Source organism: Wenjunlia vitaminophila DSM 41686 (assembly GCF_000380165.1).
In the GTDB taxonomy this organism is placed as follows: domain Bacteria; phylum Actinomycetota; class Actinomycetes; order Streptomycetales; family Streptomycetaceae; genus Wenjunlia; species Wenjunlia vitaminophila.
The window spans coordinates 228,980-286,650 of record NZ_KB904634.1 but is presented as its reverse complement, the minus strand read 5'-3'; the positions used below and the strand labels follow the sequence as shown (position 1 = coordinate 286,650).

Here is a 57,671-nt window from a genome sequence, read left to right as displayed (position 1 = left end):
TACCAGGAGCTGAGCTTGCGCCGGTGGAGTTCGCGTTGTTCCCCGAATCGGTCCCGGTGCCGGTGCATCTGGAGCAGCGCCGTGGGGGTGTCCGCCCGTAGGGCGTGCAGGCCGAGCCAACCGTCGGCCATGCCGGGGTCGAGCCGCACCGCGCTGCGGAACTCCTCCTCGGCCTCCGTGTAGGCACCCACCGTGTAGGCGTCCACGGCACGCAACCAGGCCAGGTCGGCGGGGGTCCCCGAACGATTGGCGCTGATGTCCATCAGGTCCCCCACATGATCTTCCCCCGCGGCCCGCCAGAGTTGGGAACCACCGTATCCCGGGCGGGTGTTGAACGAAGACCGCGCCAACAACCCTTGTCAAACGCGTCCTTTGGCATGGTACCGGCGAGCGAGCGCGGTTCCGTCGTGCGGGTGGGGCCGCCGCGGCTCCGAGCGGGACGATTCGGCCACCGCGACCGCTGAACTGTGGTGACGTTGCGTGATCGACTGGTTGCCGGTCCCGGGTGGTGCCTGGGGCCCTGCGGGGCCCGAAGTGGCGGCCCCGGGAGCCTCGTGCCGGGAAGGCTCAGTGGGACGTGGGGAGCGTCGGGAGCCCGTGGCCCAGGGGGCTCGACCGTCCCCGGAACGGCCCGACCGGAACCGCCCCGCCGACCGGCGGCGATCACTCAGGGTGATCAACCAGGTCGTGGGCGCGGGGGTTCGGGACCCTGGCCCACACCCGATAACCGTCCGGCACCTCCCGCACCAGCGCGTCCGCCCAGGGTCGTGAGGGGTCCGCGGCGAAGTGGGCGCGTTCGGCCTGCTCCCAGCGCCGCCAGAACGCGGAGAGGGCCGCACCGTCCCGTCGCCGTCCCCGGGCGTGGGCCACCTCGGGGGCCAGGTCCATCCACAGGGTGCTGGCCAGCCAGGGGCGCAGCGCACGCCGGCCGGCCCCGACGCCCTCCAGCAGCACCACCGCTGCCGGCTCGACCACCCGTGGGGCGTCGAACCGACGGGCCACCCAGTCGTAGGCCCGGTACCGCGCGGGCACGCCCTCCGCGAGCGGACGCACCACCTGGTCGAGCACCCGCCCCACCCAGTCGAACAGCTCCTCGTGGGTGGCGAGGTCGTCCAGGCGCACCACCGGCGCGTCGTCGAGCAGGGGCGCCAACCGGCCGGCGAACGTGGTCTTCCCCGCCCCGGCGTGCCCGTCCAGGGCGACCAGTCGCACCGGACCGCACGACGGGGGCAGCGCTCGCAGCCGTCGGGCCGTTCCGGCGAGCCCCGAGCCCCCGCTCCCCACCCGGTCCGCCGTCCGGCCCGGGTACTCGGCCAGCCGGCCCCCTGTTTCGTCCACCGGCCCAGGGTAGGACCCCGCCGGGGGGACGGGTGTTCCCGGGAGGGGCGGTGACCTACCGTGGGGACGTGAGCGAACACCTCCACCACCTGTACCCCGCCCAGCGGCTGGACCAGGCACGACAGGCCGCGGCGGAGCAGGGCCTCGACGCCCTGCTGATCTCGCCGGGATCGGACCTGCGCTACCTGACCGGCTACCAGGCGATGCCCCTCGAGCGGTTGACCTGCCTGGTCGTCCCGGCCCACGACGAGCCGTTCCTGGTCGTCCCCAACCTGGAGCGGCCGGCGGCGGAGGACTCCCCGGCCGGCAGCCTGGGCATCGAGATCACCGGGTTCGGGGAGACCGACGACCCGTACGCCCTGATCGCAGCCAGGCTCCCCGACGGCCGACAGCGCGTGGCCGTGGACAACCACATGTGGGCGGAGAAGGTCCTGGCCTTCCGCGCCGCCCTGCCCGGGGTGGACCTCTCCCTCGCCTCCGCGGTGCTGTGCACGCTGCGGCTCCGCAAGTCGGCGGCGGAAGTCGAGGCGCTGCGCCGGGCCGGCGCCGCCATCGACCGGGTGCACCGCAGGATGGGGGAGTGGCTGCTGCCCGGCCGCACCGAACGGGACGTCGCCCGCGACATCGCCGACGCCATCGTGGAGGCCGGCCACGTCACCGTGGACTTCGTCATCGTGGCTGCCGGGCCGAACAGCGCCAGCCCGCACCACGAACCCGGCGAGCGGGTGATCCGGCCCGGTGACCCGGTGGTCGTCGACATCGGTGGCACCACCGAGGAGGGCTACTGTTCGGACTGCACCCGCACCTACTGCGTGGGTGACCCGCCCGCCGAGTTCCGCGAGCTGTACGCGGTGCTGCGACAGGCCCAGGCCGCGCAGACCGAGGCGGTGCGGCCCGGGGTCACCGCCGAGGAACTGGACGCGGTGGGCCGGGACATCATCGCCGAGGCCGGCCACGGGCAGCACTTCATCCACCGGACCGGCCACGGCATCGGCCTGGAGACCCACGAGGAGCCCTACATCGTGGCCGGCTCGACGCTGGCCCTCGAGCCGGGGATGGCGTTCTCCGTCGAGCCGGGGATCTACCTCCCGGACCGCTTCGGCGCGCGGATCGAGGACATCGTGGTCTGCGTCGAGGACGGCGGTGAGCGGCTCAACCTCACCAGCCGCGACCTGGTGGTACTGCCCGCCTGACGCCACCTCGCCGACCGCGCCGCCCCGCCCTCCCCTGAGGGTCCGGGGCGGCGCGTCGTTGACCGTGTTCCCCGACGCCACCGGCCGTCGGGGCCCCCGCCTGGTCACACCCACGCCGCGGCCCGGCGCCCGCCCGCCTTCCGCGGAGCGGAGCAGGGCCGGCCGCGGCGTTTCCCGCGCGTTCCCCCGCCCGCGCCCGGCTCCGCGCGGTAGCGACCAACGTGGACGCGCTCACGCCGCCCCCCGTGCCCGCCCCCGTGCCCGCCCTCCCTGCCCTGCCTGACCGCGGGCCGTGGCGGGGCCGTCTCCCGGTGCCGGGCACCCCGCTCACCCCTCTGCCCCGTGGCACGTGTCCGCGCCCGTGCTGCCGCGGGGCCCGCCGTGCGTGCCCGGTCCCGTTGACCACCCACCGCCCGGTCCGGGGGCCGGGCGGGCCTCCTGGCCCCCTCCTGACCCGGCCTGGACATTGATACCCCCAGGGGGTATGTTCGGCCTCGACATACCCCCCCGGAGTATTTGAGGTGACTGAAATGTCCGCGATGCTGCCGCAGCCGGACCCACGGCGCTGGTGGGCGCTGGCGTTCATCGCCATGGCTCAGTTCATGGTCATCATGGACACGTCGATCATTGGCGTGGCCCTCCCCGAGATGCGGGCGGATCTCGGCTTCACCCAGGGCAACCTGTCCTGGGTCTTCAACGCCTACGTCGTGGCGTTCGGCGGCCTGCTGCTGCTCGGCGGGCGGCTGGCCGACCTGTTCGGCGCCAGACGGGTGTTCGGTCTGGGCTGGGCGGTCCTCGCCGTCGGCTCGCTCACCGCGGGACTCGCCGGCGAGGTGTGGGTGGAGCTGGTCGGCCGTGCCGTCCAGGGCGCCGGCTCGGCGCTGATCGCGCCCTCGGCCCTCACCCTGCTGATGATGCTGTTCGGTTCGAACCCCAGGGAGCTCACCAAGGCGTTCGCGCTCTACGGGGCCGCCGCGCCCGCGGGCGGCACGGCCGGGGTCTTCCTCGGCGGCGTCATCACCGAGTACACGAGTTGGCCCTGGGTGTTCTACCTCAACATCCCCGTCGCCGTGGTCACCCTGCTCGCCGTCCCCCGTCTGATGCCCGCCGCCCCGGCGACGCGCGGATCGGTTGACGTCCTCGGCGCCCTGACCGTCACCGCCGGTCTCGCCACCATCGTCTACGCGGTCGTCCGCGCTCCGGAGACCGGCTGGGGCGCGGTCAGCACCTGGCTGGTGCTGGCCCTGGGCATCGCCCTGGTGGCGGCGTTCCTGGCCGTCCAGGTCCGGCGCCGCCAGCCGCTGATGCGACTGAGCATCCTGCGCACCCCCAGCCTGGCCGCCGCGAACCTGGCCCAGCTCCTGCTGGCCGGCGCGTGGATCCCGATGTGGTTCTTCCTCAACCTCTACCTGCAACAGGTCCTGGACCTCGGGGCGTTCGCCTCCGGCGCCGCGCTGTTGCCGATGACCGGCGCCGTGATGCTGATGATGGTCCTGCTCGCCCCCAGGCTGATGAACCGTTTCGGCCCCAAGCCGATGATCGTTGCCGGAATGGTCGCCCTGGCTGCCGGCATGCTGTGGCTGTCCTTCGTCCGTCCGGACGGCGCGTACGCGGTGGACGTGTTGCCCGCCTCGCTGGTCGCCGCCACCGGCATGTCGTTGGCCTTCATCCCCTCCCTGGGCACCGCCATCTCCGCGGCCCGGCCGGAGGAGGGCGGGCTCGCCTCCGGCATCGTCAACACCAGCTACCAGATCGGTTCCGCCCTCGGGCTGGCCGCCATGACCGCCGTGGCCGCCGCCCAGGGGGCCGACGAACTGGGCGACGTCGCCGCGCTGACCGACGGCTTCTCCGCCGCGTTCCTCGGCGCCGCGGGGATCGCCGCCGCCGGAGCCGTACTGGCCCTGATCACCTTCCGCGCCCCGCGGCCCGCCACCGGAGCCCTCACCGAGGAGCAGACGGCCGGCACCGGCTGAGCCCCGGGCCCGCCCCCGCCCAGGGGCCAGCCCCCCGTTCCCCCGTCACCCCACCGCGCCCGGCCGGGACCGCACCAGCGGCCCTGGCCGGGCGCGTCCGCCGTCAACCCAGGACCTTCCGCAGGTCGTAGCTGACCGGCTCCTCCAACTGGGCGTACGTGCAGCCGCGGGGCTCCCGGTCCGGCCGCCACCTGCGGAACTGCGCGGTGTGCCGGAACCTGTCGCCCTGCATGTGGTCATAGCTGACCTCACAGACCCGCTCGGGTCGCAGCGGAACCCAGGACAGGTCCTTGCCGGCGCTCCAGCGGCTGGGCGCGCCCGGCATCCGGCCCCCTCCCCGTGCCTCCTCGTCCGCCCAGTCCTCCCACGGATGCCCCTGCGCGGAGGGCATCCGCAGGGGCTCCAGCTCGTCGGCGAGTTTCTGCCGCTGCGCCATCGAGAACGCGGCGCAGACCCCCACGTGCCGCATCCGGCCCGCCTCGTCGAACAGGCCGAGCAGCAGCGACCCCACGACCGGGCCGCTCTTGTGCAGGCGCATCCCCGCCACCACGCAGTCGGCCGTCCGCTCGTGCTTGACCTTGACCATCACCCGCTCGCCCGGCCGGTACGCCTGGTCCGGCCGCTTGGCGATCACCCCGTCAAGTCCCGCGCCCTCGAACTGCTCGAACCACTGCTGGGCCACCTGGATGTCCAGGGTGGCCGGGGCGACGTGGACGGGAGGCCTGGCGTTGTGCAGGGCCTCCAGCAGGGCGGCGCGCCGCACCCGCAGGGGCGCGTCCAGCAGCGACGTGTCGCCCAGCGCCAGCAGGTCGAAGACCACCAGGTGCGCCGGGGTCCGCTCGGACAACAGCCGCACCCGGGACTCCGCCGGATGGATGCGCTCCAGCAGCGCGTCGAAGTCCAGTCGGCGTCCGGTGACCACGACGATCTCCGCGTCCACCACGCACCTGCGGGGCAACTGCTCCAGGCAGGCGCCGACCACCTCGGGGAAGTAGCGCCCCAGCGGCTTGGTGGAGCGGCTGGAGATCTCCACCTCGTCATGGTCCTTGAAGACGATGGCCCGGAAACCGTCCCACTTGGCCTCGTAGCTCATTCCGGGCGGGATGCTCGGGGCCGGGCTGGCGAGCATCGGCTGGACGGGGGGCATCACCGGAAGCTCCATGGTCTGGATTGTGCGGCCGGTCCGGGTTCCCCGCCCGCCGAGCGTCCTCCGGGCCACCGGGAGGCGGAGCACGCCCATCCGACCTAGCGTGAACCCCATGGCCACAGCGCTGGAGCTCACCGTGGGGGAGCGGACCGTGCGGCTGTCCAACCCGGACAAGCTCTACTTCCCCGAGCGCGGTTACACCAAGCTCGACGTCGCCCGCTACTTCATGGCGGTCGGCGACGGGGCGGTGCGGGCCCTGCGGGACCGGCCGACCACCCTCGAGCGTCACCCGGACGGCGTAACAGGGGAGTCCTTCTACCAGAAGCGCGCCCCCAAGAACCTGCCCGAGTGGATCCCCACCGGGCGGATCTCCTTCCCCAGCGGACGGCACGCGGACGAGATCTGCCCCACCGAGACCGCGGCCGTGGTGTGGGCCGCGAACCTGGGCTGTCTGACCTTCCATCCCTGGCCGGTCCGCCGCACCGACACCGAGCACCCCGACGAACTGCGGATCGACCTGGACCCGCAACCGGGCACCGACTACCTGGACGCGGTGCGCGCCGCGGCCGAACTCCGCCAGCTCCTTGACGAGCTGGGGATGCGCGGCTGGCCCAAGACCTCCGGTGGCCGGGGGCTGCACGTCCTCGTTCCCATCGAGCCACGGTGGACCTTCACCCAGGTCCGCAGGGCGGCCATCGCCGTCGCCCGGGAGTTGGAACGGCGGATGCCCGACCGGGTGACGTCGGCCTGGTGGAAGGAGCAACGGGGCGAGAAGGTCTTCGTGGACTACAACCAGACGGCCCGGGACCGGACCGTGGCCAGTGCCTACTCGATCCGGCCGTTCCCCCACGCCCCGGTCTCCGCGCCACTGCGCTGGGACGAGCTGCGGGACGCCAGGCCGCACGACTTCGACCTGACGTCCATGAGGACCCGCTTCTCCGAGCTAGGCGACGTCCACGCCGACCTCGACCAGCACGCCTACCTGCTGGACGCCGCACTGGAGTTGGCCGCCCGGGACGAACGGGACCACGGACTCAGCGACCTGCCCTACCCCCCGGAGCACCCCAAGGCGGCCGGAGAACCAGCGCGGGTCCAGCCCAGCCGGGCCCGCCGCCCACGGCAGTGAGGCCCACGGGTCACGGCGCCTCCCGGGGCCGTGCCGGGCGGGCCGGCTCGTCCACCCCGCCCCGCGGCACCTTCAGCAGCTTCAGGAAGAACCGCTCGGAGAACCCGGCGGCGAACGCGGCGAGCAACAGCAGGCCCGGGTCGTCCCCCTCGACCGCGGGCAGGGCCCGCCAACCCGCCAACACCGTGATCACCAGGGCGACCAGCGCGCCCACCAACGGCCGGAGCGCCAGGTTCAGGGTGCTGGTCCGGTACGTCATCAGACTGGAGCGGGCGTGCCTGGTCTGGAGCAGGCCGCTGAGCACCCCGCCGGCCGCCCCCATCACCACCACCGCCCCGGTGACCACCAGCAGGGCGCCGGTACGTCCTCCCGCGGGTGCGGGCGGCCACGCGGTGAACAAGGCGTCCGGGGCCGCCAACGGCACCGCCGCGCACAGCAGCAGCAGAATCCCGGCCGCGTAGAAGAACAGGTGCTCGAGCCGCCGCACCTGGAGGTCGTCGGCGATGGTCTGCGACTCGCCCGCGGTGTGCACCAGCTCCACGGCGGCGCACAGCGCGGCCCGCACCGCGTCGTCGTCCTCCGCGTTGTCCAGGCACTTGCGCAGCCTGCGCCCCGCCTCCTGCGCCGCCGGGTCCGGCGAGGCGTCCAGCGTCGCGAGCACTACGGTGCCCCGGGAGACCAGCCGGGGCCGTGGCAACAACCACACCAACGACTGGTCGGCGAGCGCCAGGTACGCGGCACCGACCAGTGGGTCGGGGCGCCGATGGGTCAGGTGGTCCCAGGCGACGTCCAGGGACGCCCGGATCTGGGCGCCGCGCTCCCCCGCCCGCTCCCCGAGCAGGGCGAGCTCACTGCCCAGCCGGTGGTGCTCCTTGACCAGGAGCATCACCCGGGTGGCGGCATAGCGGTTCCCCCGGAAGAGCCCGAGCCTGCGCCGTACCATCCGGCGCGAGGTACCGCGCCGCCGCGGTGGCGCGGTGGTCGTGTGTGGCCGTAACGGCATCGCCGCCGCGTTGGCGTGACTCGTCGTCATCATGGCGCCCCCCGCCCGCCACCCTCCCCCGGGGTGACTCTGCCACGGTATCCCCGGGACAGGCCCGAAGCGACGCGATAAAGGGAACTCACCCGTGAGTGTCCAGATGTGCGAGGAACATCCGTCCGGGTGACGCACAAGAACCCCGTCCCGACCCGGCCCGACCGGCCATCCCCACACGTGCCGGGCCCCACCCCTGGTACAACGCCCGTCCCGGTGGGGATAGTGACTTGCGAACACGCGACCGCACAGCCCTGTCCGCCGTCACCACAAGGGGAACCCTTCATGACCCAAGCACCCCGGAGAGCCGTCATCGCCGCCGCTGTCGCCGCCGCCGCGGCTGCCGCGTCCCCAGCGGCGTCCGCCGCTTCCCGGGCCGGTACCCCCGCCGGCACCGCGCCCGCCCCGACGGACGCCGAGCGACGCGGCAAGGACGACGCCCCCGTGGACAACCACACCTGGACCTCGTACTCCGACTGGCGTTCCGGCGCCGGCGAGGGCGTCCGTGTGCTCGGCGGCGCACGCCCCGCGATCACCATCGGACAGCCGACGCGCACCACCGAGTACACCGATCCGCACACCGGGAGGACCAGCACCTGGCAGAGCGCCGTGTGGACGTCCCCGGTCCACCGGATCGGCTTCGGCTCCAGCGAACTCGTCGCCTCCTGGAACGCGCACACCCCCGCGGGAACCTGGGTCCAGGTCGAGATGCACGGCACCTACACCGACGGCAGCAGCACCCCCTGGTACGTGCTGGGCCGGTGGGCGGCCGGCGACGGGGACATCAGGCGCACCTCGGTGGACGGCCAGACCGACGGCAAGAGCACCATCTGGACCGACACCTTCTCCATCGACGACACCTCCAGTGCACTGCGCCTGGTCAGCTACCGGCTCCGCCTCACCCTGCACCGCAGGCCCGGCTCCGACGCCGCTCCCCGGGTCTGGCGGGCCGGGGCCATGGCGTCGGACATCCCGGACCGCTTCACGGTCCCCGCGTCCACCCCCGGCCCGGCCACCGGCGTGGAGCTCGTGGTGCCCCGCTACTCCCAGGAGATCCACAAGGGGCAGTACCCCGAGTACGACAACGGGGGCGAGGCCTGGTGCAGTCCCACCTCCTCGCAGATGGTCATCGAGTACCACGGCCGCCGTCCCACCCCCGCCGACCTGGCCTGGGTCAACCCGGACTACGCCGACCCGCAGGTCTGCCACGCCGCACGGCACACCTTCGACTGGCAGTACGCGGGGTGCGGCAACTGGCCGTTCAACGCGGCCTACGCCACCACCTACCGCGACATGGAGGCGGTGATCACCCGGCTGCGCTCGCTCACCGACGCCGAGACCCTGATCCGGGCCGGACTGCCCGTCATCACCTCGCAGTCCTTCAGGGCCGAGGAACTCGACGGCGCCGGTTACGGCACCGCCGGGCACCTGATGTGCCTGGTCGGCTTCACCCAGGACGGCAACGTGATCGCGAACGACCCGGCGTCGGACAACAACGACGCCGTCCGCCGGGTGTACGACCGGCGGCAGTTCGAGAACATCTGGCTGCGCACCAAGCGCTACGCCGCGGACGGCCAGGTCAGGAGCGGCAGCGGGGGCATCGCCTACGTCTACTGGCCACGGGAGATCACCGCAGCTCAGCGGATGGCACTGGCGGCCGTCGGCATCAGGTGATCAAGCAGGAAGCCCCCTCCGGAAGTCGCCGGCGGGGGCTTCTTCGCGGGGCCGGCAGCGCGCCAGGGAGTAGCCAGGCAGACCTGTTGGGAATCGGACACTGGAACCAGGCATCCTGGCCTCCCGGCCCCGGCGGTTGCGCCCTTTCGCCGGCTGCCTTCGCGTCACGGGCGGAGCGATGAGCCCAGCCTCCGCCAGGGCCGGCGGGCGGACAGCAGCAGGGTGTCCGCCGCGCGAGGGCCGTTCGCCGCTGCGGGGAGCGTGTCCACGGTGACGTCCCGGAGCCCGGTCTCGGCGAGCAGCTTGGTCCACACGTGCTCTTGGAGCACCCACCTGCACATCGTGGCGGGTTCTCCGGTGGGCGTCTTCGTGGGGATGTCCGCGTGGGTGACGTCTGTCTCCGCGGGACTGCCGCTGAGGTAGTGGGCGAGGGTGGAGATCACCAGTCGTCCCCCTGGACGGAGGGCGCGGGCCGCGGCGGCAAGCAGGCTCCGCGGGTCGGTGAAGTCAGCCGCGCCGAAGAGGCTGTACAGCACGTCGTACCTGCCGGGCGCCGCGGTCAGGTGGTCGACCACGTCGGCGTGGACCAGGCGTAGCCGCGGGGCCAGGTGGCCGAACAGGTGGGTGGCCATAGCGTGTCACCCGGGCGGGCCCGGGTGGGTCCGGCCTGTCGGCCAGACCCACCCGGTCGGTGCTCAGTGCGAGTCGTTGCCGGGGTGGCAGGGGCCGCAGTCCGCGGCGTCGGACCACAGCGGCAGGTCGACGTCCCAGCCGTCGGCGGCGATCTGGTGGGCCGTCTTCATGACGGCCCCGTCGTTCTTGAACGCGACCTTCGGCATGTGGTGCAGGAAGCGCCCGCCGTTGTGCTGGGTGCACAGGTCGGCGTAGGCGACGGTGTCGAGGAGATCGCCTGCATGGCCATCGAGTGGCTGCCCCGGTACAACCCGGACCGAGCAAAGCTCCCGTACCGGGCCGTCACCAGCGGACCGCCGTGAAGTCGACGGTCCGCGGGCGGAGTTCCCGGGTACGGTTCGCCAGCCGCTCCAGTCGTCGGGTCATCTCCTCCGCGGGGAGGTGCCGCCGGTCGCCGTGGCCCGGCAACAGCCATTCGAAGCGGAGCTGGTCGATGGCGCGGGCGAGGGAGGCGGCCAGTTCCTCGATGGAGTACCAGGTGACGCTCTCGGCCACCTCGATGTCCCCGGTCGCACGCGACCAGTAGAAGCTGTCGCCGCTGAAGCAGTACCGCCCGTCCGCGAGATAGAGCACGCTGCCTCGCGTGTGGCCGGGGAGGGGGAGGGCGACCACCCCCGGCGCGATCGTTGCCGGGTCCGTGCCGCGCAGGACGCGGTCGGCGTCCGGTGCGGCCTCGAGGTCCCCCTCGTGGATCCACAGCCTGGCGCCGAAGGCGTCGGCGTAACGGCGGCCGTGGGCGGCGTGGTCGCGGTGGGTGAGCAGGACGTCGGTGACGCGGCCCAGCGCCTGGTAACGCTCGGCCAGCGCGGTGCTCCACCGTGGCGTGTCCACCATCATCACGGTGCCGTCCGGACGGCACAGCAGGTAGGAGTTGGCCCCCGCGGTGTGCGTGGAGTTGTGCCCGCAGAGGTGCACGGTGTCGTCCAGGGCCATCGGGAACGGGTCCAGTGCCGCGTCCAACCTCCCCGGGGCGCGGATCGACCGGCTGGGGCAGGCGTGCGCGGCGGCGTGGAGCTGCCTGACCTCGGCCTGGTCCCGCGGCTGCCGAAGGACGACGGAGCGCCCGCCGACCTCACCGATCAGGCCGGGCGCGAGTTGCCGGGCGACATCGCAGTTCATGCAGCGTTCGTCCACGCTCCAGTCGCCCTTGCTCGGTTCTGTGTCCACCGTTGCCCCCACGCTCTCGTGCGCCCGCCGATCGGCCGCCCCGGGTACAGAGGTATCCGGGGGCGTGTGGAAAAAGGAAGGGGTTTTGGATCTTGTTCTTGCGGTCCGAGGGCGCTCTCTGGCCGGGTGGCCCCGGGGAACGACCGGCCGTTGGCGCTGGTGTCCTGTGCGGGGGCGATTCCGGCGGCGGTTCGCCACCCGCCGCGCCGGGCGAGCGGTACGCTCCCGGAACCGCGGCCGGGCACCTGTCGGTGTCCGCACGCCGCGTCGTCGAACTGACGCCGCGGGGCACGGTAGCGGGCGGCACCGCCGCCGACCCCAACGTGCTCGTTCCGGCCGCCCGTTCGGAGACCCGACCGCGCTCGTCACGGTTGTCGCCGTCGCGGTTTCGCCGCTGGGCACGGGGACTGGACCCCTCGGCACATGCCCTCTGACCAGGGGCTCGTAACGCTCTCCCGCCCGGCTGCCAGTACGGGGTGTACGGCAGCAGAGAGGAGAGCCTCACGTGAAGATACCCACCAGGCGACACCGCGGCCCCGCCGCGACAGCCTGGGAGCCGGACCATCTGGAGGAGTTCTACCGGCGTCACGTGGACGCGGTCACCCGGTTCCTCGCACGCCGGGTGGATGACCCACACACCGTGGCCGACCTCACCGCCGAGGTCTTCCTCGCTGTGATCGACTCCGGCTACTCCCGGCGGCTGCAACGTGGCAGCGAGATCGCCTGGTTGTTCGGCATCGCGCGGAACATCGCGTCGGCGGAACGCCGTCGAGCCGTGCGGGAGTCCGTCCTCACCACCCGGGTCGCGGGTCGCCGTCTGCTGGAGTCCGACGACATCTCCCGGATCGAGGACAAGCTCACCGCGGAGGGCGAGAGCCGCCGGGCGCTCGCCGCGCTGGCGGAGCTGCCGGAGGGGGAGCGGGCCGTGCTCGAGCTCATCGTCGTCGATCAGCTCACCGTCGGGGAGGCCGCCGCCGCGCTGGGCATCAGCCAGGTCACCGCCCGGGTCCGGTTGCACCGCGCCCGCAAGACCCTGAGCGCCGCCACCGCCGGGGCCGACACCAGCAACCAGTTCGCATACTCAGGAGGCAAGGCATGAGCACGTCGTTCGAGGACCGTTTGGTGGAGGAGCTGAAGCGGGAGGCGAGGGTCACCGCGGCGGGTTGGCCCGAGCCGGAGCGCCGGCGGGTGTTCACCCCGACCCGTACGGTCACCGGTCTGGTGACCGCCGCCGCGGCGGTTGGTGCCTTCGTGGCCCTGCCCGGTGGTGGCGCCGGCACCCCGGCCTACGCGGTGGAGAAGACCGACAACGGCGGTGTGGTGGTGCACATCTCCGACTGGCCGCACGGTGACGACGAGGTGGCGGAGTTCACCCGGATGCTGCGCGACGCCGGGGTCTCGACCGTCTACAACCCCCCCGAGGGCTACCTGTGCCAGCCGCTGCCGGACGGTGTCGCCGAGAGGTCGCCGTCAGGCCCGAAGGGGGTGCACACCGAGTTCCACCGCAGCTTCGTCGGCGGGGCCACGGTGATCGGCCCGGAGGTGGCCCAGGTAACAGGCCCGGGCGCCCCCGCGGCGGGACTGGACAAGAACACCTCCGGCAGCCCGGAGAAGGGGACCAGTCAGGGCGAGGGTGACAAGGGCACCACGGAGAAGGGGACCAGTCAGGGCGAGGGCGACAAGGGCACCACCGAGAAGGGCACCAGCCAGGGCGAGGGCGACAAGGGCACCACGGAGAAGGGCACCAGCCAGGGCGAGGGCGACAAGGGCACCAGGACGACCGCTGGTTCGGACGAGGGCGCCAGCCGGCAGAGCAACGGCGACCGTTCCACCGACCAGGAGTTCACCTACCACCTGAAGGAGGGGGACACCGCGATCCTGTCCGACTCCCGGACCATGGACTCCATCGCCTTCGTCAAGGGAGCCTGCGCTCCGGTGGCGAAGGCCGCGAAGTAGTCGCCCGCACCACGGGGCCCGCTGGCGGTCGTGCCTTCCCGCGAGCCCGTGCGGTGGCGAACTCCGTGAGGGGGTGCGACACCGTGGTGAGTTGACCACACCACGAGCAGTGTGGACAGGCGCCCGGCTGGGGTTTCCCAGTCGGGCGTCGCGCGTGGGCGCCGTTGGGTTCGGGGACGGTGGTGACCTGGGCCATCGTCGGACATCGCGCCCCTGACCAGTCCTGGGCCAACCATGTGTCTAATACAGTCACCACGTGACACCGGTCGCGAAATGGGCGTGGTTCGGTGCGTCGGGCAGCAGGCGTCCGGGGCTGTGGTCCCCTCGTGGTGGCCTGGGCGTGCGCCACGGACGGGAGGAGAGCGGCGATGCTGGAGGCCCTGGGTCTCACCGAGGAGGAGGCGCGGACCTACGCCGCGCTGGTGCGTAGCGGTGCCTGCCCGAAGGAGCAGCTCGCGACGTTGACCGGACTGTCGTCCGGGGCGGTGGGCCGGGCGCTCGACGGGCTCACGAGTCACGGACTGGTCAGCCGCGACGAACCGGACGGGCGGCGGGTCGCCGCCCAGCCTCCCGACACCGCGGGGGAGGTACTGCTGCTGCACAGGATGCAGGAGTTGATGACGGCCCGTGCCGCCATGATGCGGCTCGCCGACGAGTACCACGCCAGCACCCGGGAGCAGCGCGGCCAGTTGCCGGTTGAGTACACCCCGAAGGCCGCGGTGCCGCAGCGGGTGGAGCAGATCCAGCGCGGTGCGCGCAGGGAGGTCCTGCACTTCGACACACCGCCCTATTCGTCCGTGGACAACCGGATCCAGGTGGAGCAACTCGCCGCAGGGGTCTCCTACCGGACGGTCTACGACCGGCACGCGATCGACTACCCCGGCGCCATGGAGCGGATCGACCAGTGCATCGAGGCCGGCGAACAGGCCCGGGTGATTGCCCGAATCCCGATGAAGGTGATGATCGTGGACCGGGAGCTGGCGATCCTGCCCGCGTTGGGTGGCATCGGCACCTGGCCCGGGGCGACCGTGATCGTCCAACCGAGTCCGTTGCTCGACGCGCTCATCGAGTTGTTCGAACGGGTCTGGGTGGACAGCGTGCCGCTGGACCTCGGTGCCGGGATCGAGGGGGTGCGGCCCGCGGAACTGGACAAGGCGGATGTGCGGCTGCTCACGTTGTTGTTGAGCGGGCTCACTGACGAGGCGGTCGCCCGGCACCTGGGCGTCGGACGCCGTACCGTGCTGCGCCGGGCGAGGAGCCTGATGGACCGGGCAGGCGTCGCCACCCGGATGCAGTTGGGTTGGTACGCGGCGAGACGGGGCTGGATCGGCCTGTCCAGGAAACGGCTCGCGGTGGACTCCTCCTCGGAGGGTCAGCTCGGCGCGGACACCGTCGTTCGGGGGGTCGGTGACGTCTGAGGGGCCGGCCGGTTCGGCTCGTTCCGCGTCGGCTCACCCGGGGCTGGCGCGGGCCGCCCGCCCGGGCCCGGGGAACGCTTCTCGGCCGCGGTGACCACCACGTATGATCGTGCGGCAAGCACCAGCGTGACTGCTGACGGAACTGGCTGTTGTGGTGAGGTGTGCGGTGGCGCAAGGCAGGGTCGTCCGATTCGATGACGTTCGCGGCTACGGGTTCATCGTTCCCGACGAGGGCGACGAGGACATCTTCATGCACGCGAACGACCTGCTGGACGAGAAGCACCTGTACAAGCCCGGTGCCCTCGTCGAGTTCCGCGTCGGTCAGGGCGAGCGGGGGCCCAAGGCGTCGCTGGTCCGGCTGGTGGAGCCGGCGCCGACCCGGAGCGTGAGCGCCCCGGTGGCCACCGGTCCCGCGACCGCGGAGGGTGTGGACGAGGACGGCATGTGTGACGTGCTGTCCGCCCGGGAGTTCCGGCAGGAGCTGACCGAGACGCTGCTCGAGGTCGCCCCCACGTTGACCGGGGCCCAGATCGTCCAGGTCCGTCAGGGACTCGACCGGCTGGCCAGGGGCCACGGGTGGCTCGCGTCCTAGCCGTGCCCGCCGCACGGGGTCATGCACGACCCGACGCCTGAGCTGACGCCCGGGCCGTTGAGCAGCAGGAGGTAGCGCACCACCATGACGGTCGCAGCCCCAGGCCACAGCGCCTGGCTCCGCAGGTACGAGCAGGCGTCGCCGAACGCCGTTCCCCTGGTCTGCCTGCCGCACGCCGGCGGGTCCGCCTCCTACTTCGTGCCGCTCGCCAGGGCGCTGGCGCCCGCGGTCGACGTGGTCTGCGTCCAGTACCCGGGCCGGCAGGACCGGCACGGGGAGCCGGCGCTGACCAGCATCGAAGCGCTCGCCGACCAGGTCTTCGCCGCCCTGGAGCCGTTGCGGGACCGCCCGTTGGTGCTCTTCGGGCACAGCATGGGGGCGGTGCTCGGTTACGAGCTGACCCGCCGTCTGGAACGGCGGGGCGGCAGTGCTCCGCTGGGCCTGATCGTCTCCGGCCGGCGCGCCCCCGTCCGGCACCGCGTGGAGACCGTGCACCTGCGGGACGACGACGGGCTCCTCGCCGAGATCCGCGAACTCAACGGCACCGAGCTCGGGGTCCTCGACGACGAGGAGCTGCTGCGCATGGTCCTGCCCGCCCTGCGCGCCGACTACCAGGCGGTTGAGACCTACCGGCACCGGTCCGGGGAGCCGCTGTCCACCCCGATCAGCGTGCTGGTCGGGGAGAGCGATCCGCGGGTCACCCTGGACGAGGCCAGGGCCTGGAAGGAGATGACCGTCGGCGCCTTCGCCTTCCGGTCCTTCCCGGGCGGTCACTTCTACCTCAACGCCCAGCAGGCCGCGGTCACCAGGGCGATCACGGAGAGCCTCGACGCCTTCCGGGCGGGTTAGTCCTCGTTCCCGCGGTTGCCCGGCCGGTTCCCAGGCCGCGCTCGGCGGGCCACCCGTCGCTCGGTACTGCTGCCGCGGCGGGTGTCGGAGATAGGTGTTCTGTCCGTGTTCTGGCAGGTCGGTCGCCGTTGACACTGATGGTGACCGAGGAACAGACTTTGCCCGGTGCTGGTGAACGTCAGTTCACCACAGGAACACACGGTCCGCCGAGTCGACGCGGCCCCGCGTCCGCGGGTCCGCCGAGGCCGCTGTCACACGGAAGGATCCCGATGTCCGAACGCCTCCGCGACGTCTACGTGGTCGACGCCGTGCGCACCCAGGTGGGCAAGCACGGTGGCGCCCTCGCCGGGGTGCGCCCCGACGACCTGGTCGCGCACGTGGTCAGGGCCCTGGTGGATCGCGCGCCGCGGCTCGACCTGGCCCGGATCGACGACGTGGTGCTGGGCAACGCCAACGGGGCCGGCGAGGAGAACCGCGATGTGGCCCGGATGGCCGTCCTCCTCGCCGAGCTGCCGGTCACGGTCCCCGGGACCACCGTCAACCGGCTCTGTGGTTCCGGCATGGAAGCGGTGATCCAGGCCGCCCGGGCCATCGCGGTCGGTGACGCCTCCGTGGTGATCGCCGGGGGCGTGGAGTCGATGAGCAGGGCGCCGCTGGTGCTGCCCGTGCCCGAGCGGGCGTTCCCGGTGGGCCACCAGCAGTTGTACTCGTCCTCGCTGGGCTGGCGGATGACCAACCCGCGGATGCCCGCCGAGTGGACCGTCGCGCTGGGCGAGGGTGCCGAGCTGATCGCTGACAAGCACCAGATCACCCGTGCCGAGCAGGACGCGTTCGCCCTGTCCAGCCACCGCAAGGCCGCCCGTGCCTGGGCCGACGGCTGTTACGACGCCGAGGTGGTGCCGTACCCCGGAGTGGACCTGGTCCGTGACGAAACGATTCGCGACACCACGTCGACGCAGGCACTGGCCAAGCTGAAGCCGGTGTTCCGCCGCGAGGGGGGCACGGTCACCGCCGGGAACTCCTCGCCGTTGAACGACGGCGCCGCCGCGCTGCTCCTCTGCGACGAGGCCGGACTGCGCGCCTGTGGGCGTGATCCGCTGGCCCGGGTCCGCGCCTCCGCGGTCACCGGGATCGAGCCGCAGTACTTCGGGCTGGGGCCGGTCGAGGCAGTCCAGCGAGCCATGGCCAGGGCCGGGGTCGGGTTCGCCGACCTGACGACGTTCGAGCTGAACGAGGCGTTCGCCGCGCAGGTGCTCGGCTGCCTCGCGGAGTGGCCCGAGCTCGACCCCGAGCTGGTCAACCCGCGCGGTGGGGCCATCTCCATCGGTCACCCGCTGGGCGCCTCCGGTGCTCGGCTGACCGGGTCCCTGGCGCACCAGCTCGCCGCCGCCGGCAGCGGGGTGGGCGTGGCGACGCTCTGCGTCGGGGTCGGTCAGGGGATCGCCCTGGTACTCGAACGCTGACGGCGGCTGCCGGGCGGGCGGCCCCTGGCCGCGGCCCGCGTTCGGGGCCGGCGGGCGTGCCCTCCACCGCGCGGGGTTCTGTCCTATTTATGATGTTCGTTGTTGGTTGTGGACGGCGCTCGTGCAGGTGGCGGTGACAGGAAACCGGGCAACGCCGGGTGGTGCGCCGGCGACCCCCGGGAGTGGCCATGGAGCGAGCGTCGAACGGCGGGCGACCGGTACTGGCGGGTGTGGACCAGGAGCCCGGCTGGGAGGCGGTGGTGCGGTTCGCCGCCGACGAGGCGACCCGGCGGGGCGTTCCCCTGCGTCTGCTCCACTCGGTGGGCTGGCCGCTGCCGCCGGGGTCCGACGAGGTCGCCACCCCCGAGGAGCGGGCAGCCCAGGTGGTGGGTCCGGCAGCGCGACTGGCGCGTGCGGAGTTCCCGCGGGCGCGGGCGGAGGAGGTGCCGGCGTCCGGTCGCCCGGCCACGATCCTGGTGGACCGCTCGCACGAGGCCGAGCTGCTGGTGGTGGGTCACCGGAGTAGGGGCGGGCTCGCCCGGCTGCCGTTGGGTTCCGTGGGCCTCGAGGTCGCCCTGCACGCGGGATGCCCCGTGGTGGTCGTGCGGCCGGAGGCGGGCCGGCCGTTCGCTCCCCCGGAGCGCGTCGTGGTGGGCATCGAGCGCTCCGGCACCAGCGAGGCGGCCGTGGACTTCGCCTTCGCCGAGGCCCAACTGCGCGGCATCCCCCTCGAACTGGTGCACGCTGCCGCTCGCCCGCCCGTCCTGGTCCGCCGCGGCCGACCAGCGTCCGGTGACCGGACGGCGGACGCGGACGCCCGCCGGCGGGCGCTGCGCCAGGCCGCAGCCGCCCGCCGGGCCAGGTACCCCCGGGTGCAGGTGGAGCTGCGGGTGGAGCACCGCCGCCCGGCGCCCGCGCTGCTGGCGTCGGCCGGACGCGACGCCCTGGTCGTGGTGGGCTCCGACGGCCGGTCGGGACTGCGCCGGCTGTTGCGGGGGTCGGTCAGCGGCGAGGTGCTGCACGTGGCCCGCTGCCCGGTGGCGGTGGTGCCCGGCGTGCGGCCGGGCTGAACGCCGCGTGGGGTCCCCGGGCGGCGGCGACCCGCTGCCGGGGACCGTGCCGACGGCCCCGGCAGCGTCCCAGGGCGGCAGCGAGGGCCTGTCTGATGAATCCCGCCTGGGTCGTGACGCCTGGCACGCACGTTCGCTGCGTTGTCGGGATCGTCCATGTACGCCCAGTACGAGGACGCCCCTCTGCCTTGCGATCGCACGCACCAGACGCCGCGACCCCCACCCTCCGGGCGGACGACGCTACTCATCAGACAGGCCCTAGGCGTCCTGGGGCGTCACGGCCCGGGCGGCCAGGTGGCCGGCCAGGCAGGAGACGGTGGCCGAGGCGAGCACCGCGTGGCCGCGCCTCGACGCATGGATCATGTCCGCGCTGAAGCTCTCCCGGTCGGCCCGGGTGGGGTGCGACGCCATGTCCACCACCAGCGCGCCGCGCCGCTGCGCCACCATGCGCACCCGCTCGTTCAGAGCCTCGATGCGCTGCCGCAGCGACCCCCGGCCCAACTGCTCGGGGAAGACCGCCGTGATGTCCTGGATGGTGAACAGGAAGACGTCGGCGCCCATCTCGCGGAACGGGGCGACCAGGGCGTCGAGTTCGGCCTCGACCACCACCGGGTCGTAGTCGGGCATCATCATGTCGTTGCCCCCGCACACCACGGACACCAGGTCGGGACGGAACTCCAGGGCCTCGTGGAGCTGCTGGTCGCGCACCTGGGCGGCACGCAGGTGCCGTCTGCCCAGGTTGAGGTAGGCGAGGTCGGGCCGCACCCGGCGCAGGGCGGAGGCGAGCCGGTCCGCCCAGGACGCGTCGGCGTAACCGGGGGACGGGTCGCCCAGCCCCTCGGCGAGACTGTCACCGATGATGGCGAGCCTGCGCCACGGGGCCCCGTCCAACAGGTGGTCCACCTGGTGCGGGGGGAGTACGTGCGGGTCCGCCGACTCGCTGTCGGGTTGCGTCGCGCCGTCAGCAGGTGTGGTCATCGCGGGCGTTCCTCCTTGTTCCTCACCGGGCGCCAGGTACCCGGAGCGGCTCGGGGCCGGGATGCCTGACCTCGACATACTGACCGTAGGTATGTGGCAAGGTCAACGGCCCCGCGCCGCGCAGGGTGATGTCCCCGGGCCAACGGCCCCCACGGGCGCGGCTGACCCACCGCCGGGACACCCTCCCGGGTCAATCACGCGCGTTCGACGGCGACCACCCCCATGAAGTCGTCATCCCGACAGTACGGGTCCTGTCCCCCGTACCGCCGCACCAGGTCGGGGACCCGAAGGTGCTCCAGCAGGGTGAACCCCGCCTGCTCCGCCGCCCGGGACGCCGTCTCGGCGGTCAGTCCGTTGCGGTAGGGCTCGCCCCGCTCACCCACCTGCCGGGCCATGGCCAACGCACCGGGGTACGGACTGGTGCCGTCGACCACCGACGCGTCCATGTAGTCGTAGACCACCGTGCTGCCCGGTGCGCAGGTCCTGGCGAGGTCGGCGAGGGCGCGCCGGAACGACTCCGGCCGCAGGAAGAACGACACGCCCAGCCAGCCGACCACGCAGCTCCGCGAGGTGTCGAACCCCGCCGCGGCCAACACCTGGTCCAGCGGGTGCCCGGCCTCGAAGTCCACGGGCACGTAGGTCACCGGGGCCGTGGCCGTTCCGGCCCGCTCGAGCACCGCCACCTTGGCCCGTTGCGTGGACGGGTGGTCCACCTCGAAGAAGCGCACCCCCGTCAGGTCGCGGCGGCGCAGCGCGGTGCTGTCGTAGCCGGCGCCGAGCAACACCACCTGGTTCACCCCCGTACCCGCCGCGCGGGTCAGCACCTCCTCGAAGTACCGCTGGCGCAGCAGGATCTCGGCGAGGAAACCACCGTGCGCCGTGTCCAGGGCGGTCAACCTGGTGATCGCCTCCCGCGGTGTCGCCGGGGGCGGCGGCTCGGTGACGAACAGGTGGGCGAACTGGTCGTCGAGCAGGCGACGCGCCGGCTCCACTACGGCGTCCGCGGCGCGTGCCCGGGCGGTGAGGTGGGCGGTGTCACTGGCGAGTCCCGCGCTCATCCGGGTGGACGGGGAGGATGTGGACACGAGTGTTCCCTTCCGTTGCCTGGTCCTACGTGTGATCCACTGGTGTGCGGTTCCGCGGGGACGCCCTCAGCCGGCCACCGGTTCTGGGGGCACCAGCACCCGCAGGGTCCTTGGCAGCGTCTCCAGGGTCACCGAGGAGCAGCGGTGGGCCCACACCTCGCCGTCGTGCTCGAAGGCCAGGGGTGCGCCGTCGGTGCGCTCCATGGTGACCACCCGGCCCCTGGCGTGGACCACCCCGGGGCGGCCGAGGTGGGTACCGATCCGGATGCGGGCGGCCAGTTCCTCGCGTTCCGCCGGGTCGAGGCCGCCGTCCACCACACAGACGTCGAGCAGCCCGTCGTCCAGCACCGACTCGGGGAGCACCGGGAAGGTGCCGGCGCGGTGCCGCACCCCGCCGACCACCGCCATCAGGACCGGCCCGGCGAACACCGGCCGTCCGTCCACCAGCACCCGTCCCGGACGGGCGACGTAACCGCCGGCCGGGACCTTGGCCAGGGCGGCCACATAGCGCTCCCGCCCCGGGATGTGCCGCAGGTCCGCGGCGAGAGCGGTGACGTCGGCGATCAGCCCGCAGGAGGCGCCGATGAGCACCACCCGGTCGTGGCCGGCGAGTCGGGCCAGGTCGATGTGACGCACCACGGCCCGGCCGGACAGCACCTCGTTGAGCGTCCCGGGCCAGGGACGGTCCGCCCACAGGCCCCGGTGGCAGGAGTTGCCCGTCCCGGCCGGCACCACCACCAGCGAGGGGGACGGGCGGTCCCGTGCCGGGAGCGCGTCGAGCCGCACCAGGGCCTCGGCGACGTCCCGGACGGTCCCGTCGCCACCCACCGCGATCACCAGGTCGGGCCAGGGGTCGGGCGCCTGGAGGAGCGTGGCGAGCAGGTCCCGGGACACGGTGCCGGCGCTGGTGGTGGCCCAGGGACGGACGCGTGCGCCGTGCTCCCTGCACCGGGCGGTCACCTGGCGCACCAACTCCGGCGTGACCGAGCCCGCTGACGGGTTGACGGCCAGCAGGCAGGTCGGGGAGTCGCTGGGCGGCTGGGCCATGGGCATCTCCGTAGGGCTCGAACAGCGGGACGGCTCCGGACGCAGCCGAGGACCTGACCCGCTTACGGCCGACCCGTCGGTAACCCCCGAACCACGGCGGTGACCGGCGACGGCGGAGGAGCCCCAGCGGGACCGGAGTCCGTGCGGGGCGGCACACGCCCCAACGTCCCCGGGGGGCGCCGCGCCCGGGGGCGTAACCATGTCGAAGAGCCGTGCCGCGGTGCTCACTGCGGGTGTGTGGCGCGAGGAGAGGATCCGATGACGCTCACCGAGGAACTGGCCGCATGGGCAAGCGCCCTGCGCCCGGACGACATACCGGATGATGTCCTGGAAACCGCCAAGAACCAGATCCTGTCGCAGTTCGCCGCGATCCGGGCGGGGGCGGAGCACCCGCTGGGCCGCAAAGTGATCAAGGCGTTCGGGGAGCCCCTCCAGCGGGACCCGCGAGGGTCGGCCTACGTCCTGGCCGGACTCGGCTCCTGGCTGCACTTCGACGACACCGCGTACGCCGGGCACCTGTCCAACTCCACGGTGACCGTGCCGGTCGCCTACGCCCGGTCCCAGGGGCTCGACGGTGCCGGGCTGCTCACCGCGGTGGTGGCGGCGAACGAGTGCGCCGCCCGGGTGACCGCCTCCACCACCCTGGGCCCCTTCCGCGGCCAGAGCGCCACCCACACCCACGTCACCGGCGCGGTCATCGGCCGGCTGTGGGGGGAACGCGCCCCGGTCCGGCAGTGGGTGGACGCCCTCGGCCTCGGCTTCGGGCTGCCGCCGCGCACCGTCCCGGTGGGCTTCCTCGGCGGCGACGCCAAGGTGTTCAGCGCCTCCACCCCGGTACAGGTCGGCCTCGACGCCTGTGCGGCGGCGGCTGCCGGGTTCCGGGGCAGCCCGGACATCATCGAACACCGGGAGGGGTTCCTGTCCCGGTTCGCCACCACCCCGCTGCCGGACGCCGTCGCCGCGGGGCTCGGCACCCGCTGGCACACCAGGACCACCTCCTTCAAGGTCCACCCGGGGGGACCGGGGATGGACGCCGCCATCGACTGCGGGTTGGAGATCCACCGGGAGATCGGATCGGTGCGCGCCCGGGACGTGGCGGAGCTCGTGGTGGACACGTCGCTGTACACGGTGCTGGTCAACCGGCAGGCCGGGGCCTACCGCCAGGGAGCCGACTCACCGGTGAGCGCCCTGGTCTTCTCCCTCGGCTACACCCTGGCCACCGCGCTGCTCACCGGCCAGCTCACCTGGCGGGACTTCGCCCCGGAGGGGGTCTCCGACCAGGAGCGGTGGGCCCTCGCCGACCGGATGGTGGTCAATCTCGACGAGCGGATGACCCGGGACACCTTCCGCTGCGAGGTGCCCTTCGGTGAGGCGCTGCGCCAGGCCGGCCCACGCGGGCGCGACTGGCTGCGGGCCTTCGGTGCCCGGTGGCGGGGGGACGGGCAGTGGCTGGTGGACCTGGTCGGGGACCCCGATCCGCCCAGCGCGGACTTCTCCACCGCCCGCAAGGTGACCGGGGCGAGGGTGTCCGTGCGGCTCACCGACGGCTGGGAGGTCACCCGGGAGTTGCACATGCCGGTCGGAGCCGTGGGCTCGTGCGACGGCCCGGCCATGAGCCGGCTGGTGCGGGAGAAGTTCCTGGGCACCGGGGGGAGCAGCGAGGTGGCCGACGCCGTGGCGGTGCTGGAGAAGGCGACGCCCACCGAGGTGGCGGAGGTGCTGTCCGCGGCGTTGGCCTGAGGCGGGCGGGGTACGGGGACGACGGTGGCCCGGGGGCGTCGTCCCCGTACCCTCGCCCCGCTCAGACCACCAAAGAACCGTCGTACCAGCGTCGTAACCGCGCCCTGGCCCGGGTGAAGGCGCCCTCCGCGGCCTTGGTGGTGATGCCCAGCCGGCGGGCCGCCTCCCGGGTGCTCGCACCGTCCACCCGAGCCATGATCACTTGGAGTTCGCGACCGGCCAGCCGCTGGACCTGGTCCAGCACCCAGGCGCCCTCGGAGGCGGCGCACACCGACTCCTCGGGGCCCACCGCCGTCTCCACCAGGTGCATCCGCAGCAGCAGCCGCCGCTGTTGTTCGCACCTGCGGTAGTGGTCCACGCAGAGCCGCAGGGTGACCGAGGTGAGGAAGGGGCCGACGCGCTTCTCGTCCAGGCCGCGGTGGGCGGCGGCGCGCACCAGGGCTTCCTGGACGCAGTCCTCGGCGTCCTGCGGGGTGGGCAGCCGGGACCGGGCGAGGCGGTGCAGCCGGTCCCGGTGGGTCAGCAACAGGTCCCAGCGGGCCGCCTGGACGGAGTGGGTGGCGGGTTCCGAGGTGGCCGTGAGCAGCGCTTCTTCGTCGCCGAGCATGTGGCTCCTTGGCACCGGACCGCCTCGCGCGGCGCCGGGGGGAAGCGGGCCCAAGAGCGGTCATGACGGGGTTCTGGATGTGAACGGGCGACCACCGATCGCCCCGATCGCCGGCTCCGATCACCAACCATGCGGAAACGGGTCAGGCGCGGTCACGTACGGCGACGACAGCGCCCAGAATCGTTTCAGCGCTGGGATGGAGACGGTGTGAGACCTCAACGGGAGCCCTCCCGAACGGGGCGGTCGCCGACGAACCCAGCGGGCGACCGCTGGAACCCCGCCTCGGGGCGGGGAGGAAGCCGGCGTTGCCTCGTTCCTTCTCCGGGGATTGGAGTGCCGGGGTGCGTGACCCGCGGGCGTCCGCAGGGTGACACGAACGGCTTGGGGTCCGGTCAAACCAGACTGGTCCGCCGCTCACCCCTCCAACCGGACTCCAGGTCCGTCCCAGGTCGACCGCTCACTCGTGGGGGATCACCGCCACCGGACAGGGCGCGTGGTGGAGCACCCCGTGCGTCACCGGTCCGACCCGGATACCCAGGGGGGAGCGGCGCATCCGGCGACCCACGACCAGCAGGTCCGCCCGGGAGGCGGCCCGGACCAGGGTCTCGGCGGGGTCCCCCAACTCCGTCTGCTCGATCACCGCCACCCGCGGGTACCGCTCCCGCCACGGCCGCAGCCCCTGGGACAACAGCTCCCTCTCCCGGGCGTCCAACGCGTCGGACTGCTCGGTGATCCGCAGCGCCGCCGGGTCGTAGCCGAAGATCGGCGGCACGGCCCAGGTCCGCACCGCGCGCAGCGTCGCCCCGCGGAGGTCGGCGGCCGCGAACGCCCAGCCGAGCACCGGCTCCCCCGACTCGTCCAGGTCCTGCGCGCCCACCACGACCTCGCCCCGGGTCTGCTCGGCCGCGACGCGCTCACCGGTGCGCACCATCACCACCGGGGCCCTCGCCCGCGCCAGCACCTGCATCCCGACCGAGCCCACCAGGAACCCGGTGAACCTGCCCAGGCCCCGGGACCCCAGGACCAGCATCTCCGCGTCCTCGGCCTCCCTGGGCAGCACGGCCTCCGGCTGGTCGGTGAGCCGCTCCGTGGTGATCGGCAGGTCGGGGTGGAGCGTGCGCATCTCGTCCGCCGTGTCCTCCAGCGGATGCCGGCGTGCCCGTTCGTACTCCGCCGGGACCTCCTCCGCCCGCCAGGTCTGGGCGTAGACCAGGCGCAGGGGGAGTCCCCGGCGCCGGGCCTCCCGTGCCGCCCAGTCCGCGGCGGCCAGGCTCTCCGGCGATCCGTCCACGCCCGCCGTGATGGGTCGCGCCATGGAACACTCCTCGACTCGCGGCGGCTCGGCCCGCCGAGCACTCCGTCGAGTACCCGCCAGGGCGGCGGTACACCGCGCCACGGTCGGGTACCCCCGGTCGGTCGTGGCCGCGGTGGTGTCCGCGCACCGGTGGCGGTCGCCCGGACCGGTCAGCCCCGCGTGTCCCGGACGGCCTCGGGCACCCGGGCGCCGTTGCGCCGGGCCGAGGTGCCGTCCCCCGTCCGGGGGGCGTGCTCCGGGAGCGCGTCCCCCGGGCCCGTGTCCCTCGCGGACGTGGGCTCCCCGGGCGGTGGTGTCGGCAGGTCACCGTAGAGCTGTTGTCCGTTGCGTTCGAACTCGTCGAGGAGCGCGAGTCCCTCCTCGGCCCAGGCGATCTCGGTGCGGGCCCTGGCGACCTCCCCCGAGAAGGCGAACCGCTTGACGGCGACGATCGCGGGGTGCTCGGTGGCGGGGCGGTGGGACAGCCGGCGGGACAGCAGCGGAACCCGCAGGGTGTCGATGTCGGAGAGCATTTTCTCCCACTTCGCCAGGGCGCGCTCGTGGTGGTGGATGTGCTCCCGGAGCTGTCGTCTCGCCGACGCGAGCGACGCCCACTCGAACAGGGCTGCCTTGAGCCGGTGGGGGTCCCTGCCGGCGTGGTAGGGGGTCAGCTCCTCGGCCCAGCGGCGCAGCTCGTCACGTCCCTCCTCGGTGATGGAGTACACCCGCTTCTCCGCCCGTTCACCGCGGGGCACCACCTCGGCCTCGAGGAGCCCCCCGGACTCCATGCGCCGCAGCTCCGGGTAGATCTGACTGTGTGGGGCGCTCCAGAAGAAGGCGATGCTGCCGTCGAAGTACTTGACGAGTTCGTAGCCGGTCATCGGCTCGACGGTGAGTATCGCCAGCAGCGCGTGGCGCAGGGACATCGGTGCCTCGTTCCTTACCTACCCCGGGTCGGGTGGACGTGCGCCGCGCCCGGCCGGGGGAGCGGCCGGACGCGGCTGGTCGAACGGTTCTCACGGGTGGGTCGCTGCTCGGACCGGCACGTGCATCCGGCCCAGACCGGTCATGGAGACGTCCAGGACGTCTCCGTCCTCGACCGGGCCGACCCCCGGTGGAGCACCGGTCATGATCACATCACCGGGTTCCAGCCGCATGCAGGTCGAGGCGTAGTTTACGATCCGGTCCACCCGGGTCAGCAGCGCGGCGGTGTTCACCTTCTGCCGGACCTCGCTCCCCACCCGCAACTCGATCTCGATGTCGTGCGGGTCGGGGACCTCGTCGGCCGTGGTCAGCCACGGACCGAGCGGGGTGAAGGTGTCGTGGCTCTTGCGCCGCGAGCGGTCACCGCTCGCCCGGACGGTCATGTCCAGACCAATAAGGTACCCGAGGACGTGGGACATCGCCCGCTCCGGTGGGATGTCCCGCCCCCCGGTGCCGATGACCACGGTCAGTTCGGCCTCGTGGTGCACCGGCGCCTCCTCGCCCCCCGGGGTCGTCGCCGGCAGCACCACGGTGTCCCGCGGACCGCAGACCGAGCTCGGCGCCTTGAGGAAGACGTCGAAGTCCAGCAGCCAGCGCCCGGCCCCGGCCGTCCGCTCCGGCATCACCCGGTCCCGCATCTCCGTGACGTGACCGGCGTAGTTGCAGGCGCAGGCGATGACCTTGCCCGGATTGAGCACCGGGGGGCGCAGCGCCACCTCGTCCAGCGGCACCGGCGGACCCGCGGCGGCGGCGCGGCCGATCGCGTTCCGCAGGTGCGGCAGCTCCCGGCACAGCCGCAACCACCAGCCCGCACCGAACGGGTCGGGGTCGTGCCGCCACGGCAGGGCGTCGTGGACGTCAACGACCGTTCCCGCGACGGGATCGACGACGCCCAACCTCCAGTCGTTGATGATGGCGAGCCGCATCGTCTCCTCCTCCTCGCGTCGGGCCACACGGCGGCGGTGCGTCAGGGGGCGACACGCAGGTAGTAGTCCAGGTACTGGCAGGTGCGCTCCCAGGCCGCCGCGGCGGCGGCCGGTCGGTACACCTGGGGCCGGAAGTCCTCGTGGAAGGCGTGCCCGGCCCCGGGGTAGGTGTAGATCTCCGCCGGCTTGCCGCGCAGGCGGTCCGCCAGTTCCCTGGCGTCCGCGAGCGGGACGATCGCGTCCGCGTCGCCGAAGTGGCCGAGCACCGGGCACTGCGCCTTGCTCACCGCGTCCAGCGGCGACTCCGGCTTGTTCGGGCTGAGCTGCGCGTAGCGGAGCATGCCGTAGAACGTGACCGCGCAGGCGAGCCCCGGGACGTGGGCGGCGCCCAGCAGGGCGTAGCTGCCGCCGATGCAGAAGCCCACCACGCCGACGCGGGACGCCTCGACCTCGGGGCGGGCGCCCAACCAGGCCACCGCCGCCGACAGGTCGTCCAGGACCTGGGGGTCGGGCAGCGCCCACACCGCCTCCATGACCTTCTCAGGTGAGCTCAGGTCCGGCGCCTGCCCCTGCTGGCGGGCGTAGTAGTCGAGCAGCAGGGCGGAGTAGCCGGCCTCGGCCAGCCGCGCCGCCTGGCGCTGCACGTAGTCGTTGACCCCGGAGATGGCGGGGACGACCACCACCGCGGGGTGTGGTCCCGGCCCGGGCGCCGGGTGGAAGTACCCACCGGGGCCGCCGCCGGGGAGCGAGTGCTGGTAGCCCCCGGGGCCCGCGGCCCCACTGCCGAAGGCCACCCGCTCCGGTGTCGTCATCCCTGCCCCCCCGGTGCCGTTCCGCCTGAGGACCCGGACGGCGACGAGCCGTTCGCCGACGGGGCGTCACCGGCCGGCGCGCCCGGTCCCGAGGCCTCGTCCGGCATCTGCCGGGTGACGCTCCACGAGCGGCTCGTGCCGTGGACGAGGTGCCGGATGTGCTCCTGCCCCATCGGCTCCTCCCAGAACAGGGTCCGGCCCGTGGCGTGCGCGGGCATGTCCTGGATGACGTACATCACGGTGTCCTCGTCGCCCTCGGCGTAGTGCGCGTGGTACGCCCACGCCGGGCAGACCAGGGTGTCGCCCTTCTCCCAGTGGAACCTGGTCCACTCGCCACCGGCCTCCTGCACCACCGTGCTCCCGGTGCCCTCGAGGATCAGGTAGATGGCGATGGAGTTGTGCCGGTGGGGCGGCACCTCCTCACCGGGGTGGATGAGCTGCCAGCCGATGAACACGTAGGGCGTGGCGCCGTTGAGGTCGCCGGTGTCGGTGTTCACCGCGGTGCAGAACCGGCGCTCCGCCTCCCGCAGCGGGTCCTCGGCGAGCCGGTCGAGGACGGCCCGGACGTCGGCTGCCTTCCAGAATCCGGGACGGATGTCCGGCTTGCGCACGACCTTGAAGTACTCGTCGGAGGTGAGGACCGAGGCGACGTCGTTGCTCTCCCGCTGTGAGGGCACGTGCGGGAGGAGTGCGCGGTACTCCTCGGCGGTGACCGCGGCCCCGCGGCGGGACGGTGCGGCTAACCCGGCTTGGTTGGCGTTCGGGGTGCGACTGGCGTCCATGGGGCTTTACCTTTCTCAATAGGTAAGTCCTTACGTACGTTATTGCTGATACGTTCTGTCCCTGTCAATGCCCTTACGGGCGTTGGTCCAGCCGGATTTGACTGGGATTCCAGTAGCTGGGCAAGGCTGTCCGAGAACCGGGCGGCTTGTGCGCAAACCTCTGGTGTCGTGGCGGACCGCTGGGTAATGCTGCTGGCCGGGGCGTTGGTTCCCCGGCCCGACGACATCGACGGGGGCCGGGACCTCCCGGGCACCACCGCGGAGGGAACGTCACCCACGGCACGCGAGGCCGCCGGGTCGGCGCGGCCCGCGGCTCGCAGCCCGTGGCCGGTGGGCAGAACGGAGGTACCGGCGCGTACCGGCGCTCAGAAGGACACGGCACGACGGAAACACCGGGACGGGAGCACGAGGACAGGCGCGCGACGGGGGAACGACGACACCGCGGAACGACGACCGTTGGAGAGATCGATGACCTTGACCGCGCACAGTGACACCAGGTTCCGCTTCCTCAACGCCCAACCATGGCAGGGCGCCGTGTACATCGACGGGGCCTGGACGCCGGCCTCCGGCGGCGCCGTCGACGTGTTGGAGAAGGCGACCGGCGCGACGCTGGCGGTGGCCGGCCTCGCCGACGCCGCGGATGTCGCCCGAGCCACGGCTTCGGCGGCGGCGGCCCAGCCGGAGTGGGCGGCGACCGCGGCCGAGCGCCGCAGGGAGGTGTTCTTACGCGCCGCGGACGTGCTGGCCACCCACCACGAGGAGCTTGCCGACTGGCTGATCCGGGAGACCGGCGGGGTGCGCCACAAGGCCGAGTTCGAACTCCTCAAGAGCCGTGAGAACCTCCTCCAGGCCGCGGCCCTCACGACGCGCTCGGCGGGCGGGACGTTGCCCTCGCCTCCCGGGGTGACGAGCCTCGCCCGCCGAGTGCCCAGGGGAGTGGTCGGCGTCATCACCCCGTGGAACTTCCCGTTGACGCTCGCCCTGCGGATGTTGGGACCGGCGCTGGCCCTCGGCAACGCCGTGGTCCTCAAGCCCAACCCCCAGACCCCGGTGACCGGTGGTGTCGCGCTGGCCCGGCTGTTCGCCGAGGCGGGGCTGCCGCCCGGGCTGCTCCAGGTGCTGCCCGGGGAGGCCGAGGCGGGTCGGGCGCTGGTCATCGACCGCAACGTGGACATGATCTCGTTCACCGGTTCCACCGCCGTCGGCCGCCAGGTGGCCGCGGACTGCGCGCCGCTGCTGAAGAAGTGCGTGCTCGAGTTGGGCGGTAACAACCCGCTGGTCGTGCTGGAGGACGCCGACCTGGAGCTGGCCTCGTCCGCCGGAGCCTGGGGGACCTTCAACTACCAGGGGCAGCTCTGCATGACCGTCGGCCGGCACGTCGTGCACCGCGGGGTGGTCGAGGCCTACGCCGAGAAGCTCACCCGCCGGGCGCGGGCCCTGCGGGTCGGCGACCCGGCGCGCGCCGACGTCCACCTGGGGCCCCTGGTCAACGAGAACCAGGTGGCCCGGGTGCACCGGTTGGTCACCGAGAGCGTGGCCGCGGGGGCCACCCTGCTCACCGGGGGCAGCCACGACGGGCCGATGTACCAGCCCACCGTGCTCACCGGGGTCACCACCGACATGCCGGTCTTCACCGAGGAGATCTTCGGGCCGGTCGCGCCGATCATCGCGGTGGACAGCGACGACGAGGCGGTCGCCATCGCCAACCACGGTGAGTACGGGCTCGCCGCCGCGGTGCTCAGTGGCTCCGAGTCACGCGCCGCGGCGATCGCCGACCGGTTGCGCAGCGGTGTCGTCCACGTCAACGACCAGACCGTCAACTACGACGTGCAGGCGCCGATCGGAGGCATGGGCGCCTCCGGCAGCGGTGACGTCTTCGGGGGGCCGGCCGACCCGGAGGCGTACACCGAGTGGCAGTGGATCACCCGCAGGGCCCAGTCCCCGGTGTACCCGTTCTGATCTGCGACCGGTGACGCTCCCACGCCGGGGCCGCCGCGCCCCGCTCCGCGCCCGCCGTTGCCCGGAGGGCACCGTCTGCACACCCTCTCGAAGTTAGACTAGCCTTACCTAAGTTCCCTTGGTTCTGGGGCCGGAGCCGCCCGGTCGGGGCCGCCGCTGCCAGGGGTGCGCGGGACGGGAGGGAAGCGGGTGCGAACGCGAGGGCGGGACGGCCCCGGCGTGCTGGGCCGTGCCATCAGGGGCCAGTGGCGCCTCGTGGCCGCGGGGTCGGTGCTGGCCGCCGGCCACCAGGCCGGAGAGGCCCTGGTCCCGGTGCTGGTCGGCGTCATCATCGACCGGGCCGTCGGTCCCGGCGACGGCGGGGAACTGCTGCGGTGGTGCCTGGTCCTCGCGGGGGTCCACACCGCCCTGTCGCTCTGTTTCCGATACGGCATCAGGTTCGGCGAGCGGTCCGCGGAACTGGCCGGACACGCCGTCCGGATGGAGCTGACCGCCCGGGTGCTGCACCCCAGGGGCGGCGCCGGGACCGGTCGGCTCCCCGGGGAACTCACCAACGTGGCCACGTCCGACGCCCAGCGGGTCGGCCGGGTCACCATGGCCGTGTCGGCGGCGCTCGCCGCGCTGACCGGACTCGTCGTCAGCGCGGTGGCGCTGCTGCGGGTCTCACTCCCACTGGGTCTGCTGGTGCTGGTCGGCGTGCCGGTGCTACTGGGGCTCACCCACCTGCTCGGCCGGCCGCTCCAGCGGCGCAGCGCCGCGGAACAGGAGCGTGCCGCCCACGCCTCCGGTGTCGCCGCCGACCTGGTGGCCGGGCTGCGGGTGCTCAAGGGCGTCGGGGCGGAGCCGGCCGCGGTGGCGCGCTACCGGCACACCAGCCGGGGCGCGCTGACCGCGACCGTGCGGGCGGCCCGGGCCGAGGCCTGGCACGACGGCGCGGTGCTCGCCATGACCGGGCTGGTGATCGCCCTGGTCGCCCTGGCCGGTGGCCGGCTCGCCGCACGCGGGCAGATCAGCGTCGGGGAACTCGTCGCCGCGGTCGGCCTCGCGCAGTTCCTGCTCGGCCCGCTCCAGGTGCTGGCCTGGGCCAACGCCGAGCTCGCGCAGGGCCGGGCCTCGGCGGCCCGGGTGGCCTCCGTGCTGACCGCGCCCTGGGGGGTGGGGTCCGGCGGCCTGGCCCCGGCCGGTCCGGTACCGGGTCGGGTCCGGTTCCGCGCCGTGCACCACGACGCCCTGCACGGGGTGGACTTCGAGGCGGCGCCGGGGGAACTGCTCGGTGTCGTGGCCACCGACCAGGCCGCCACCGGTGACCTGCTGCGGTGCCTGACCAGGGACACCGATCCGCGAGCCGGGACGGTGGAACTCGACGGCGTTCCGCTGACCTCGCTCGACCCCGCCTGGCTGCACGGCGCCGTGCTGGTGGCCGCGCACGACGCCGACCTGTTCGAGGGGACGGTGCGGGAGAACATCGCCGGCACCGCCGACCCGGGCCGCGGTCTGGACGCGGTGCTCGCCGCCTCGGGCGCCGACGAGGTCTGCCGGAGCCTGCCGGACGGCGCCGCGACGCACCTCACTGAGCGCGGTCGGTCCCTGTCCGGCGGGCAGCGGCAACGGGTCGCCCTCGCCCGGGCACTCGCCGCCGACCCGCCCGTGCTGGTGCTGCACGACCCGACCACCGCGGTGGACCCGGTGACCGAGGCCAGGGTGGCGCACGGTCTGCGCGCCTTCCGCGCCGGCCGCACCACGATCCTGCTCACCGGCAGCCCGACCCTGCTCGCGGTGACCGACCGGGTCGTCCTGCTGGACCGGGGCACCGTCACCGACCAGGCACCCCACGCCGAACTCGTCACCCGCCGCCACGACTACCGGACGGCGGTCCTGGCATGACACCCGCCCCGGAGCCGGCCCTCGCGGCGACCGTCCCCGACGCCACCGGCCCGGCCCTGCCCGCACCAGGGCACGCCGCGCCGGGCGGGGAACGCGAGCTGCTTCCCGTCGCCACGGGAGCCCGCAGCCGCGCCGTCGTCGTCGAACTGCTCCGCCCGCGGCGGCGGCCGGCCCTGGTCGGCTTCGGTGTCCTGGTGGCCGCGACGGCCGCCGGCATGCTCACCGCGCCGCTGCTCGGCCGGGTCGTGGACGCGGCCACCCGTGGCAGCACCGGCGAGATCACCGCCTGTGCCGTGGCCCTGGCGCTGGTGGCCGTGGTCCAGGGCGCGGCGACCGGCCTCGGCCTCACCCGGATCGCCGGGCTCGGCGAGACGGTCCTGGCCGACCTGCGGGAACGCTTCGTGGAACGCGCCCTGCACCTGCCGCTCGAACAGGTCGAACGGGCCGGGTCCGGCGACCTCACCTCCCGGGTCACCGGTGATGTGGCGGTGGTCGCCCGGGCCGTGCGCAACGCCCTGCCGGAGTTGGCCCGTTCCCTGCTCACCGTCGCGCTGACCCTGGTCGGCCTGGCCGTGCTGGACTGGCGGTTCCTGCTGGCCGCCCTGCTCGCGGTTCCGGTTCAGCTCCACACCGCGCGCTGGTACGCCCGCCGTGCCGTGCCGTTGTACGCCCGGCAGCGGGTGGCCACCGGCGCCCAACAGCAGCAGCTCCTCGACACGGTGGGCGGGGCGGCGACCGTCCGGGCCCTGCGGCTGGCCGACCAGCACACCGAACGGGTCGCCCGCCGGTCCGCGGCGGCGGTGGAACTGGCGCTCGCCGGCATCCGGTTGGTGCTGCGCTTCTACAGCCGCCTGCACGTCGCCGAGTACCTCGGCCTGGTCGCCGTCGTGGCCAGCGGGTTCTGGTTGGTGCGCCAGGACGCGGTGTCGATCGGCACGGCCACCGCCGCCGCCCTGTACGTCCACGGCCTGTTCGGCCCGGTCAACACCGCGCTGGGCCTCGTGGACGACGCCCAGGCGGCAACCGCGGGACTGGCCCGGCTCGTGGGGGTCGCCGACCTCGCCCCTCCGGGACGGTCCCCCCGGTCCGCCGCCCCCGCCGACGCCTCGGTCGTCGTCCGCGGGCTCGGCCACGCCTACCGGCCCGGTCACCCGGTGCTGCGGGACGTCACCCTGAGCCTGGCGCCGGGGGAGCGGGTGGCCCTGGTCGGGGCGAGCGGGGCGGGCAAGAGCACCCTGGCCAGGCTGGTCGCCGGGGTGCACCGGCCGGAGCGGGGGAGCGTGCTGCTCGGTGGGGCGTCCCCGGCCGACCTCGGACCCGAGGTGCTCCGCGGGACCGTCGCCCTGATCACCCAGGAGGTGCACGTCTTCGCCGGCCGGCTCGCCGAGGACCTGCGGCTGGCCCGCCCCGACGCCACGGACGCGGAGCTGACCGAGGCGCTTCGCCGGGTGGGGGCCCTTCCGTGGGCGCTGGCCCTGCCGGAGGGACTGGCCACCGTGGTCGGTGCCGGCGGGCACCGGCTGACGGTGGCCCAGGCGCAGCAGCTCGCCCTCGCCCGGCTGCTGCTCGCCGACCCGCCGATCGTCGTCCTGGACGAGGCCACGGCGGAGGCCGGCAGCGCGGGGGCCCGGACCCTGGAGGACGCCGCGTCGGTCGCGCTGGAGGGCAGGACGGCACTGGTCGTCGCCCACCGGCTCACCCAGGCGAGGACGGCGGACCGGATCGTGGTGCTGGACCGGGGGCGGGTCGTGGAGACCGGGACGCACCTGGAGTTGGTCGCGGCACGGGGCCACTACGCCGCGCTGTGGGAGGCCTGGTCCGCCCAGCGCTGAGCCGCCCAGCGCTGAGCCGCCCAGCCGGTCCCCGCGCCCGGGGGTCGGGGGCCGGGGGCCGGGGGTCAGCCGCCCGCGCCGCCCTCCATCGCCAGCCGCAGGCTCCTGGGGCGCAGATCGGTCCAGTGCGTCTCCACGTACCGCAGGCACGCCTCGCGGGAGTCCTCGCCGAAGACGGCCGTCCACCCGGCAGGCACCTCGGCGAACGCCGGCCACAGGGAGTGCTGTTCCTCCTCGTTGACCAGCACCAGGTAGCGGGCGTCCGGGTCCTCGAAGGGGTTGGTCATGGCGTTGTCGTCCTCTCCTCGGTGTTCACGGTGTTGGCGGTGTTGGCGGTGTTCACGGTGTTGGAGGTGTTGGAGGTGTCACGGTGTGACGATGTCGGCGAGGACCCCGACCAGGTCCCGCGCCAGGCGTTCCGCGGTGGACCGGTCGAACAGGTCCGTGGCGTAACGCAGCACGCAGTCCACCGGTCCCTCGCCCACCGGCTCGTAGAAGCTCAACGTCAGGTCAGCGGGCGCCGCCCCGGTCGGCACGGGAGTGAGGGCGCCCAGATCGGCGAGTCCGGCCTGCTCGTGGTGGATCAGCAGCACCCGGGGCGCGGGCAGGTCCAGGGCGTTGACGACGTCCTGGAACGGGACGTCCTGGTGGTCCAGGGCGGTCAGGTCGGTCTCCCGTGTCCGGGCCAGCAGCGTCGCCGGGTCGGGGTCCCCCGAGGTGTCCGTGCGCAACACCACCGTGTTGAAGAACGAGCCCACCAGGTCGTCCAGCCGGTCCGAGGGACGGGCCGCCACCCAGGTCGCGATCGGCAGGTCGGTCCCCGCCCCGAGCCGGGTCAGCAGCGTGGCCAACGCCGCCTGGACCACCATGAACATGCTGGTGCCGGTGGCGTGGGCGAGCCGGTCGATCCCGGCGTGCAGCGCGGGCGGCAGGGCGAACTCCACGGCGTCCCCGTGCGGGCTCCGCGTGGGGGTACGCGGTCGGTCCACCGGCAGCGGCAGCCCCTCCGGCAGACCGGCCAGCGTCCGGGTCCAGTAGGCGAGTTGGCGGGCGTACGGGCTGGCCGGGTCGGTCGGGTCGCCCAGCGCCCGGTGGGCCCACTGGGTGTAGTCCGGGTAGCCGACCGGCAGCGGCTCGAGGGCCGGGGCGCGACCGGCGACCCTGGCCCGGTAGGCGACGGTCAGGTCGCGCAGCAGCGGCACCGTTGACCACTCGTCCACGCCCAGGTGGTGCACGGTCACCAGCAGCGCCTGGTCGCCGTCGGACGCGGTGACCAGGCGGGCCCGGAACGGCGGCTCCCGAGTCAGGTCCGGAGCCGTGCCGGCCAGTTCGGCGAGACGGGCACCGAGCGGGCCGTCGGTCGCCGGCAGGACGTCCAGAACCGGCCGGCCCGGCTCCACCGGCACCTGCCGCACCCCGGAGGCGTCCTCGAGGAACCTGGTGCGCAGGGGTTCGTGACGCGCCACCACGTCAGCGACTCCCGCGCTGAGCGCCCGCACGTCGAACCCGCCCGGCGCGCGCACGGCGAACGCCAGGTCCCAGTGCGCCCGGTCCCCTGCCGCCCGGTACCGCTCCCACAGCCGCCGCTGGCCGGGGGCCAGCGGCAGCACCTCAGGGCGGGGCAGCGGAACCGGCTCGGGGCGAGCGGCGCCCGCCTCCGCCAACAGGTCGGCGAGGCCGGCCACGGTCGGTGTGTCGAAGACGTCGCGGACCGACAGGTCCACCCCGAAGGCCGAACGAACCCGGGCGAGCAGCCGCATCGCCGCCATGGAGTGGCCGCCCAGCGCGAAGAAGTCGTCGTGCGCACCCACCTCGGGCAGCCGCAGCACCTCGGCGAAGAGCCGGGCCAGGGTGCGCTGGCGGTACCCGACGGGGCGGGCGTCCCCGGTCCCCGCCGCCCACTCGGGGGCCGGCAGGGCCGCCCGGTCCAGCTTGCCGTTCCTGGTGAGCGGCAGCGGCCCGTCCAGTACGACCACCACGGCCGGGACCATGTGCCCCGGGAGCCGCCCGGCCACCCATCCCCTCAGGTCGCCGGGGTCCGGTCGGGCACCGGCCGCCGGCACCGCGTAGCCGACGAGACGGGTCACCTCGCCGCCGCGGTCGGCCACCACCACCGCCTGCGCCACCCCCGGGTGGGCGGCGAGGACGGCCTCCACCTCGCCCGGCTCGACCCGCACGCCGCGGACCTTCACCTGGTCGTCCACCCGCCCGAGGAAGTCCAGGTTCCCGTCGGCCCGCCAGCGGGCGCGGTCCCCGGTGCGGTACATCCGGCCGCCCGGCGGCCCGAACGGGTCCGCCACGAACCGTTCCGCGGTGAGTCCGGGCCGGCCCAGGTAGCCGCGGGCCAGGCCGCGGCCCGAGACGTACAGCTCCCCGGCGACACCGGGCGGCACCGGGCGCAGCCGCTCGTCCAGCACGTACACCCTGGTGTTGGGGTCCGGGCGGCCGATCGGGACGGCCCCCCGCCACCCGGGTTCTGCCGTCCACAGCGTGGAGTTGACCGTCGCCTCGGTCAGCCCGTACGCGGCGAACAGCCGCAGCCTGCCCGCCCACCGGGCGACCAGGTCAGGCGGCACCGTCTCGGTGCCCACCAGCACGGTGGCGCCCTCCGGCAGCCCGCAGTCGGCGGGCAGCGCGGACACCAGGGACGGCGGCAGCACCAGGTGGGTGATCCGCTGCTCGTTCACGAAGGCGGTGAGCGCGCGGTGGTCCGTGCGGGCCGGCTCCGGGACCAGCACCAGACCGGCGCCGGTGCACAGCGCCATGGACAGTTCGAAGACCGCCACGTCGAAACCGAGCGACGCGAACTGCAACACCCGGCTCCGGGACGTCACGCCCATCCGGTCCACGGCCGTGGCGACCAGCGAGCCGATGCCCTCGTGGGTGACGACGACGCCCTTGGGCCGGCCGGTGGAACCCGAGGTGTAGATGACGTAGGCGGCGTGGTCCAGGCCCGGCGGGAAGAACCTCTCGTGAGGGGCCAGGGGGCCGGTGGCCAGCGCTGCGACCTCCGACGCCGTCGCCGGGTCGTCCAGCACGACCGGCGGGGCGACCGGGGGGACCACGGAGACCGTCGTCAGGTCGGTGACCACCAGGCACGCCCCGGAGTCCTCGAGGAGGTAGCCGATCCGCTCCCGGGGGTGGCCCAGGTCCAGCGGCAGGTACGCCGCGCCCACCTTGAGCACGGCGAGGACCGCGGCGACCATCTCCGCGGTGCGGGGCAGGGCGACGCCCACCACGTCGCGCGGCCCCACGCCCCTGCGCAGCAGCAGCCGGGCGAGCTGGTTGGCCCGCAGGTCCAGCGCGGCGTACCCCAGCTCCCCGTCGGCGTCCACCACGGCGACGGCCCCGGGCGTCCGTGCCGCCTGGGCCTCGAACAGCTCGGCCAGGGTCGCCTCGGGCACCGGGCGCCGGGTGTCGTTGAACTCCGCGAGCACCCGGTGCCGTTCGTCCCGCACCAGGACGTCCACCGCGCCCACCGGCCGGTCCGGGTCCGCGACCACGGCCTCGACCAGGGCCACCAGCCGCTCACCGAGCAGTTCCACGGTGTCCCGGTCGAACAGGTCGGTCCGGTACTCGATCCGGCACCCCACACCGGCGTCCGCCCCCGGGTCGGCCGGTCCCCCGGGGGGCCGGGCACCGGGGTCGGCGGGCCCGTACTCGTGGAACGCGAAGACCAGGTCGAACACGGCGGTACCGACGTCGAACGGCTCGTCCCGCACCGTCAACTCGCCGAGCCGGAACGTCACGTCGGTGCGGTCCCGGTACCCCACCATCACCTGGAACAGCGGGTTGCGACCCAGGGCCCTGGACGGGTTCAGCTCCTCCACCACCGCTTCGAACGGCAGGTCCTGGTGGGCGAACGCGGCCAGGTCCGCCCGGCGCACCCGGGCCACCAGCTCGGTGAACCCGGGGTCCCCGGACAGGTCGGTGCGCAGGACCAGCGTGTTGACGAAGAACCCCACCAGGTCGTCGAGGGCCGCGTCGGACCGCCCGGTGACCGCGGCACCCAGCGGGATGTCCGGGCCGCAGCCCAGCCGGTGCAGCAGGGCCGCGACCGCGGCCTGGAGCACCATGAACATGCTGGCCCCGCTCCGCCGGGCCACCGCGCGCAGCCCGGCGCCCGCGGCGGCCGGGAGCCGGACGTGGACCGCTGCCCCACCGGTCGCGGCCCCGGCGCCGCGCCGCCGGTCGACCGGCAGGGGGATCTCCTCGGGGAGGTCGGCCAGCGTCGCGCGCCAGTAGTCGAGCTGACGTGCCGCCAGGCCGTTGGGGTCCGCGACGTCACCGAGGAGCTCCCGCTGCCACAGCGCGTAGTCGGCGTAGGTGACCGGCAACGGGCGCCAGTCGGGTGCCCCGCCCGCGCACCTGGCCCGGTACGCCGTGGCCAGGTCGCGCAGGAACGGACCGTCGGACCACGCGTCGGTGGTGATGTGGTGCAGCAGGACCACCAGGACGTGCTCGTCCGCGGCGACCGGGACCACGGTCACCCGCAGCGGCAGCTCCCGGTCGAGGGCGAACGGACGGGTCACGGCGTCCCGGACCACCCCGGCCACCCCGCGCGGCCCCGGCGGCACGACCTCGGTCACCACCCGGGCCCGGTCCACCGGCAGCACCCGCTGGTACGGCTCGCCCCGGTGCTCCGCGAACACGGTGCGCAGCGGCTCGTGCCGGGCCGCGACGTCGGTCACCGCCGTCCGCAGCGCGGTCACGTCCAGGGGGCCGCGCAGCCGCACCACGATCGGGAAGTTGTAGGCCGCGGAGCCGCCGTCCAGTTGGTGGAGCAGCCACAGCCGCCGTTGGGCGAAGGACAGCGGCGGTCGGGCCGGTTGGGGGCGGGTCCGCAGCGCCGGACGGGTGTCGGTGCCCGTGCAGCGCCCGACCAGTTGGGCCACCGTCGGCGCTTCGAACAGGTCACGGATCGTCAGCGTGGCGGCCAGCGCGGCACGGGCCCTGCCGACCAGCCGGGTGGCCAGCAGGGAGTGGCCGCCGAGTGCGAAGAAGTCGTCGTCGATGCCGACCCGGGGAACCCCGAGGACGTCGGCGAAGAGCCCGCACAGCACTTCCTCCCGCTGGTCGCGCGGCCTGCGGCCGTCCGTCCGGGCGGGTGGTTGTGGTGTGGGGAGCGCCCGTACGTCCAGTTTGCCGTTGACGGTCAGCGGCAGGCGGTCCACGGCCAGCAGCCCGGCCGGGACCATGTGGTCGGGCAGGTGCCGCCGGGCGTGGGCGCGCACCTCACGCAGCAGCGCGTCGGTGTCGTCCGCCGCGGGACCGCCCCGCGGGGCGGTCCGCCGGTCGCCGTTCGCGGGCACCAGGTACCCCACGAGCCGGCGCACCCCGTCCGGCGCCGAGGCGTCGGCGACCACCGCGCAGTGCGCCACCCGGGGGTGGGCGTCGAGGACCGCCTCGACCTCTCCGGGTTCCACCCGGTAGCCACGGATCTTCACCTGGTCGTCGGTGCGGCCCAGGAAGTCCAGGTTCCCGTCCGGCCGTCGCCTGACCAGGTCGCCGGTGCGGTACATCCGTGCCCCCGGGACGGTGGAGAACGGGTCGGCGACGAACCGTTGGGCGGTCAGCGCGGGCTGCCGGTGGTAGCCGCGGGCCAGCCCCACCCCGGCGACGTACAGCTCGCCGGGGGTACCGGGCGGGACCGGGCGCAGCGCCCCGTCCAGGACGTGCGCCCGGGTGTTCCGGACGGGCCGGCCGACGGTCGGGGTGGCGCTGTCTGTGGTGCCGCCGCCCAGGGTGTTGATGGTGTACTCGGTCGGCCCGTACAGGTTGTAGCCGAAGGTCCCCTCGGTGTCCCGCAGTCGGGCCCACACCGCGTCGGACACCGCCTCGCCGCCGAGCAGCACCAGCGTGGGGCGCCACCGCCCCGGGCCCCGTTCCAGCAGGCCCTGTTCGATCAGGTGGTGGGCGTAGGTGGGGGTCACGTTGACGACGTCCACCCGGTGCCGGTCGCAGTAGGCGACCAGCGCCTCGGCGTCGCGCCGCAGTTCCTCGTCGCAGACGTGCACCTCGTGGCCCTGGACCAGCCAGAGGAGTTCCTCCCAGGACATGTCGAAGGCGAACGACACGGTGTGCGCCACCCGCAGCCGTCGCCCGCCCGCCGCGGCCACCGCCGGTTCGAAGATCGTGTCCAGGTGGTTGAGGTGCATGTTGGTCAGCCCGCGGTGGGGGACGACCACGCCCTTGGGCCGGCCGGTGGAGCCGGAGGTGTAGATCACGTACGCCGGGTGGTCGAGGCGGCCCGGAACCGAGGCGGCGAACGCCGGGTTCTCGTCGTCCGTCAGCGGTTCCGCCGGCAGTCCCGCCACCTCGGAGACCACCCGGGGGTCGTCGAGCCGCACCGCCTCGGCGGCTGTCTCGGGCAGCCGCACCGACGCCGTGGTCAGCACGCACATCGGCTCGGTGTCCTCGAGCATCCGGGCCAGTCGCCGTTCGGGGTGGTCCAGTTCGAGCGGCAGGTAGGCGGCACCGGTGCGCAGCACCGCGAACAGCGCGACCACCACCGACGCGGACCTGGGCAGCGCCAGCGCCACCACCCGTTCCGGGCCGGCGCCCCTGGCCAGCAGGAAGCGGGCGAGCCGGTTGACCCGGGCGTCGAGTTCCGCGTAGGTGAGCCGGGTGGACCCGAAGACCAGAGCCACCTCGTTCGGGGTCCGCAGGGCCTGCGCGGACAGCAGTTCGGCCACGGTCGTGCCGGGCAGTGGGTGCTCGGCGGCCGACCACTCGGCGGTCAGGGCCCCCCGCTCCTCCTCGACGAGCAGGTCCACCCTGCCCACCGGGGCGGTGACGTCCGCGACCAGTCGGTCGAGCACCGCGGCGAACCGGGCCAGCAGCCCCCGCGCCGCGGGCTCGGTGAGCACGTCCGGGCGGTGGTCGAGCAGGACGCGCAGCCGCCGTTCCGCCGAGACCACCAGGGTGACCGGGTAGTGGGTGGCGTCCACCCCTTCGGAGCCGGTGACGCCGTGCCGGCGGCGGAGCTCGTCGAGCCGGGCGGCGCCCCCACCGACGTTCCGCAGCACGAACAGCGTGTCGAACAGGCGTCGGTGCCCGGCCTCACGCTGGAGCTCCCCAAGGCCGGCGTACTCGTACGGGATCAGCGCGGCGCGCTCGGACTGTATCCGGCGCAGCAGGTCAAGGACGGCCTCCTCGGGGCGGAACGTGATCCGGGTGGGCACGGTGTTGAGGAAGAGGCCGATGGTGTCCTCTACCGCGGGAACCGCGGCCGGGCGGCCCGCCACGGTCTGGCCGAACACCACGTCGGCCCGACCGGTGAGCCCGCTGAGCACCAGTCCCCAGGCGGCGTTGAGCACCGTGTTGAGGGTGAGTCCGTGCCGGCGGGTCTCCCCGCGCAGCCGCTCGCTCAGCTCCTCGGTCAGCTCCAGCTCCCGGCGCTCGGGGATCACCGGGTCCCGACCGGTGGGGTCCGGGGCGAGCAGCGTCGGTTCGGCGAGCCCGGACAGGGCCTCGCGCCAGACCCGGCGGGCGGCACCGCCGTCCTGGTCGGTCAACCAGGCCAGGTAGTCCCGGTAGGTGCCGGGGGTGGGCAGCGCACGGTCGTCGCCACCCTGGGAGTAGAGAGTGAACAACTGCTCGATGAAGAGCCAGGCGGACCAGCCGTCCCAGAGCATCAGGTGGACGGTGAACGCCAGCCGGTCCCGGCCGGGGCCGAGCCGGACCAGCAGCGCCCGGCACAGCGGCGGGTCGGCCAGGTCGAACCTGCGGGTGCGGTCGGCGTCCAGCAGGTCCCGCGCCGCGGCGCCGCGCTCCTCCTCGGGCAGTCCGGTCAGGTCCACCTCGGTCAACGGGACGTCGGCGGTGGCCGTGACGAACTGCACGGGACGGTCGAGCCCCTCGTTGGTGAAGCCGGCCCGCAGCGCCGCGTTGCGGGCCACCAGCGCGGCGAGGGCGGCCCGCATCCGGCCGGCGTCCACCCGGTGGTCCAGGTCGAACGTGTGCTGCGCGGTGTAGACGTCGAGGCCGCCACGGTCGTACGTGGCGTGGAAGTACAGGCCCTCCTGGAGCGGGGAGAGCGGCCAGACGTCCGCCAGGGGCCGCCGACTCCCGCGCGCCACCCGGTCGATCTCGTCCTGGGTGAGGGCGAGCAGCGGTTCCCGACCCGTGGCCAACCGACCCCGGCGGGACCGTGCGGCCCCGTGCGCCCCGGCCGTCCCCCGGGCCGCCCCGGCGGTCGGTTCCGCGGTTGGTTCCCCGGCCGTCTCCGCCGCCGCCGACCGCCGGCCGGGGCCCGGGTGCCGGAGCGCCGCGGCCAGCCCCGCGGGGGTGCGGTGTTCGAACACCTCCCGCGGACCGAACGCGAGCCCGGCCCGGCGGGCCCGACCGGCCACCGCGATCGAGGAGATGCTGTCCCCGCCGAGCACGAAGAAGTCGTCGTCCACCCCGACCCCGGGGAGCTCGAGGACCTCAGCGAAGATCCGGGTCAGCAACCGCTCCACGTCGTCGCGGGGGGGCCGGGACGGGGCCACCGGGACCGTCGGCGCCGGAAGCGCCGCCCGGTCCAGCTTCCCCGCCGCGTTCAACGGCAACGCGTCGAGCACCACGAAGGCGCCGGGCACCAGCGGCCCGGGCAACGCCGCGGTCGCCGCCGCCCGCAGCTCCTCGGGGTCCGGGCGGTGCCCGGCCGCGGGCACCACGTGGGCGACCAACCGCGCGCCCCCGCCGGGCCCGTCCCGGTGCAGCGACACCACCGCCTGGGAGACCCCGGCCCTGGCGGTCAGCCAGCTCTCGATCTCTCCCGGTTCCACCCTGACCCCGTGGACCTCCACCTGGTGGTCGGTGCGGCCGAGGAACACCAGCGCGCCGTCGTCGCGCAGGCACACCAGGTCCCCGGTGCGGTACATCCGGGTGCCCGGAGGACCGCAGGGGTCGGCGACGAAGCGTTCCGCGGTGAGCCCCGGGCGGCCGTGGTAGCCGCGTGCGAGCTGGGGCCCGGCCAGGTACAGCTCGCCCGGCACCCCGGGCGGCACCGGGCGCAGACAGGTGTCGAGCACCCGCAACCCGGTGTTCCCCACCGGACGGCCGATCGGCACCGTCGCCCCCGCGGAGCCGTCGTACGGGAAACGGGTGGTCGCCACCGCCGCCTCGGTGGGCCCGTACAGGTTGTGCAGCGGGGCCCCGGTCAGCTCCTGCCAGCGCCGGGCGGTCGGACCGCCGAGCGCCTCGCCACCGCTGAAGGTGTGCCGCAGGCTCGCGTTCCACGACGGGTCGCCGGTGACCTCCCCGGTGCGCAGGAACGCCTCGATCTGCGACGGGACGAACAGCAGCGTGGTGACCCGGTGCCGGCGGACCAGCTCGGCGAGGTACACCGGGTCGTGGTGGTCCCGCGGGCGGGTGAGCACCAGGGCGGCGCCGCTGCCGAGGGCCCAGAAGATCTCCCACACGGAGGCGTCGAAGCCGGCCGACGCCTTCTGGAGCATGCGGTCGCCCGGGCCGAGCCGGTGTCGGGCCTGGGTGGTGGCGATCTGGTGGCAGATCGCCCGGTGGGGCACCAGGACACCCTTGGGACGGCCGGTGGAGCCCGAGGTGTACAGCAGGTAGGCGGGGTGCTCCGGGTCGATCGGGGGCGGGCCCGCCCCGTCCGGGAGGGCCCCGGGGGCGCCCACGGCCGCCGGGGCGTCGTCCTGGACGAGCAACGGGGTCACGCCGGGCACCTCCGGCAGCCCGGGCAGCACCTCCCGGGTGGTCAGCACGATCCGGGCGCCCGAGTCGGTCAACAGGAAGGAGAGGCGCTCCGCCGGGTGGTCCACGTCCAGGGGGAGGTAGGCGGCACCGGCCCGAACCACCGCGAGCAGCGCCGCCACCAGCTCGACCGAGCGGGGCAGCGCCACCGCCACCACGGTCTCCGCGCCGGCACCGTGGGCCCGCAACCGCCGGGCGAGGGCGTCCACCTCACGGTCCAGCTCGGCGTAGCCGACCGCGGTGCCGTCAGCGGCGATCACCGCGGTGGCCCGTGGGGTGCGGGCCACCTGGGCGGAGAACGTCTGGGCGAGGGACGTCGTCGGTACGGGTTCCACGGCGCCGGTGAGCTGGGCCGCCTGCCGGACCCCGGCCTCCTCGGACAGCAGGTCCACCCGGCCCACCGGACGGGTCGGCGCGGCCACCACCTGTTCCAGCAGGCGGACGAACTGGTCGGCGATCCGCCGCGCGCCGGCCCGGTCGATCCGGTGGGCGTCGTGGCCGAGCCGCAGCCGCAGGCGGCGGCCGGGTAGCACCAGCAACGACAGCGGGTAGTGACCCGGGCTGGTGAAGTCCAGGTCGCGCACGCGCAGGGTCCCGGTGGGGTCGCGGAGCGGGTCGTCGTCCGGATAGTTCTCGAACACCACGAGGGTGTCGAAGAGGTCGCCGCCGACCCCCGCGGCCCGCTGGATCTCGGCCAGACCGAGGTGCTGGTGGTCCAGCAGGGCGGCCTGCTCCCGCTGCAACCGGGTCAGGACGTCCACCGGCGACTGGCCGGGGTGCCAGCGCAGCCGCACCGGCACGGTGTTGATGAACAGCCCCACCATGGACTCGATCCGGTCCAGCGGGGCGTCCCGGCCGGAGACGGTGGTGCCGAACACCACGTCGCGGCGGCCGGTCAGCCGCCCGAGCAGCAGTCCCCAGGCGCCCTGCACCACCGTGCCCAGGGTCAGCCCGTGCCGCACGGCCAGTGACCGCAGGCCCTCGGTGTCCCCGGGGGACAGCTTCACCTCCAGGTGGTCCGGGCACGCGGGGGTGGCCCGCGGCAGCGCCGGCGCGAGCCGGGTCGGCCCCTCCACCCCGGCCAGGGCCCGCCGCCAGGCCGTGCTGGCCGGCCGCGGGTCCCGGCGGGCCAGCAACGCGAGGTAGTCCCGGTACGGGGGCGGCGGGGCGGAGGGGCTGGTCCCCCCGTAACCGGCGAGCAGCTCCCGCAGCATCACCGGCACCGACCACCCGTCGGCGACGATGTGGTGGAACGTCAGCAGCAGACGGTGCCGCTCCGGCGCCGTCCGCGCCAGGACGCACCGCACCAGCGGGGGGTCCGCCAGGTCGAACCGGGTCGCCCGGTCCTCGGCGGCGACCCCGGCGAACCCCCGCGGGTCCCCGGTGAGGTCCACCTCCCGCCAGGGCAGGGTGACCTTCCCCGGCACCACCTGCACCACCCGTCCGTCGGCGACCTGGTGGAAGCCGGCCCGCAGCGGGGGGTGCCGGTCCAGCAGCCGTTGGGCGGCCAGGCGCAGGGCCCCGGAGTCCAGCGGCCCGCTCAGCTCCAGCACCTGCTGCACCAGGTAGACGTCGACGGGCGCGTCGTCGAGCTGGGCGTGGAAGAACAACCCCTCCTGGAGCGGCGCCAGCGGCAGCACCTCCACGGGCCCCGGCAGTCCGGCCCCGAGCCGGTCGAGCTCCTCGGGGTCCACGGTGACCAGGGCCGCGTCCCCGTCCGGTGCCGCCGCGTCCCGGGGCGCCCGTGGCCGCCACTCGCCCGCGACCGCGGCGAGCGCCGCCACCGTCCGGTGCTGGAAGACGTCGCGGGAGGTCAGCGCGACACCGGCGGCACGGGCCGCGGCCAGCAGGCGGATCGCGACGATGCTGTCCCCGCCGAGGGCGAAGAAGTCGTCGTCCACCCCGACCCCGTCCACGCCGAGCACCTCGGCGTACAGCCGGCACAGCGTCTCCTGGCGGGCGTTGACCGGTGGCCGACCGGTACGGGCGACGGAGAGGTCGGGGGCGGGCAGCGCCCGGGCGTCCAGCTTGCCGCTGGGGGTCACCGGCAGTCGCAGCAGCGGCACGAACGCGGCGGGCACCAGCGGGGCGGGGAGCCGATCGGCGGTGTGGGCGCGCAGGGTGCGCACCAGGGTGGCGGTGTCCCGGAAGGCCACCGGCCGGTTGGCCAGCCGGTCCCACGCTCCGGGCGCGGTGCGGCCCGGCCGGTACACCTGCGCGAGCGGCACCCCCAGGGCGGTGAACACCGCGTCGACGCGGCCGTCGTCCGCCGTGCCCGTCCAGGTGGTGGCCGTCCGGTAGCCCAGGCGTGCCCCCAGCGCGTGCAGCGCCTCGGGGTCAACCCCGGGCGGTACCGGTTGCCCGCCGCCGTCCAGGGCGCGCAGCGCCGAGAGGTCCCGCGCGAGCCGGGCGTTGGGTATCCCGGTCACCCGCAGCCGGCCCGGCCGCCGCTCGGCCAGCCGGGCGGCCAGGCCCGCCGGGTCGCCCAGCTCCCCGTCCCAGGCCCACACCACGGTGTCCGGCTCAGGGCCGGGGTCCGGGTGGGCCGTTCCCGGCTCCGGGTGGGTGCGCACGACCACGTCGTAGCGGTAGCGGCTCAGCTCGTTGTGTGCCGTGGCCCGCTTGATCCGCAGGTCCACGCCGGCCACCGTGGGGAGCGCCGCGCCGAGGGCGGGGAACAGGTCGGGGTCCAGCAGGAGCTCACCCTCCCACCGCACCGCACGCTCGACGGCGTCGCCCGTGACGTCCCTGGAGCTCCGCGCGGCCTCCACGCCGGCCCGCAGACAGCGCAGCAACCGCAGGTTCCGCACGTCCCCGACGAAGAGGGCGCCGCCGGGCACCAGCAGGTCCACCGCCGCCCGCACCACGTCCACCAGGTACTCCACGCCGGGGAAGTACTGGACGACGGAGTTGACCACCACGGTGTCGAAGAAGCCGGTGGGCAGGCCCGAGGTGTCGTGCGCCGGCTGGGCACGGAGCTCCACCCGGTCGTTGAGCGTGGGCTCCGCCGCGAGTTGCCGCCGCAACGAGGCGATGGCCTGCGCGGAGGCGTCGAGCCCCCAGTAGCTGTCGCACCGCGGCGCGATCTGGCCGAGGACCAGGCCGCTGCCGACGCCGATCTCCAGCACCCGGCGGGGCCGCAGCGCGGCGATCCGCCGCACCGTGGCCGCGCGCCAGTCCCGCATCTCGGGCAACGGGATGGGGCGGCCGTCGTAGGTGCTGTTCCAACCGGCGAAGTTCTCGCGGAGCCTCTCGGACCCGGCGGCGGCGTAGAGCAGGTCGTGGGTCCGTCGCCACTGGTCCACCTGTCGGTGCTCGGCGTCCCGGTCCCGTCCGTCCGCGCGGTCCGCCCCGGTGCCCGCGCCCCGTTCTGCCCCGCCCCCGACGTGGTGTCCTTCGGTGCGGGCGGTGGTCGCGGGGACGACGTACGCGGCGAGGCACCGTTCGCCGGGACGGACCTCCCTGGCGACCACCGCGACCTGGTCCACCAGGGGGTGCTGGGACAGGACGTGCTCGACCTCGCCGGGCTCCACCCGGAAACCGCGGATCTTCACCTGGTCGTCGGCCCGTCCGACGAACTCGAGCCGCCCGTCGGCGCGCCACCGCACCAGGTCGCCGGTGCGGTACAGCCGCTCGCCCGGGGCGCCGAAGGGGTTCGCCACGAACCGTTCAGCGGTGAGCCCGGGCCGCCGCAGGTAGCCGCGCGCCAACCCGTCCCCGGCGAGGTAGAGCTCGCCCACCACGCCGGCCGGCACCGGCCTCAGCGCGGCGTCCAGCACATGGGCGCGGGTGCCGGGGTCGGGGACGCCGATCGGCACCGTGGACCCGGTGGGCTCCCGCGGGTCGCAGGCGCCGAGGGTGGAGTTGACGGTGGCCTCGGTCGGCCCGTAGGCGTTGAACATGCGCCGGCCGGGCGCGAACCTGGCCACCAGTTCGGGGGAGACCCGCTCGGTGCCGGCGAGCAGGGTGGCGGGCGCGGGGAGCGCGGCGTGGTCCGGGAGGGCGGCGAGCAGGGCCGGCGGAAGGATCATGAACGTGGCACCGTGCGCCCGTGCGTAGTCGGCGAGCTCCGCCCCGGGGAAGCGCAGCTCGGACGGGACCATGACGAGCCGGCCACCGGAGAGCAGCCCCAGGCACAGGTCCCAGAACGCCACGTCGAAGCTGGGCGAGGCGAACTGGAGCACCCGGGAGTGCGGTCCGACGCCGAGCCGCTCGGTCTGGGTGGCCACCAGCTTGGCCACGCCCGAGTGGGAGAGGACCACCCCCTTGGGCCGGCCGGTGGAGCCGGAGGTGTAGATCACGTAGGCGGCGTTGTGCACGGTCAGCGGCACGCCGCGGTCGGTGTCGTCGGGGTCGGCGGTGGAGCGGTCGGCCAACTCCGCCACGGTGTCGGGGGCGTCGAGGAGCAGCCGGGTGACCCCCTCGGCGCGGGGGACCGACGGACCCAGTTCGGTGGTGGTGACCAGGCACAGCGGGGCGGCGTCGGCGAGTTGGAAGGCGATCCTGTCCGCGGGGTGTTCCGGGTCGATCGGCAGGTAGGCGCCGCCGGCCTTGAGCACGGCCAGTTCGGCGACGACCAGGTCGGGGGAGCGGGGCAGGGCGAGGGCGACCACCCGCTCCGGGCCGACACCGCGGGCGATCAGCGCGTGCGCCAGACGGTTGGACCGCGCGTTCAGCTCCGCGTAGCTCAGTTCGGCTTCCCCGAGGACCAGGGCGACGTCCCGGGGTGCCGCGGCCACCCGCGACTCGAACAGGGCGGGCAGGGTGGTGGCCGGGACGGTGTGCGCGGTGTCGTTCCAGCCGGTGAGGATCAGCTCCCGCTCGGCCTCCGGCAGCACCTCCAGGTCGGCAACCGGCACCTCGGGCCGGGCGAGCCCGTCGGCGAGCAGGGTCCGCAGGTGGCCCAGCACCCGGTCGGCGGTGGCGTCCAGGAACAGGTCCTGGCGGTACCGCAACCCCAGACGGGTGTGACCCCCCTGGCCGACGACCACGGTCAGCACCAGGTCCAGGGGGTTGGTGTCCGGGGCCGCGAAGCCGACGTGGCACAGTCGGGCGCCGCCGCGGGTGGGCTCCGGCTCCAGCTCCTCCACCAGGGCGTCCAGCGTCACGGCGGCGTGCCGGCGGGCCTCGTCGCGGCAGCCAACGGCCCTGCGCACCACCTCCCCCAGGCACGGCCGGCCACCCAGGTCCAGCCGCAGCGGCAGCACCTGGGCCCCGGGCGCGTCGTCCACCGGACCGGCCACCGTGATGTCCGCCGCGCCCGAGTACCGGTGCAGAAGGGCACAGAACGCGGCCAGCAGCACCTCGGGCACGGTCGCCCCGCGGCCGTCGGCGAACGCGGACAGCGACGCGGACAGTCCGGCGGGAAGTCGCAGGGTGCGGTGGCGGCGGTGACGCCCCGGGACCCGCGGGTGCGGGAGGTCGGTGGGCAGCGCCAACTCCTGGGGCGGCGGGGTGAGTCGCCGCCGCCAGTGCTCCAGGTCCCGCGCGCAGCGGTGCGCCGTCACGTTCTCGGACATGGGTGACCACGCCTTTCCGGCAGTGTGGGGGCCGAGGATCGGGGTGCCGTCGGCACGGCACCCGCGCGAACGGACCGGGAGCGGCCCGTCGGCGCCGTCCGGCACCGGCACCGGCACCGGCAACGGGAGGGGGTAACGGTGGTGCCCGCTAGTCGGCGAGCAGCGGCACCGTCTGATCGATGGCGTAGGGGATGCTCAGCACGGTGTTGTAGGTGATGGCCGCGCCGACGGGCGGGTCGAAGTAGCTGAGGAAGACGTCACGGCCCTCTTTGGCCACCCGGAGCTGTCGGTACACGTCGTCCGCCTCGATCCGCTTCTGGCTCGTGGCGTCCCAGTTCAGCCAGATCAGCCGGTCCACGTCGAACAGGTCGAGCCGCTCGGAACCGACCGTCGCGGCGTTCTCCTCCCCGGCCAGGTCCGCGATGGGCTCGGACAGCTCGAAGCCGAGTTCCTTCACGAACACCGACTTGGGATCGTGCGGGGCGAACCCGGAGTACTCACCCGGCTGGTAGGTGTCGGCCACCAGCGCCGTCTGCCGGGCGAACTCCGGGTGCCGGGTGCGCACCGCGGCGAACTTCCGGTCGACGTCCTCGATGAGCCGGTCGGCCTCGGCTTCCTTGCCCAGGGCCCGGCCCGCCGTCCGCGTCATGTCCTGCCAGGGCGTTCCGTAGGGCGGGTGGTCGCCGTTCCACGCGACGGTGGGCGCGATCTTCGACAGCGTCCGGTACTTCTCCTCGTCAATGCCCGTGTAGAGCCCCAGGATCAGATCGGGTCGGAGTTCGATGATCTCTTCGTAGTCGAAGTCCTCGCGTTCACCCACGATCACCGGCCTGGTGTCGCCCCACAGCTCCTTGGTCCAGGGCCACGTGCCGTAGGGGCGTTCCCCGAGCCAGTCCACGACGCCCACCGGCCTGACCCCGAGGGCCAGCGCGGCGTCCTGGTCGGCCAGTCCCACGGTGACCACCCGTCTGGGTTCTTCCCTGATCTGCGTGACGCCGTGGACGTGCTCGATCGTGACCGGGAAGTCCGCCGCCCCGGGGGAGGCCGGGGCGGAGTCCGCGGAACGGTCCGCGCCCTCGGGGGCCGGGGAGCCGTCACCTCCGCAGGCGGCCGTGGTCAGGGCCAGGGTCAGGGCGGCGGCGGCTGACGGTAGCTTCCGGGCGGTCCGCGCGAACCGCCCGGTGGGCGGTGACATGGGTGGCATGGGTTCCTCGTCGTCGGGTTCCACAACGGGTCACGGCGCATACTAAGGTAAGGTTTACCTAATTTGAAAGAGGGTCACTTCGGGGTGGAAGGGCCGTGACCGAGCGCCCCCGCCACCGTGAACCCTCCGACGACACCCCATCTGACCTGGGAGCCAGCGGCGGTGACGACGTGTCGCACGTGACGGAACCACCCTCCGGGCGCGAACGCGCCGGCCCCCCGGGGCCGGCCACGCGCCGACTCTGGGCGCTGCTGCTGGGCGCCACGGGCGTGCTGCTCCTGCTCTGCGCGCTCTCCCTCGCCGTGGGCGCCCGGCACATCCCGCCCGGCGACGTGTGGCAGGCGCTGGTGGACCCCCACGACCCGGAGGTCGAGGCCGTCGTCCGGTCGGTGCGGGTCCCGCGCACCCTGCTCGGGCTCAGCGCCGGCGCCGCGCTCGGCGTCTCCGGGACGTTGATGCAGGCGTTGACCCGCAACCCCCTGGCCGACCCCGGCATCCTCGGGGTCACCGGCGGCGCCTCGTTCGCGGTGGTGCTCGCCGTCGGGGTGCTCGGCGTCAGCTCCCTCTACGGCTACGTCTGGTTCGCGTTCGCCGGGGCGCTGGCCGCCGGCGCCCTGGTGTACCTGCTCGGCGGGGTGGGCCGGACCGGCATGACCCCGGTCAAACTGGCCCTCGCCGGGATGGCCGTCACCGCCATGCTCAACTCGCTGACCAGCGCGGTGACCCTCACCGACACCGAGGCGCTGAACCGTCACCGGTTCTGGGCGGCAGGGTCCTTGGCCGGGCAGGAGACCTCCGTGGTGCTGCGGCTGGCCCCCTTCCTGGTGTGCGGGCTCCTGGGGGCGCTGGCGCTGGCCCCGGCGCTGAACAGCCTGGCGCTCGGTGACGAGGTCGCGGTCGCCCTGGGGCGCAGGACGGGCTGGGTCAGGGTCCAGGGCGCCGTGGCGGTGACGCTGCTCACCGGCGGGGCGGTCGCCGTGGTCGGGCCACTGGTCTTCGTCGGCCTGGTCGTCCCGCACCTCGCCAGGGCGCTGACGGCTCGTGCCGGCGTCGGCCCCGACCACCGCTGGCTGCTGCCGCTGTCCATGGTGATCGCCCCCGGCCTGCTGCTCGCCGCGGACGTCCTGGGCCGCCTCGTCGCCCAGCCGGGGGAGATGGCCGTCGGCATCGTCATGGCCTTCCTCGGTGGGCCGTTCTTCATCGCGCTCGTCCGCCGCCGTCGACTCGCGGAGCTGTGACCGTGACCCAGCAGCCGATCCCCACCCGCGAGGTCGCCGGCCGCACCGTGGTCCGGCTGACCCGCCCGCGGGTCTCCGTGGTGCTGCGACCCAGGCTGCTCCTGGCCAACGCCGGCCTCGCGGTCGCCGTGGGCGCCGTCTTCTGCCTCGGCGTCGCCAGGGGCGGGCTGTCCGTGCCCGTCCTCGACGTGATCCCCGCGCTGTGGGGTTCCGGCGACCGGACCACCCTGCTGGTCGTCCGGGAGCTGCGCCTGCCCAGGGCGCTGGTCGGGCTGCTCGCCGGTGCCGCGTTCGGACTGTCCGGCTCGTTGTTCCAGAACCTGACCCGCAACCCCCTGGCCAGCCCCGACATGATCGGTATCACCCAGGGTGCCGGCGCCGCGGTGGTCGCCGGGATGGTGCTGGGGGTCGGTCCTGGTCTCGGCACCCAGACCCTGGGGCTCGTCGGCGGGTTGCTGGTCGCCGCCCTCATCTACCTGCTCGCCTGGAACCGCGGCACCACCGGCTACCGCATCGTCCTGGTCGGCATCGGGATGTCCTGGATGTGCACCAGCGCCACGGAGTACCTGCTCACCGAGGCCGAGATCCACGAGGCGCACAAGGCACTGGGATGGCTGGTCGGCAACCTCAACGGGCGCACCTGGACCCAGGTGCGCCCGCTCGCCCTCGCCGTGGCCCTGCTGTTCCCCGTCGCGCTGCTGCTGCACCACTGGGTGCGCACCCTCCAACTCGGGGACGAGGTGGCCACGGGCCTCGGCACCCCGGTGCAGACCGCCCGGCTCGCCCTGCTGCTGACCGGCGTCGCCTTGGTCGCCTTCGGTACCGCCGCCGCGGGCCCGGTCACCTTCGTGGCGCTGGCCTCGCCACAGATCGCCCAGCGCCTGTGCGGGACCGCGGCCCCGCCGCTGCTGGCCTCCGCGCTCACCGGCTCCCTGGTGGTGCTCTGCGGCGACCTGGTCGCCCGCGAGCTGCCGGGCACCGAACTGCCGGTCGGCGTGGTCACCGGGGTGCTGGGCGCGCCCCTGCTGCTCTGGCTGCTCGTCCGTGCCAACCGTGCCGGTTCAGGAGGCTGATCGTGACCACCGGGACAGCGTCCAGCGGTTCCCCCCGCCCGTCCGGCGACCCGCGTCGCCCCGGGGCCGGTGCTCCCGACCGGGGTGGCGCGGGAGGCCGGGCGGAACTGCGCGCCACCGGCCTCACGCTCGCCTACGACGGGCGGGTCGTGGTGAACGACCTGGACCTGGCGGTGCCCCCGGGCCGGATCAGCGTCATCGTCGGCGCCAACGCCTGCGGGAAGTCCACGCTGCTGCGGGCCCTGGCCCGGCTGCTCACCCCGAGGTCGGGCACGGTCACCCTGGACGGGCGGGCCCTGGCGTCCATCCCCACCCGCAGGCTGGCCCGCCAGCTCGGCATCCTCCCGCAGTCACCGGTGGCCCCCGCGGGACTGACCGTCATCGACCTGGTGAGCCGGGGCCGCGCCCCGCACCAGACGCTCTGGCGGCAGTGGTCGGCCGCGGACGAGGAGGCGGTGCTCGGCGCACTGCGCGCCACCTCCATGGAGGAGCACGCCGAACGGCCGGTGGACGAGCTCTCCGGGGGCCAGCGGCAACGCGCCTGGATCGCCATGGCGGTCGCCCAGGGCACCGAGGTGCTCCTCCTCGACGAGCCCACCACGTTCCTGGACCTGGCTCACCAGATCGACGTGCTCGACCTGATCGTCGATCTCAACCGTCAACAGGGCCGCACCGTGGTGATGGTCCTGCACGACCTCAACCAGGCGTGCCGCTACGCCGATCACGTGATCGCCATGCGTTCCGGCGGCATCGTGGCCCAGGGGCCCCCGGCCGACGTGATCGACGCGGAGCTGGTGCGGACGGTCTTCGGACTGCGTTGCCAGGTCACCGCCGACCCGGTCAGCGGCACCCCCCTGGTGGTGCCGATGGGCCGGCACCACGGGGCCGAGCCGGGCTGAGGCCGGCGGCTTGGCGCCCCGGACCGGCTGCGCTCCAGGACGGCTCGTCTACTCGCCGGCCATCGCGTAGGGCCGGCGGGCCGGTCGGCGGTCCAGCAGGGAACGCAGGATCTCGCCCACCCGCACCGCGGTGTTGGACAGCAGCGACGAGGTGATGCCGTGGGAGTGCTCGGTGCCGCCCTGGAGGTAGATCCCGCAGCGCAGTCCGGGCCCGGTGCGCACCCGGTAGTCCCGTTCCACCACGAGCCGCCCGGCGTCGTCCCGGTGGCAGTGCCGCGCCGCCGGGCCGAGCAGCCGGCCCGGGTCCATCGGACGGTAGCCGGTCGAGCAGACCAGCGCGTCCGCGTCGAGCACCGTCGTGGCCCCGGTGGCGCTGGACTCCACCGTGACCCGCACCCGCGACCCGGTGTCCACCACCTCGGCGAGCCGGGCGACGTTGAACAGCCGCAGCCGTGCGGTCCCCAGCACCTTCTCCCGGTAGACCCGGCGGTACAGGTCGTCGATGAGGTCGGTGTCCACCACCGAGTAGTTGGTGTTGCCGTGGTAGCGCAGCAACATCTCCTTCACCTCCTCGGGAGCGGCGTGGAACAGCCCCACCGCCTCCGGGTCGAAGATCCGGTTGGCGAACGCCGAGTCGTCCGCGGGGCTGTAGCCGTACCGGGAGAACACCGCGCACACCTCCGCCCGGGGGAACTCCCGGTGCAGGTGCGCCACCGCCTCCGCCGCGCTCTGTCCGGCGCCCACCACCACGAACCGGGAGGGCGCGGTGCCGGCGCGCTCGGCGATCCGGGGCAGCAGCTCACTGGTGTGCCAGACGCGGTCGGTGCGGACCACGCCGTCCGGCAGCCGCGGGACGAGTCCGGTGCCGATCACCAGGTTGCGCGTCCGGTGGCGGACGGGCGCCGCCGATCCGGCCGCGCGGACCACCACGTCGACGCAGGTCCCCTCCGCCGCGGGTTCCACCGCGACCACCTCGTGGCCGTAGTCCACCACCGGGGAGACCCGGTCCGCGGCCCACCGCAGGTAGTCGTGGAACTCCACCCGAAGGGGGAACAGCGTCTTGTGGTTGATGAAGTCCACCAACCGGTCCCGTTGGTGCAGGTAGCTCAGGAAGCTGAAGTCGCTGGCCGGGTTCCGCAGGGTGACCAGGTCCTTGAGGAACGAGACCTGCATGGTGGCGTCGTCGATCAGCATGCCCCGGTGCCAGCCGAACTCCCGCTGCCGCTCCACGAACCGCGCCCGGACGGCCCCGCTCGTCCCCACCCGGGCGTTGTGCTCGCTGACCGCGACGGCCAACGCGAGGTTGGAGGGGCCGAAACCGACACCGACGAGGTCGTGGACGTCGACCTCGCCGCCGGAAGGAGCTGACATGACTGTCCCATCGCTCGGCGGACACCGGAACCCGGCGGCCGTCCCAACGTGCCGACGCCGTCCGGGCATTGCTTAGTTAGGTAAGGCTTGCTTAACTTGACGCGGATCGTCAATCCCCTCCCGGAACGAGGAGTTCCCCTCATGCGCGTCGCCCTGTTCGGCTACCAGACCTGGGGACACCGCACTCTGACGGCCCTGCTCGGGTCCGGGCACCAGGTGGTCCTCGTGGTCACCCATCCCAGGAGCGACCACGCCTACGAGAAGATCTGGGACGACTCGGTCGCCGACCTCGCCCGCGACCACGGAGTCCCGGTGCTACTGCGGAACCGCCCCGACGACGAGGAACTGATGGCGGCGCTCAGGGCGGCGGACCTGGACCTCATCGTCGCCAACAACTGGCGCACCTGGCTGCCGCCCGCCATCCACACCCTGCCCCGGCACGGCACCCTCAACGTGCACGACTCGCTGCTGCCCGCCTACGCGGGCTTCTCCCCCCTGATCTGGGCACTGATCAACGGCGAGCCCGAGGTCGGGGTCACCGCGCACCTGATGAACGACGAACTCGACGCCGGTGACATCGTGCTGCAACGCGCCGTTCCGGTGGGGCCCGAGGACACCGCCACCGACCTGTTCCACCGCACCTGCGACCTGATCGGTCCGATCGTCACCGAGTCGCTGGCACTGATCGCCTCCGGGCGCACCGACTGGACCCCCCAGGACCGCGGCAGGGCCAGCTTCTTCCACAAGCGGGCCCTGAGGGACAGCCTGATCGACTGGACCTGGCCGGCCGCCGCCATCGAACGCCTGGTCAGGGCCCAGTCCGACCCCTATCCCAACGCGTTCACCCACCACCGGGGGCAGCGGCTGCGGGTGCTGTCAGCCCGGGTCTCCCGCCAGGCGTACGGCGGTACCCCCGGCCGGATCTTCATCCCGGAGGACGACGGGGTGGTCATCGTGACCGGGGCGGACGCCCACCGCGGGCGGAACCCCGGACTGGTGCTGCGCCGGGTGCGCACCGAGGACGGCAGGGACCTCGACGCCCTCGCGTACTTCCGCACCATGGGCGGCTACCTCACCGACCGCCCCTGAACGGCGGCGACGGCCCGGGGCCGCCCGCCCGGACCAGCGCCCGGTGGGCGTTGCCCCGGCCGGGAGCCCCGGATACGTTGTGCGTCGTACCGAACGACGGGTCGACCCGGCGGAACCGCCAGCGCGACCAGGTCCCCGGAGGCCCGATGAACAGCGAAACCCCCGACCGCCTGCCCGTCCCGGCCGCCGAGTTGGCAGAGGGCCCGACCTGGGACCCGGTGGGCAACCGGCTGGTCTGGGTGGACATCCTGGGCTGCGAGGTCCACACCACCGACCCGAGCACCGGCGAGGACACCGTCCTGCGGACCGAACAGCACGTGGGGGCGGCCAAACCCCGGGCCGGCGGCGGTCTGGTGGTGAACCTGCGGGACGGCGTCGGCACCTACGACGCCGCGGGAGGCTTCGCCTGGCTGCACTACGACCCGGTGCCGGGGCGCCGCGGCAACGACGCCGCGGTGGACGCCCTGGGCACGCTGTGGGCCGGCAGCATGCGCTACGACAACGCCCCGGGCGGCGGCGCCCTGGTCCGGGTCGCCCCGTCCGGCGCCGCGGTGACGGTACTCGACGAGGTGACGTGCAGCAACGGGCTGGGCTGGAGCCCCGACGGGCGGCTGATGTACTACGTGGACACCCCCACCCGCCGGATCGACGTCTTCGACGTGGACCCGGACAGCGGTGACGTGCGGAACCGCCGTCCGCTGGTGGTGCTGCCCGACGACACCGCCGGTTCGCCCGACGGCCTGACCGTGGACGCCGACGGCTGCGTCTGGGTGGCGCTCTGGGACGGGTACGCCGTGCACCGCTACGCCCCGGACGGCACCCTCGACCGGGTTCTCGACCTCCCGGTGCAGTTCCCCACCGCCTGCGCCTTCGGTGGCCCCGGGCTCCACGACCTGTTCGTCACCTCGGCCTCCCTGGGGCTCGACCGGACGGCCCGCGCCGAGCAGCCCC

Annotated in this window: 41 protein-coding genes (2 of these 41 running past the window's edge); 21 read left to right on the top strand and 20 right to left on the bottom strand. The window is 74.0% G+C overall.

All coding sequences use genetic code 11. The annotated features are described in order from the left end of the window. Positions 1-263 carry the beginning of an AAA family ATPase gene (locus A3IG_RS0101135; RefSeq protein WP_051087339.1) on the bottom strand. 1,591 nt of this gene lie to the left of the window's left edge, so the window shows 263 of its 1,854 coding nt (coding positions 1-263); its start codon is at positions 261-263; its stop codon lies beyond the left edge, outside the window. Positions 264-663: 400 nt separating this feature from the next. Then, positions 664-1,284, bottom strand: a complete 621-nt coding sequence (locus A3IG_RS0101130; RefSeq protein WP_040910660.1) for a uridine kinase family protein — start codon at positions 1,282-1,284, stop codon at positions 664-666. A gap of 122 nt (positions 1,285-1,406) precedes the next feature. Between A3IG_RS0101130 and A3IG_RS0101125 the strand changes: the two genes are divergently transcribed. Beyond that, entirely contained in the window at positions 1,407-2,531 is a 1,125-nt protein-coding gene (locus tag A3IG_RS0101125) for a M24 family metallopeptidase (RefSeq protein WP_026219770.1), read from the top strand. Between the two features lie 530 nt (positions 2,532-3,061). Beyond that, positions 3,062-4,504: an MFS transporter gene (locus tag A3IG_RS0101120; RefSeq protein ID WP_018381697.1), complete on the top strand. Its 1,443-nt coding sequence runs from the start codon at positions 3,062-3,064 to the stop codon at positions 4,502-4,504. Positions 4,505-4,607: 103 nt separating this feature from the next. Here A3IG_RS0101120 and A3IG_RS0101115 read toward each other — a convergent pair whose 3' ends face one another. Further along, positions 4,608-5,666 (bottom strand): ATP-dependent DNA ligase, encoded by a 1,059-nt coding sequence (locus tag A3IG_RS0101115; protein ID WP_026219769.1) that lies wholly within the window; start codon positions 5,664-5,666, stop codon positions 4,608-4,610. Between the two features lie 97 nt (positions 5,667-5,763). Here A3IG_RS0101115 and ligD point away from each other — a divergent pair, with 97 nt between their 5' ends. Beyond that, a complete protein-coding gene (gene ligD / locus A3IG_RS0101110; protein ID WP_018381695.1) occupies positions 5,764-6,777 on the top strand; it encodes a non-homologous end-joining DNA ligase in 1,014 nt (337 codons plus the stop codon). Positions 6,778-6,787: 10 nt separating this feature from the next. Here ligD and A3IG_RS0101105 read toward each other — a convergent pair whose 3' ends face one another. Further along, complete coding sequence (locus tag A3IG_RS0101105; RefSeq protein ID WP_018381694.1) at positions 6,788-7,720, bottom strand: hypothetical protein; 933 nt, start codon at positions 7,718-7,720, stop codon at positions 6,788-6,790. 375 nt (positions 7,721-8,095) lie between these two features. Here A3IG_RS0101105 and A3IG_RS0101100 point away from each other — a divergent pair, with 375 nt between their 5' ends. Continuing rightward, on the top strand, positions 8,096-9,484 hold the full coding sequence (locus A3IG_RS0101100; RefSeq protein ID WP_018381693.1) for a peptidase C39 family protein: 1,389 nt from the start codon (positions 8,096-8,098) through the stop codon (positions 9,482-9,484). Positions 9,485-9,648: 164 nt separating this feature from the next. On the opposite strand, the gene A3IG_RS28110 is transcribed toward A3IG_RS0101100, so the two are convergent. Both A3IG_RS28110 and A3IG_RS28105 read right to left on the bottom strand, forming a co-directional pair. Further along, positions 9,649-10,116 (bottom strand): methyltransferase domain-containing protein, encoded by a 468-nt coding sequence (locus A3IG_RS28110; RefSeq protein WP_018381692.1) that lies wholly within the window; start codon positions 10,114-10,116, stop codon positions 9,649-9,651. A 63-nt stretch (positions 10,117-10,179) separates the two neighbouring features. Next, positions 10,180-10,323 (bottom strand): hypothetical protein, encoded by a 144-nt coding sequence (locus tag A3IG_RS28105; RefSeq protein WP_018381691.1) that lies wholly within the window; start codon positions 10,321-10,323, stop codon positions 10,180-10,182. A gap of 24 nt (positions 10,324-10,347) precedes the next feature. On the opposite strand from A3IG_RS28105, the gene A3IG_RS35620 reads away from it, so the two are divergent. Next, positions 10,348-10,479: a hypothetical protein gene (locus A3IG_RS35620; protein WP_018381690.1), complete on the top strand. Its 132-nt coding sequence runs from the start codon at positions 10,348-10,350 to the stop codon at positions 10,477-10,479. Here A3IG_RS35620 and A3IG_RS0101080 read toward each other — a convergent pair. After that, entirely contained in the window at positions 10,460-11,344 is an 885-nt protein-coding gene (locus A3IG_RS0101080) for an MBL fold metallo-hydrolase (RefSeq protein WP_026219768.1), read from the bottom strand. The two genes, A3IG_RS35620 and A3IG_RS0101080, sit on opposite strands and share 20 nt — an antisense overlap. Positions 11,345-11,849: 505 nt before the next feature. On the opposite strand from A3IG_RS0101080, the gene A3IG_RS0101075 reads away from it, so the two are divergent. The 7 genes from A3IG_RS0101075 (at position 11,850) to A3IG_RS0101040 (ending at position 18,692) form a co-directional block, all read left to right on the top strand. After that, the gene (locus tag A3IG_RS0101075) at positions 11,850-12,443 is read left to right on the top strand and encodes an RNA polymerase sigma factor (protein ID WP_018381688.1); all 594 of its coding nucleotides are present in this window, start codon (positions 11,850-11,852) and stop codon (positions 12,441-12,443) included. Further along, on the top strand, positions 12,440-13,300 hold the full coding sequence (locus tag A3IG_RS31650) for a hypothetical protein (protein ID WP_018381687.1): 861 nt from the start codon (positions 12,440-12,442) through the stop codon (positions 13,298-13,300). The genes A3IG_RS0101075 and A3IG_RS31650 overlap by 4 nt, the downstream gene beginning before the upstream one ends. 368 nt (positions 13,301-13,668) lie before the next feature. After that, a complete protein-coding gene (locus A3IG_RS28095; RefSeq protein ID WP_018381686.1) occupies positions 13,669-14,718 on the top strand; it encodes a helix-turn-helix domain-containing protein in 1,050 nt (349 codons plus the stop codon). Between the two features lie 166 nt (positions 14,719-14,884). Beyond that, positions 14,885-15,310 carry a cold-shock protein gene (locus A3IG_RS0101060; protein ID WP_018381685.1) on the top strand — a complete coding sequence of 142 codons (426 nt, stop codon included), beginning with the start codon at positions 14,885-14,887 and terminating at the stop codon, positions 15,308-15,310. A gap of 84 nt (positions 15,311-15,394) precedes the next feature. Beyond that, positions 15,395-16,159, top strand: a complete 765-nt coding sequence (locus A3IG_RS0101050; RefSeq protein WP_018381683.1) for a thioesterase II family protein — start codon at positions 15,395-15,397, stop codon at positions 16,157-16,159. Between the two features lie 269 nt (positions 16,160-16,428). Beyond that, positions 16,429-17,622, top strand: coding sequence for a thiolase family protein (locus A3IG_RS0101045; protein ID WP_018381682.1), 1,194 nt, complete (start codon positions 16,429-16,431; stop codon positions 17,620-17,622). Between the two features lie 188 nt (positions 17,623-17,810). After that, positions 17,811-18,692: a universal stress protein gene (locus tag A3IG_RS0101040; RefSeq protein WP_018381681.1), complete on the top strand. Its 882-nt coding sequence runs from the start codon at positions 17,811-17,813 to the stop codon at positions 18,690-18,692. 258 nt (positions 18,693-18,950) lie between these two features. Here the strand turns inward: A3IG_RS0101040 and A3IG_RS0101035 are convergent, their stop codons facing one another. The 3 genes from A3IG_RS0101035 to A3IG_RS28090 form a co-directional block, all read right to left on the bottom strand. After that, complete coding sequence (locus A3IG_RS0101035; RefSeq protein WP_018381680.1) at positions 18,951-19,670, bottom strand: SGNH/GDSL hydrolase family protein; 720 nt, start codon at positions 19,668-19,670, stop codon at positions 18,951-18,953. Positions 19,671-19,864: 194 nt separating this feature from the next. Further along, the gene (locus A3IG_RS0101030) at positions 19,865-20,755 is read right to left on the bottom strand and encodes a class I SAM-dependent methyltransferase (protein ID WP_157862243.1); all 891 of its coding nucleotides are present in this window, start codon (positions 20,753-20,755) and stop codon (positions 19,865-19,867) included. 66 nt (positions 20,756-20,821) lie between these two features. Then, on the bottom strand, positions 20,822-21,802 hold the full coding sequence (locus A3IG_RS28090; protein WP_018381678.1) for a diacylglycerol/lipid kinase family protein: 981 nt from the start codon (positions 21,800-21,802) through the stop codon (positions 20,822-20,824). 258 nt (positions 21,803-22,060) lie between these two features. Here A3IG_RS28090 and A3IG_RS0101020 point away from each other — a divergent pair, with 258 nt between their 5' ends. After that, the gene (locus tag A3IG_RS0101020) at positions 22,061-23,542 is read left to right on the top strand and encodes an MmgE/PrpD family protein (protein ID WP_018381677.1); all 1,482 of its coding nucleotides are present in this window, start codon (positions 22,061-22,063) and stop codon (positions 23,540-23,542) included. 61 nt (positions 23,543-23,603) lie between these two features. Here A3IG_RS0101020 and A3IG_RS0101015 read toward each other — a convergent pair whose 3' ends face one another. The 6 genes from A3IG_RS0101015 to A3IG_RS31645 form a co-directional block, all read right to left on the bottom strand. Beyond that, on the bottom strand, positions 23,604-24,149 hold the full coding sequence (locus A3IG_RS0101015; RefSeq protein WP_018381676.1) for an RNA polymerase sigma factor: 546 nt from the start codon (positions 24,147-24,149) through the stop codon (positions 23,604-23,606). Positions 24,150-24,606: 457 nt separating this feature from the next. Beyond that, positions 24,607-25,464: a universal stress protein gene (locus A3IG_RS0101010; protein ID WP_018381675.1), complete on the bottom strand. Its 858-nt coding sequence runs from the start codon at positions 25,462-25,464 to the stop codon at positions 24,607-24,609. Between the two features lie 149 nt (positions 25,465-25,613). After that, the gene (locus A3IG_RS28085) at positions 25,614-26,369 is read right to left on the bottom strand and encodes a PadR family transcriptional regulator (RefSeq protein WP_018381674.1); all 756 of its coding nucleotides are present in this window, start codon (positions 26,367-26,369) and stop codon (positions 25,614-25,616) included. A gap of 90 nt (positions 26,370-26,459) precedes the next feature. Continuing rightward, positions 26,460-27,353: a fumarylacetoacetate hydrolase family protein gene (locus A3IG_RS0101000; protein ID WP_018381673.1), complete on the bottom strand. Its 894-nt coding sequence runs from the start codon at positions 27,351-27,353 to the stop codon at positions 26,460-26,462. A 41-nt stretch (positions 27,354-27,394) separates the two neighbouring features. Next, positions 27,395-28,165: a dienelactone hydrolase family protein gene (locus A3IG_RS28080; RefSeq protein WP_018381672.1), complete on the bottom strand. Its 771-nt coding sequence runs from the start codon at positions 28,163-28,165 to the stop codon at positions 27,395-27,397. Further along, complete coding sequence (locus tag A3IG_RS31645; RefSeq protein WP_018381671.1) at positions 28,162-28,947, bottom strand: cupin domain-containing protein; 786 nt, start codon at positions 28,945-28,947, stop codon at positions 28,162-28,164. The genes A3IG_RS28080 and A3IG_RS31645 overlap by 4 nt, the downstream gene beginning before the upstream one ends. Positions 28,948-29,415: 468 nt before the next feature. Between A3IG_RS31645 and A3IG_RS0100985 the strand changes: the two genes are divergently transcribed. The 3 genes from A3IG_RS0100985 to A3IG_RS0100975 all read left to right on the top strand — a co-directional run bounded on the left by A3IG_RS0100985 (position 29,416) and on the right by A3IG_RS0100975 (position 34,622). Continuing rightward, positions 29,416-30,906 (top strand): benzaldehyde dehydrogenase, encoded by a 1,491-nt coding sequence (locus A3IG_RS0100985; protein ID WP_018381670.1) that lies wholly within the window; start codon positions 29,416-29,418, stop codon positions 30,904-30,906. A 189-nt stretch (positions 30,907-31,095) separates the two neighbouring features. Further along, positions 31,096-32,790: an ABC transporter ATP-binding protein gene (locus tag A3IG_RS0100980; RefSeq protein ID WP_040910609.1), complete on the top strand. Its 1,695-nt coding sequence runs from the start codon at positions 31,096-31,098 to the stop codon at positions 32,788-32,790. Next, on the top strand, positions 32,787-34,622 hold the full coding sequence (locus A3IG_RS0100975) for an ABC transporter ATP-binding protein (protein WP_018381668.1): 1,836 nt from the start codon (positions 32,787-32,789) through the stop codon (positions 34,620-34,622). Before A3IG_RS0100980 ends, A3IG_RS0100975 begins: the two co-directional genes overlap by 4 nt. Positions 34,623-34,687: 65 nt before the next feature. Here the strand turns inward: A3IG_RS0100975 and A3IG_RS0100970 are convergent, their stop codons facing one another. The 3 genes from A3IG_RS0100970 to A3IG_RS0100960 all read right to left on the bottom strand — a co-directional run bounded on the left by A3IG_RS0100970 (position 34,688) and on the right by A3IG_RS0100960 (position 51,041). After that, on the bottom strand, positions 34,688-34,909 hold the full coding sequence (locus tag A3IG_RS0100970) for an MbtH family protein (protein ID WP_018381667.1): 222 nt from the start codon (positions 34,907-34,909) through the stop codon (positions 34,688-34,690). Positions 34,910-34,987: 78 nt separating this feature from the next. After that, entirely contained in the window at positions 34,988-49,846 is a 14,859-nt protein-coding gene (locus tag A3IG_RS0100965) for a non-ribosomal peptide synthetase (protein ID WP_104530624.1), read from the bottom strand. Between the two features lie 148 nt (positions 49,847-49,994). Then, positions 49,995-51,041, bottom strand: coding sequence for an iron-siderophore ABC transporter substrate-binding protein (locus tag A3IG_RS0100960; protein ID WP_040910650.1), 1,047 nt, complete (start codon positions 51,039-51,041; stop codon positions 49,995-49,997). A gap of 263 nt (positions 51,042-51,304) precedes the next feature. On the opposite strand from A3IG_RS0100960, the gene A3IG_RS0100955 reads away from it, so the two are divergent. From A3IG_RS0100955 to A3IG_RS0100945, 3 genes are read left to right on the top strand one after another with little or no spacing between them, the layout of a single operon-like run. Continuing rightward, a complete protein-coding gene (locus A3IG_RS0100955; protein ID WP_104530623.1) occupies positions 51,305-52,288 on the top strand; it encodes a FecCD family ABC transporter permease in 984 nt (327 codons plus the stop codon). Further along, positions 52,285-53,361: a FecCD family ABC transporter permease gene (locus tag A3IG_RS0100950; RefSeq protein ID WP_018381663.1), complete on the top strand. Its 1,077-nt coding sequence runs from the start codon at positions 52,285-52,287 to the stop codon at positions 53,359-53,361. The genes A3IG_RS0100955 and A3IG_RS0100950 overlap by 4 nt, the downstream gene beginning before the upstream one ends. 2 nt (positions 53,362-53,363) lie before the next feature. Then, positions 53,364-54,260 (top strand): ABC transporter ATP-binding protein, encoded by an 897-nt coding sequence (locus tag A3IG_RS0100945; protein ID WP_018381662.1) that lies wholly within the window; start codon positions 53,364-53,366, stop codon positions 54,258-54,260. Positions 54,261-54,308: 48 nt separating this feature from the next. Here the strand turns inward: A3IG_RS0100945 and A3IG_RS0100940 are convergent, their stop codons facing one another. Continuing rightward, entirely contained in the window at positions 54,309-55,631 is a 1,323-nt protein-coding gene (locus A3IG_RS0100940) for a lysine N(6)-hydroxylase/L-ornithine N(5)-oxygenase family protein (RefSeq protein WP_018381661.1), read from the bottom strand. A 141-nt stretch (positions 55,632-55,772) separates the two neighbouring features. Here A3IG_RS0100940 and A3IG_RS0100935 point away from each other — a divergent pair, with 141 nt between their 5' ends. Together A3IG_RS0100935 and A3IG_RS0100930 are read left to right on the top strand one after the other, a co-directional pair. Then, entirely contained in the window at positions 55,773-56,720 is a 948-nt protein-coding gene (locus tag A3IG_RS0100935; protein ID WP_018381660.1) for a methionyl-tRNA formyltransferase, read from the top strand. Positions 56,721-56,866: 146 nt separating this feature from the next. After that, positions 56,867-57,671 carry the 5' portion of an SMP-30/gluconolactonase/LRE family protein gene (locus tag A3IG_RS0100930; protein WP_018381659.1) on the top strand. It continues 68 nt past the right edge of the window, so only the first 805 of its 873 coding nucleotides appear in the window; it begins with the start codon at positions 56,867-56,869; its stop codon lies beyond the right edge, outside the window.

Coding starts and splice junctions, on each gene's coding strand:
- A3IG_RS28085 (WP_018381674.1), bottom strand. CDS start 26,369: ATGTCCCTGCGCCACGCGCTGCTGGCGATACTCACCGTCGAGCCGATG.
- A3IG_RS0100935 (WP_018381660.1), top strand. CDS start 55,773: ATGCGCGTCGCCCTGTTCGGCTACCAGACCTGGGGACACCGCACTCTG.
- A3IG_RS31645 (WP_018381671.1), bottom strand. CDS start 28,947: ATGGACGCCAGTCGCACCCCGAACGCCAACCAAGCCGGGTTAGCCGCA.
- A3IG_RS28090 (WP_018381678.1), bottom strand. CDS start 21,802: ATGGCCCAGCCGCCCAGCGACTCCCCGACCTGCCTGCTGGCCGTCAAC.
- A3IG_RS0101100 (WP_018381693.1), top strand. CDS start 8,096: ATGACCCAAGCACCCCGGAGAGCCGTCATCGCCGCCGCTGTCGCCGCC.
- A3IG_RS0101040 (WP_018381681.1), top strand. CDS start 17,811: ATGGAGCGAGCGTCGAACGGCGGGCGACCGGTACTGGCGGGTGTGGAC.
- A3IG_RS0101105 (WP_018381694.1), bottom strand. CDS start 7,720: ATGGTACGGCGCAGGCTCGGGCTCTTCCGGGGGAACCGCTATGCCGCC.
- A3IG_RS0101120 (WP_018381697.1), top strand. CDS start 3,062: ATGTCCGCGATGCTGCCGCAGCCGGACCCACGGCGCTGGTGGGCGCTG.
- A3IG_RS0101010 (WP_018381675.1), bottom strand. CDS start 25,464: ATGGCGCGACCCATCACGGCGGGCGTGGACGGATCGCCGGAGAGCCTG.
- A3IG_RS0100970 (WP_018381667.1), bottom strand. CDS start 34,909: ATGACCAACCCCTTCGAGGACCCGGACGCCCGCTACCTGGTGCTGGTC.
- A3IG_RS0101020 (WP_018381677.1), top strand. CDS start 22,061: ATGACGCTCACCGAGGAACTGGCCGCATGGGCAAGCGCCCTGCGCCCG.
- A3IG_RS31650 (WP_018381687.1), top strand. CDS start 12,440: ATGAGCACGTCGTTCGAGGACCGTTTGGTGGAGGAGCTGAAGCGGGAG.
- A3IG_RS0100975 (WP_018381668.1), top strand. CDS start 32,787: ATGACACCCGCCCCGGAGCCGGCCCTCGCGGCGACCGTCCCCGACGCC.
- A3IG_RS0101015 (WP_018381676.1), bottom strand. CDS start 24,149: ATGCTCGGCGACGAAGAAGCGCTGCTCACGGCCACCTCGGAACCCGCC.
- A3IG_RS28110 (WP_018381692.1), bottom strand. CDS start 10,116: ATGGCCACCCACCTGTTCGGCCACCTGGCCCCGCGGCTACGCCTGGTC.
- A3IG_RS0100965 (WP_104530624.1), bottom strand. CDS start 49,846: ATGTCCGAGAACGTGACGGCGCACCGCTGCGCGCGGGACCTGGAGCAC.
- A3IG_RS28095 (WP_018381686.1), top strand. CDS start 13,669: ATGCTGGAGGCCCTGGGTCTCACCGAGGAGGAGGCGCGGACCTACGCC.
- A3IG_RS0101115 (WP_026219769.1), bottom strand. CDS start 5,666: ATGGAGCTTCCGGTGATGCCCCCCGTCCAGCCGATGCTCGCCAGCCCG.
- A3IG_RS0101045 (WP_018381682.1), top strand. CDS start 16,429: ATGTCCGAACGCCTCCGCGACGTCTACGTGGTCGACGCCGTGCGCACC.
- A3IG_RS0101000 (WP_018381673.1), bottom strand. CDS start 27,353: ATGCGGCTCGCCATCATCAACGACTGGAGGTTGGGCGTCGTCGATCCC.
- A3IG_RS0100940 (WP_018381661.1), bottom strand. CDS start 55,631: ATGTCAGCTCCTTCCGGCGGCGAGGTCGACGTCCACGACCTCGTCGGT.
- ligD (WP_018381695.1), top strand. CDS start 5,764: ATGGCCACAGCGCTGGAGCTCACCGTGGGGGAGCGGACCGTGCGGCTG.
- A3IG_RS28105 (WP_018381691.1), bottom strand. CDS start 10,323: ATGCCGAAGGTCGCGTTCAAGAACGACGGGGCCGTCATGAAGACGGCC.
- A3IG_RS28080 (WP_018381672.1), bottom strand. CDS start 28,165: ATGACGACACCGGAGCGGGTGGCCTTCGGCAGTGGGGCCGCGGGCCCC.
- A3IG_RS0100960 (WP_040910650.1), bottom strand. CDS start 51,041: ATGTCACCGCCCACCGGGCGGTTCGCGCGGACCGCCCGGAAGCTACCG.
- A3IG_RS0100985 (WP_018381670.1), top strand. CDS start 29,416: ATGACCTTGACCGCGCACAGTGACACCAGGTTCCGCTTCCTCAACGCC.
- A3IG_RS0101050 (WP_018381683.1), top strand. CDS start 15,395: ATGACGGTCGCAGCCCCAGGCCACAGCGCCTGGCTCCGCAGGTACGAG.
- A3IG_RS0101035 (WP_018381680.1), bottom strand. CDS start 19,670: ATGACCACACCTGCTGACGGCGCGACGCAACCCGACAGCGAGTCGGCG.